Raw genomic sequence first — 56582 nt, 5'->3', positions numbered from 1 at the left:
TCGACCTGCATCACGATATGCAAACGCGGATAGCGTGCCTTGAGCGCGTTGATGACGCCCGACAGAACGGAAGGCACCGGGGCCAGGATCGAGCCGAGCCGCACCTTGCCCACCTCGCCCGCGGCGATGGCGGCAAATTCATCGTGCAGGGCATCCAGGTCGGCCAGCACCACGCGCGCATAGCGGATCAGCGCCTCGCCGAACACCGTCGGCTCGATGCCGCGCGCATGCCGCGTGAACAGCAACGTGCCGACCACGCTCTCGAGCTCGTGCAATGCCTTGGTGACGGCTGGCTGGGACAGCGCCATCTGTGCCGCGGCGCGCCGCAGCGAGCGGTGCTCGGCAAGGGCCAGGGCCAGGCGCAGATGCCGCATATGCAAGCGTTTGCGCAGGGTGGCGGCACTGGAGAGGGTGGCTGGGAGGTCTGGCATGGTGGCCGGGCTGCGGCGAAGATAGGACTTATAGCATGCTTGTGCCTGCCGCTGGTTCTAGGCCAGCTCGGACGGCCTTGGAACATTGATCCGATAGAACCTGGCCGCATTGCCAGCCAGCACGCGCTGCCTGGCGACGGGATCCGGCAGCGCCTCGCACACCGTGCCGAGGATCGTGCCCAAGTCCGCGCTCAGGCCCGACACTGGCAGGTTGCTGCCGAACATCGCCCGCTCATGCCCGAATATCGCCAGCACCTCGCGCACGATGCCGCGGTTGCCCTGCGCATCCCAGCGCCCGCCGGCCAGCCCGAACTCCGACAGCTTGACCGACACATTGGCGCAGGCGGCCAACGCCTCCATGCCGGCGCGCCAACTGGCCAGGCCCTCCTTCGAGCGGTCCAGTGGCAGGCCCGCGTGATTGAGCGCGATCGGCACGCCCGGCAAGGCGGCCGCCACCCGCGCCGCCTCGCGCAAATGCCAGAACGGTACCCGCAGGTCCCACGACAAGCCATGGCGCTCCAGCCGCGCCAGGTCGTCCAGCCAGGCCTGGTCCTGCATCGACCCGGGCCGCCCTGCCACTGACTCGCCCTGCGCCGCGGCTGTCAGCGGTTTGCACCGGATCCCCCTGACCCGCGCGAAACCGGCCTGGCGCGCCAGCAGCTCCGCGCATCCTGGAGTGCCGAACGGCGCGTAGGCCACCACCGCGGCAGCCATGCCGGGGCGCCAGGCCTGGCCGTGCAGCCACGCGGTCTCGTCGACGGCTTCGCGGCGGTCGCGTTCGGCCTCTACGTGCACAGTGGCCAGCACTGTGACGGCGCTAGTGTCATGCGCGTACTGCGCCTCAAGGTAATCGCTGCGCAGGGCCTGGTAATCGCCGAGAAAGAAGCTCTGTGGCCGGTATTCGTCCTGCAGCCAGGGATAGCGGCCGCGCCCGAGTTGCCACAGGTGGTGGTGGGCGTCGACGATGGCCAGGCCTGCGGGCAGCGCGGCAGTTGTTACGCTGCTCATCGGCACCGCCTCGGCAGCGTGGCGGCCAGGGCGCCGGCCATCACCAGCGCGGCGACCAGCAGGTAGACACCGGCGCCCGCGCTGACGCGCTCGATCAGCACGCCCGCGGCATAGGGACCGCAGAATCCGCCCAGGTTGCCCAGCGCATTAATCACGCCGCGCGCCACGCCCGCGTGCTCGGCGGCCAGCAGCCGTGGCGGCAGGGTCCAGAAGACCCCCGCCGCGGACTGCAGGAAGAAGCCGCTGCCGACCAGCAGGCCATAGGACAGCCAGGTATTGTCGTGCCACCAGACCGAACCGGCCAGGCAGGCGGCGAAACCCAGCAGCGGCCAGACCACGAAGTCCTTGCGCCGGCCGGTGCGGTCGGACAGCGAGGAGATCGCGAGGATGCCGGCCATGGTGCCCAGGTACGGCAGCACGGCCAGCATGCCGACCTGCCCCATGCCGCCTCCGGTCAGGCCCCTCAGGATGGTGGGCAGCCACAGCGTGTACCCGTAGATCCCCATCTGGTAGAGAAAATTGACGGCGATCAGGCGCCAGATCACGTCCTGCGACAGGATGTGCGCCAATACCGCCCGCGTGTCGGCCGCGCCCTGCCCCACGCTTGCGCCAGCGGCGGCTGCCTGCTGCTCTTCCTCGCGCAGGCGGGCCAGCAGATAAGCCTTCTCTTCGGCGGAAATCCAGCGCGCCTGCTCCGGCCGGTCACAGGCCAGCTTCCACCACACGCCGAGGCAGGCCAGCGAAATCAGGCCTTCCACGATAAACAGCCAGCGCCAGTCGAGCGCCGCGATTACCAGGCCCGACAGCGGCGCGGTGATGACGCCGGCGATCGGCACGAACAGGATCACCAGGGCGTTGGCGCGTCCGCGTTCGTGGTCGGGAAACCAGTTGCCGACCATGGTCAGCACCACCGGCAGCATGCCGCCCTCGGCCACCCCCAGCGCAAAGCGCAGAATCAGCAGTTCGGTCTCGTTGCGCACCAGGCCGGTCAGCACGGAAATGACGGCCCAGGCCAGCATCGACCAGGCGATGAAATTGCGCCCGCTGCCGCGCACGGCCAGCTTGCCGCCGGGAATCTGCAGGAACAGATAGCCGACAAAGAAGATGCCGCCGGCCAGGCCGGCCATGCTGGCGCCGATACCGAGCGCATCGCCCATCCCCCCCGGCATCGCGAAGGCGATATTGACGCGATCCATGTACGAGACGATGCAGACCATCAGGATCGGCGGGATGATGCGCCACCAGCGCTGGGCTGGAATGCTGGCGGCACCGGTGAGTGGTGTCGCATCGATGGCGACCGACGTGCCGGCGCCGGCTTGGTCCAAGCCTTTCATACTCTGTCTCCGTATGGATTTCCGGGTATGGGCCGCTGGCATCCGCGCTGCCTTCGCGGCCGTGAACGCCGGTTGACTACCGCGTCGGCAAAGCCAGGATGGCAAGACCGTCCGGTTCCTTGCCGGTGGTGAAGGCATGGCGCAGGGCCAGGCCAGGCAGGTCAAGCTGGCCGACGGTGTGGTCGTTGAGCGCGATATAGGCGCGGCTCGGGTCAGCCGGATGGAAGGCGAGCGCAATCGGCCTGGCGCCGGTGTCGACCCGGCCGGTTTCGGCGAGCGTGTCGGGGTCGAAAACGCGGATGCTGCGCTCGCCGTAGTTGAGCACGAACAGGCGGTCGTCCGGCGACCAGTAGATGCGGGTGGGATCCTCGCCGGTCGGCACCGTGCGCACCGCTTCCATCGTGCGCGCGTCCAGCCGGGTCAGACTGTGATCGTCGCGGCTGGCGACGTAGAGCGCCGCTTCGTCGCGGCTCAGGCAGCAGCCCTCGGGGCGCCTGCCGGCGTACGCCGCGCGCGGAGCGCGGGTGGCATCGTAGGGGTGGACCAGTGTCACGGTATGCGACAGCAGGTTGGTCACGTAGGCACGCTCGCCATCGGCCGACAACACGAACAGATGGCTTTTCACCCCGCCCGCGGGCACGGCGCGGTCAGGCACGGGGTGCTCCAGCGGCGCCTCGAACACCACCAGCATATTGTCGCGCTCGCTCAGCGCGTAGACGCGTCCTTGCCGGTCGATCTGCAGGCCATGGATACGGTGATAGGGCGAGCAATCGAGCCGTGCCCGCACTGCGCCGCGCATCAGGTCGACCGCGATCACTGCGGCGCCGCCGTCGCCGGCGTGCGCGAAGGTCTGCACGCCATAGTGGCCGACGTAGCCGCACAGGCGCTCGCGGTCCACCACGAATTCATGCGGATAGTCAGGCAACTGGACACTGAAGCGGCGCTCGCCGCCATCCAGTTCGTAAGCGCTGAAGCTATGGCCGAATTTCTCCACCAGCACGGCCGTCCATTGGCTTTCCATTCTGTCTCCTTGTGATTCGCACGCCTGTAGGCTCCAGGCTGTTCGGAAGGCGGCACAGGTGCTGCCATGGGCGGAAGTCTGGCGCAGCCAACGATAACTATCTATTGAATATTAGGTATCGAGCTATCTCCATTAGTTATCGCCACGCCAGGCGGAGGCGCCACCATCACCTGCACCGGGGAACCGCCGGGCCGTCATGCGCGGATGGTATGCTTGGTGCTTTCAACTCACACGCAAAGAGCGCGTACCCTGATGGAAATTGCCATACTACTGGCGCTCATTCTGCTCAACGGCCTGTTCGCGATGTCCGAGATCGCGCTGGTCACGGCCCGTAAGGCACGTCTGCAGCGCCAGATCGAGAACGGTGACCGCGGCGCGATTGCCGCGGTCCAGCTGGGCGAGGACCCCACGCGCTTCCTGTCCACGGTGCAGATCGGCATCACGTCGATCGGCGTGCTCAACGGCGTGGTCGGCGAATCCACGCTGGCGCAGCCGCTGGGCCTCTGGCTGCAAGGCTTCGGCTTGTCGCCTAACACCTCCGGCTATGTGGCAACCGCCATCGTGGTGGCCGGCCTGACCTACTTTTCCATCGTGCTGGGCGAACTGGTGCCCAAGCGCCTGGGCCAGATGGCCCCCGAAGCCATCGCGCGGCTGGTGGCGCGCCCGATCGGCTGGCTGGCGGTGGCCTCCACCCCGTTCGTCAAGCTGCTGTCCAGCTCAACGCGGCTGGTGCTGCGGGTGCTCGGCACCAAGGTCGACCGCGGCCCGGGCGTGACCGAGGAAGAAATCCACGCGCTGCTGGTCGAGGGTTCCGAAGCCGGCGTGATCGAACAGCACGAGCACACCATGGTGCGCAACGTGTTCCGGCTGGACGACCGCCAGCTGGCATCGCTGATGGTGCCGCGCGGCGATGTCGTGTACTTGGACGTGGAAGAGACGCTCGATGAAAACCTGCACCGCATCGAAGAATCCGACCACTCGCGCTTTCCGGTCGTGCGCGGCGGCATGCACGACATCATCGGCGTGGTCAGCGCGCGCCAGCTGCTGGCGCGCCGGCTGCGCGGCGAGGAAGCCGACCTGAAGGCCGCGGCGCAGCCGGCGGTGTTCGTGCCCGAGAGCGTGACCGGCATGGAGCTGCTGGAGAATTTCCGCGGCTCCGGCGGCCAGATGGCCTTTGTCATCGACGAATACGGCGAAGTGCTGGGTCTGGTCACGCTCCAGGACCTGATCGAGGCCATCACCGGCGAATTCAAGGCCGACGCCGCCGGCGAGGAATGGGCGGTGCAGCGCGACGACGGCTCGTGGCTGCTCGACGGCCTGATCCCGATCCCGGAACTGAAGGACCGCATCGGCCTGCGCCAGGTGCCCGAGGAAGAAAAAGAGCGCTACCACACCCTGTCCGGCATGCTGCTCCTGCTGCTGGGCCGCCTGCCGCAGATCGCCGACAGCGTGCAATGGGGCGACTGGCGCTTCGAGATCGTCGACATGGACGGCAAACGCATTGACAAAGTGCTGGCCGCGCGCCTGCCCCCGCAGGAAGGACCTGAGGAAGAGACCACCGGCTGATCAGGCCAGCCCATCCGCCGCTGCCGGATTCCGGCGGTGGCGTCAATCCACGATCACGGCCAATTCCGGCCATATTGATCCATATCAAGTTGCAGGTTGCGACCAAGTCACCTTGGCGCAATTTGCAATGTTCCGCACCTTCCCCTTCGCTTATGATCGGCCTGTGCGGCCCGCATGCGGCCGTGGCAGGCGTGGATTACCAAGGCCTGACGACAAGCGCCGGCGGCCGTCCCAGCGGCAAGCCGAACGACCAAATCTGATACCGGGGAGACGCGGGCAGCGCACGGCCTTCAACAGGCTGCCCGCAAGACCATCCATGCATCCTGATGCCGATGACAACGCCGCGGGCGCGCCTGGCGCGATGCAGCCGTCCGCCCTGGTGTCCGCGCTAGCGGCACGCCGCTCCGGCACCGGGCAGCCAGCGACGATCCTTTCTATCCGCCTGGACCGGTTTGCCAGCGCCTGCGAAACCCTGGGGCCCCGGCGCGCGGCCAGGCTGCAGGCCATCGTGCAGGCACGCATCGCCTGCCTGCTGCCGCCCGCCGCCATCATGCACTGGATGGCGCCGGCAGACCTGGTGGTCATTACCGCGCTGCCGGACGGTGAGCCCGACCCCGGCCCGGTGGCCAGCCGGCTGGCCGACGACCTGTCCCGGCCGTTCGCGCTGGAGGGCTTCGAGCTGTTTATTTCGTGCAGCATCGGCGTGGCCACCGACCATCCGGATATCCCGGCGGAACGCAGCCTGCAGCAGGCCCTGGACGCCATGCTGCGGGTCGATCGACGGGGAGGCGACGGCCTGGCGCGCGCCGACAAGCCCGCCGCGCCACCGACCGCGCCCCTGCTGGCCGCCCTGCCCGACGCACTGGAGCGCGGCGAACTGAGCCTGCAGCTGCAGCCGCGCGCCGACTTCGCCAGCGCCGTGGTCAGCGGCTACACCGTGCGGCTGCGCTGGCACCATCCGGCGCTCGGGCGGGTGGCGCCGCAGGATTTCCTGCCGGCGGTGGAGTCGCTGGGGCTGGTCGGCCGGATTGGCAGCTGGCTGCTGGAAAGCGTGCTGCCGCTGGTACGCGCCGCCGAAAACGTGGCCCCGCTGCAATTCACCCTGCTGGCCTCCAGCGCCCAGCTGCACCGCCCGCAGATGGTGGAGGCACTGGCCCAGGCCATCGACGCAGGCGGCATCGCACCGGACCGCCTGTGCATCGAAGTGTCGGCCAGCGCGGTGCCGGCCGACGCCGACATCATTGCCCGCTTTGCCGCCCTGCGCCGGCGCGGACTGCAACTGACGCTGGGCGATTTCGACGACAGCCCGGGCTGCCGCCAGTTGCTGGCGGCGCTGCACCCGGACCGCGTCACGCTGGACGCGCGCCGGCTGGGCCATGCCCCCCGGCCCGGTGATTCCGCCAACCGTGCCGACAGCCTGCGGGCCGCCTGCCGGCTGGCCCGGGGCGCCGGCGTGTCGGTCTGCGCCAAGGGGATCGAGACCCGCCAGCAGCTCGAGGCGGTGCGTGCCTGGGGCTGCCACAGCGTGCAGGGCTACCTGCTGGCGCAGCCATTCCCTGCGACCTGGCTGCTCCAGACCCATGCGGCAATCCAGCAGCGCGCCCGGGAACTGCTGGCGTCCCACGCCTGAGAAGCGGCTGGCGTTGCGCCCGATGCACGATTTACAAATTGGCACATACCAGATGTCAAACCCGCTCACAGCAGCGGTAAAATCGGCGCAAATCCCTCAATCCCTGAATCTCTCGATTCTTGAAATCCTCGAAAGGAGCCCGGCGTGAAGAAAGGTTGGATCTGGTGCATTTTGTTTGCCACACTGTTGGCTGGATGCAACACGATGGCGGGGCTCGGCCAGGACATTCAGCGCGGTGGCCAGAAGCTCGAAAGCTCGGCGGACCGTCACAAGTAAGCCGCCAGCCCCCCCAAGTCTGATGCGGCCCGGACCGCGTCGATATGAAAACGGCACGCCGCATGGCGTGCCGTTTCTCTTTGCGCTGCCGCTGCTCAGCGCTTGTTGCGCAATGCCCTGGCCTGCTCGGCCAGCGTGCGGATGCGGCCCCAGTCGCCACTGGCAACCGCGTCCTTGGGCACCACCCACGAACCGCCCACGCACACCACGTTCGGCAGCGCCAGGTAGGTCGGCGCCAGCGCGGCGTCGATGCCGCCGGTCGGGCAGAAGCGCAGCTGCGGCAGCGGGCCGCCCAGCGACTTCAGCATCGGCACGCCGCCCGCTGCCTGCGCCGGGAAGAACTTGAGGAAGGTGAAGCCGGCTTCCAGCGCCGCCATCGCCTCACTGGCGGTGGCCACGCCCGGCAGCAGCGAGATGCCCGCGCCCTGCGCGCCCTCGGCCAGCGCCGGGGTCAGGCCGGGCGAGACGGCAAACTGCGCGCCCGCATCGCGCACGGCGTGCAGCTGCTCGACGTTCAGCACCGTGCCGGCTCCGACGCAGGCCTGCGGCAAGGCTGCCGCCACCGCCTTGATCGCCTCCAGTGCCACCGGCGTACGCAGCGTGATCTCAAGCAGCGGCAAGCCGCCGGTGACCAGTGCCTCGCTGACGTGCAGGGCCTCGTCGACCGAGTGGAATTCCAGCACCGGGATCACCGGCACGTCGGCAAGGCGTTGAAGCAGCGGGGAAGTCTGGTTTTGCATGGCTGTCTCGGAGTAGGGAGTGCAGGAGCAGGGTTTCAGGGAAGCAGGAGTTCAGGCCAACCGGGTCATGCGATCACCGACACCGACTGTGCCAGCCGGCCCAGCACGGTCTGGGCGTCGGGGATCGGCGCCACCGCGCCATAACCGGTGGTCGACAGCGCGGCAGCCACGTTGGCATAACGCGCCGCCTCGAACGGGTCGGCACCCGCGGCCAGGCGCGCAACAAAGCTGCCGCCGAAGCAGTCGCCCGCCCCGGTGGCATCGACCGGCTTGACCGGATAAGGCGGCACCAGCGCGCGCGACTCTGGCGTGGCCACATAGGAGCCCTCTTCGCCCAGCTTCAGCGCGACCAGGCCGATGCCGCAGCCCAGCAGGTAGTCGACGATGGCGTCGCGGTCGTCCAACCCGGTCAGCACGGTGATGTCATCCCAGCTGGGCAGGCACACGTCGGTCAGCATCAGGGCCTCGCGCATGATGCCGCGCGCGCGCGCCAGCGACCACAGCCGCAGCCGCAGGTTGGTGTCCAGCGTGACCTTGGTGCCGGCCTTGCGCGCATGCTCCATCGCGTCCAGCCCGGCATCGCAGGCGCTGGTGCTGATGGCCAGGCTGATGCCCGACAGGTGCAGGTAGCGCGCCGCGGCGATCGCGCCCAGCGGCAGATGCTCGTGCTGGTAGCGGCTGGCAGCAGAGCCTTCGCGCAGGTAATCGAAGCGGTGGCCGTGGTTGTCGTGCGAGACAAAGTAGACCCCGGTAGGCGCGCTCGGGTCGACGCGCACGTGGCGGGTATCGACCCGCTCCTGCGTCCATAGCGCGCGCAGGCGCTCGCCGAAGGTGTCGGCACCGACCGCGCAGATATAGCCGGTGCTGGCGCCCTGGCGCGCAGCGGCAATGCAGAAGTTGGAAGTGTCGCCGCCAAAGCCTTGCAGGTAGCGCGATGGATCGTCGGGCTGTTGGTTGAACTCCACCAGCGGTTCGCCGTAGGCCAGGATATCGATGCTCATGGGGCTGCCTGCCTCAGAAGAAGGTTTGCACGATGTCGATCACGCGCATTTCGCTGTCCAGCACCGGGATATGGCGCCACTTGTCGAAAGTCAGGCACGGGTGCGAGATATCGAAGGCGATCATGTCGCCGACCTGAACGTCGTCGCCAGGCTTGACCTGCAGGTAGGCGTGCTGGTCCATCATGCCGGTGACTTCCCAATGCGCGGGGACGTCCACCGGCGCCTCGGTGCCAGGCCGGTACAGCCGTGCCGGGATCGGCATGCCGGCGTCGAAGGCCGCATCGCGCTTGCCCATGCCGATGATGACGCGGTCCGGCTCGGGGATCGACTGCACATAGGCCCACAGCTGCAGCGCCGGCAGCAGGCCCTCGCGCATCTTCTGCGCGACCGGGTTGCTGGCCAGGATGCGCTGCTGCGCGGCGCGGTAGATGCCCACGTCATGCGTCAGGTAGCAGCCCGGGCGCAGCACGATGTCGATCGGCGCGCCGATCTCGGTGCGCGCGAATTCCTCGGCCACCACGTCGTACCAGGCCGAACCCGCGCCCGACATCACCACCGGGCTGCGGCCGAAGCGGCCTTCCTGTGCCAGCTGCCGCGTTACCGCCACGGTGCGCTGCAGGAACTTGCGGATATCGGCTTCTTCCTTGAGCACGCCTTCATAGATCTCGACGCCGGCCAGCGACAGCGCCTGCGGCCAGCGCGCCAGCGCGTCCAGCACGGCCTGCTGCTGCGCGTCGTCGCGTACGCCGGTGCGCCCGCCTTCCACGCCCAGTTCCAGCAGCACCTGCAGCTTCTGGCCGCGCTCCTGGAAGAACTTGCCGAGCTGGTCGACCAGCGCGGCCGAGTCCACCAGCGCGAAAAATTCGAAATCCGGATCGCGCAGCAGGTCAGCGATGATTTCCATATTGCGCCGGCCCACCAGCTGGTTGGCCATCAGCACGCGCTTGACGCCGTGCGCATGCGCGGCAGCGGTCTGGTGCGCGGTGGCCAGCGTGATGCCCCACGCGCCGGCGCCAAGCTGGCGCGCAAACAGCTTGGGCGCCATGGTGGTCTTGCCATGCGGCGCAAGCTGCACGCCGTATTCGTTCATGAAGCGGCGCATCCATTCCAGGTTATGCGCAAGCCGGTCTTCATAGAGCACCGCGGCCGGCAGGCTCAGCTCTTCCCGCAACAGGTTCCAGCCGGTCTGGCCGGCCGCATCCGGGGCGATCGGGGTCTCCATCCGTCCCAGCGCCTTGTTGAGCGGATCGATCACGCCAGCCTGATACTTTATTTCACGCATGCTTGTCATCACCCTGAAAAAATCTGATTGACGTAATGATAGCCCTGAAAATAAGATATTTCATCCTTGTTATAAAGTAACACGCAGATGCCCGGAAGGGCTAGCCGGGACCACGCGACTGGCATCCGCCACGTGCGCCAATCACTGTTATAGCCCCTGCCTGCAAGCACCGCAGTTTTCGTCACATTTCGATCCGACCCGTCTTCCGACCAGACCTGCCGCCCATGACTGCGCCCTTCGACATCCTGACCCGCATCGCCGAGCGCGGCCCCGCGCTGCGCCTGGCCGAGCAGAAGGTGGCGCAGGTGGTACTGGAAGACCTGGCCGGCGCGGCCGCCGCCAGCATCAATGAGCTGGCGCGCAAGGCCGGCGTCAGCGAGGCCAGCGTGACGCGCTTTGCCAAGGCCATCGGCTGCCGCGACGTGCGCGACCTGAAGCTGCGCCTGGCGCAGGCCACCGCGGTGGGTGCGCGCTTCCTGCAGCCCGGCAGCGTTCCCGCCGGTGAAGCCACCCCGGCCACACTCGCTGACAGCATCCACGCCGACATCCTCACCGCGCTCGAAGTCAACCGCGGCATGATGGATGCGCAGCGCATCGAACAGGCCGCGCGCCTGTTGCTCGGCGCACGCATGGTCTACGCTTTTGGCATGGGCGGCGGCTCGTCGTTCATGGCCGACGAGGCCCGCCATCGCCTGGCGCGCCTGGGCCAGCCGGTGGCGAGCTACCAGGACGCGCTGCTACAGAAGATGGTGGCGGCCACGCTGGGCCGCGACGACGTGGTGCTGGCCTTCTCGGCCAGCGGCCGCGTGCCGGAGATGCTGGCCAGCTGCGATATCGCGCGCGAGTACGGTGCCCGCCTGGTGGCCGTGACCGCGCTGGGCTCGCCACTGGCCGCGCGCGCCGACGTGCTGCTGCCGGTGCGCACGCTGGAGACGGATTTCATTTTCAAACCGTCGGCATCGCGCTACGCCATGCTGATGGTGCTGGACGTGCTCGCCACGCAATGCGCGCTGTTGCAGCCGGACCAGAGCAAAGAGCGCCTGCGCCGGCTCAAGTACGTGCTGGACAGCCACCGCGGCGAAAGCGGCCCCGCCCGGGGCCCTGACAGCCGCCAGCCGCTCGGAGACTGACCATGCCACACCTGTTCGATACCCTGATCCGCTGCGTCACCCTGATCGACGGCTCCGGCGCCGCCGCACGCCTGGCCGACGTGGCCCTGCGCGACGGCCGCATCGCCCGCATCGATGAAGCCGGCGCGATCGATCCCGACGCCGCCTCGCATGTAGTCGAAGGCGACGGCCTGGTCCTTGCACCGGGCTTTGTCGACGTGCATACGCACGACGATACCAACGTGGTGCGCCAGCCCGCGATGACGCCCAAGCTGTCGCAGGGCGTGACCACGGTGGTGGTCGGCAACTGCGGCATCAGCGCCGCACCGGTGACGCTGGCGGGCGAGCCGCCCGACCCGATGAACCTGCTCGGCCATGCCGACGCCTTCCGCTACCCGGATTTCAAGTCCTACGTCGATGCGGTGGAAGCCGCGCAGCCCGCGGTCAACGTTGCCGCGCTGGTCGGCCATACCGCGCTGCGCAGCAACCATATGGACCGCTTCGACCGCGCCGCCACGCCGGAAGAAATCGCGGCAATGCGCGCGCAGCTGGAAGAAGCGCTGCAGCACGGCGCGCTGGGCCTGTCCACGGGCCTGGCCTACGCCAACGCCTTCAGCGCGCCGACCGATGAGGTGCTGGCGCTGGCCGAACCGCTGGCCAAGGCCGGCGCGCTCTACGCCACCCACCTGCGCAGCGAGTTCGCCGAGATCCTCGACGCCATGGATGAGGCCTTCCGCATCGGCCGCCATGCGCGCGTGCCGGTGGTGATCTCGCACCTGAAATGCGCGGGCGTGGCCAACTGGGGCCGCAGCACCGAGGTGCTGGACGCGCTCGACGGTGCGCAGCGCTGGCAGCCGGTGGGCTGCGACTGCTACCCCTACACCGCCAGCTCCTCCACGCTGGACCTGAAGCAGGTCACCAGCGACTTCGACATCATGGTGACCTGGTCCGAAGGCGCGCCCGAGATGGGCGGCCGCCTGCTGGCCGATATCGCCGCCGAATGGCAGGTAAACCTGCACGAAGCCGCGCGCCGGCTGATGCCCGCGGGCGCGGTCTACCACTGCATGGAAGACGCCGACGTCGACCGCATCCTGAGCCATCCGGCCACGGTGGTCGGGTCGGACGGGCTGCCCAACGACCCGCTGCCGCATCCGCGCCTGTGGGGCGCCTTCCCGCGCGTGCTGGGCCACTACGCCCGCGACCGCGAGCTGTTCCCGCTGACGGTGGCCGTCAACAAGATGACCGGCATGTCCGCCGAGCGCTTCGGGCTGCAGGAGCGCGGCTTCGTGCGTGAAGGCTACTGGGCCGACCTGGTGCTGTTCGACGCCACCACCATCCGAGATGCGGCCAGCTTTACCGATCCCATGCAACCGGCCGAGGGCATTGCCGCGGTCTGGGTCAACGGCGAGCTGTCATGGCAGCAGCGCCAGGCCACCGGCGTGCGCGCCGGCCGGTTCCTGCCGCGAGGCTCGCGGCCTGAGTTCGGCGCCGCCTGACCGGCGCGCTGCCCTCCTTCCTTCCCATATCCAACCCATCCCAGGAGTACCCATGGACATCAAACGATTCGGCGTCGAAGGCGGCACCGGTACCGGCGGCCAGCACATGCCCTTTGCCCGCGCGGTCGCGGCCGACGGCTGGCTCTACGTCTCCGGCCAGGTGCCGATGGTCAGCGGCGAGGTCATCGACGGCGGCATCGTGCCCCAGACCCACCAGGCCATCAAGAACGTGCTGGCCATCCTGGCCGAGGCCGGCTACGGCCCGGAGCACGTGGTGCGCTGCGGCGTCTGGCTGGACGACACGCGCGACTTCGCCTCGTTCAACAAGATCTTCAAGGAATACTTCGGCGCCAACCCGCCCGCGCGCGCCTGCGTGCAGTCGAGCATGGTGGTGGACTGCAAGGTCGAAGTGGACTGCATCGCCTACAAGAAGCCGGCGGCCTGAGCCTGCTGCCTGCGGATTGCGTGCCCTCTCCCGCTACCGCGGGAGAGGGGAAAAACTAAAAACTAACCCCTGCCGCCACAAGCGGCATTTTTTCCACACAAGGAGACTATATGGGTGCCGTCACCGGAACCACGCTCTTGGTGTATGCGCTGATCGCAGTGATCGCACTGGTGGTGCTGATCGCGCGCTTCAAGCTCAACCCCTTCATTACCCTGGTGGTCGTATCGGTGCTGCTCGGCTTTGCCGTGGGCATGCCGATGGGCGACATCGTCAAGTCCTTTGAAGCCGGTGTCGGCGGCACGCTGGGCCATATCGCGCTGGTGGTCGGCCTTGGCACCATGCTCGGCAAGATGATGGCCGAATCCGGCGGCGCGGAGCGCATCGCGAACACACTGATCGATTTCTTCGGCGCGAAGAACGTGCATTGGGCGATGGCCACCATCGCCTTTATCGTCGGCCTGCCGGTGTTCTTTGAAGTGGGCTTCGTGCTGCTGGTGCCGATCGCCTTCAACGTGGCCAAGCGCACCGGCACGTCGATGGTGCTGGTCGGCATCCCGATGGTGGCCGGCCTGTCCGTGGTGCACGGCCTGATCCCGCCGCACCCGGCCGCGCTGCTGGCGGTGACCGCCTATGGCGCCGACATCGGCAAGACCATCATGTACGCGCTGATCGTTGGCATTCCCACGGCAGCCCTCGCCGGCCCGCTGTTCGCCAAGCTGATGGACCGCTACGTCAAGCTGCCCGAGGTCAACCCGCTGGCGGACCAGTTCACCGAAGAGGATGAGCGCGTCAAGGCATCGCACGAGTTGCCGGGCTTCGGCATCACGGTGTTCACCATCCTGCTGCCCGTGATCCTGATGCTGATCGGCAGCTGGGCCGACCTGTTCACCACGCCCAAGACCTTTGCCAACGACTTCCTGAAGCTGATCGGCAACTCGGTGATGGCGCTGCTGATCGCCGCGCTGGTGAGCTTCTACACCTTCGGCAAGGCGCGCGGCTTCAACCGCGAGACCATCCTCAAGTTCACCAACGAGTGCGTGGCGCCCACCGCCATCATCACGCTGGTGGTCGGCGCCGGCGGTGGCTTTGGCCGCATCCTGCGCGACTCCGGCATCTCCAACGCCATCGTCGACGTCGCCACCGGCGCCAACGTGTCGGTGCTGGTGCTGGGCTGGCTGGTGGCGGTGATGATCCGCATCGCCACGGGCTCGGCCACGGTGGCCATGACCACCGCCGCGGGCATCGTCGCACCGATCGCCGCCAGCGTGCCGGGCACCCGCCCGGAACTGCTGGTGCTGACCACCGGCGCCGGCTCGCTGATCCTGTCGCACGTGAACGACGGCGGCTTCTGGCTGGTCAAGGAATACTTCAACATGACCGTGACCCAGACCTTCCAGACCTGGTCGGTCTGCGAAACCATCATCTCCGTGGTGGCACTGCTGCTGACGCTGGGCCTGGCCACGCTGATCTGAGCGTTACCTCCCGCGCCCCCGCCCCGGGGGCGCGCCGGGCGGCCCCGGCAGGCCCCGGTATCCACCGGGATTGGCTTGCCTGCGCGGGCCATCCCAGCTTCATGGCCGTGACTGCCTTCGACGGCATGGGCGCGGTTTACGAAAGCCGCACGTGCATTTTCAAGAGTCGGCGATTTCCGGATCCGCTGCATGGATTCAAACTTCGCCCGCCCCTGGAAATGCGACATCTCTCATCGATTCCCCTGCACCGACAGCAAATACTGGTGGCGTCATCGGATCACCGATGATCGGGTGTGGAAAGCCCGGATGCCTGACGAGGACAGGCGTTGCGCTTGCAGCATGCAACGCCTGTGTGCTCGCATGGTTCCATGGCGGGCCAAGCGAGGCAGCCGCAAGGCTGGCCGGTTCCACCTCGTCAGACCGGTCTTTCCACCCTCGTTGACTGGCCCGCCGCCCTCACGTGGAAAGGAGTGGCGCGCACTCACCAGTGAGGAATCAATAACGACGATCGATAAGATGACTAACGAATGCTTGCAGCAGGTCCGCGCTGGTATCGACGGAGTTCTCGTACTTCTGGATCACGAAAGCGAACGCTCGGAGGGCTGCTTCAGCGCGCTTTGCCTGCTTGGCATGGTGAAGGCGCAGCTTGATGGACTGCTAGCCGAACGGGAGCGGATGCTGTAGCGGCGCGTTGGTGTGACGGGGCAGTCACCGTCACACCATCCTGCGGGCAACCTTGCCTAGATGCTTTTTTTGATGCACCATAACATCAAATCTGAGGCAGGGAGCATGCTATGCGCACGACCGTCACTATCGATGACGCCCTTTATGAACAAGCACTAGAGATAGCCGACCCTGGCATGGACAAATCTGATCTTTTTCGTGAGGCAATCAAGACTTTCGTGCGGGTGCAAGCAGCCAAGCGCCTCGCGGCGCTGGGTGGCACCGCGCCCGACATGGAAGATGTGCCACGTAGCCGCATGGAACCCGAATCGAAATGAGCGTGCTCGTCGACACCTCTGTGTGGGTGGATCATTTCAAGAACCGCAATGACGCACTGGTCAGTTTGCTCGTGTCGGATCAAGCATTGACCCACCCCATGGTCCTGGTTGAACTAGCCTGCGGCACGCCCCCGGCACCGCGTGCGCGGACACTCGGTGACATCGGGCTGTTGCAGCCCGCAAGGCAGGCCAGCCTGGCAGAGGTAATGGCGTTCATCGAGCACGAGAAATTGCATGGACTCGGTTGCGGCCTGGTGGATGTCTCATTGCTGGCTTCCACTTTGATCACGCCAGGCGCACGGCTATGGACACTGGATCAGCGTCTAAACGACTTGTCAGTGCGTTTTCGTGTGGCGCATCGACCCAAGCTTCACTAGCAGGCTGCTGAAGTACGCCCCGCTACAACCGGATGCTTTCCAACTGTTGGTGTGCCGATGATTCTGCACTGTCACGCCTCGTCCTGCGGGAATCAATACCGATACACCACCTGCAACCCAGCCGTCACCGCGGCCGTATGGAACGCTGCGGGCTTATAGACCGGCATACCGACGAACACGTCATACGAGACTGAGCCCAGCCGCGAGCCCAGCCCTCCGCGTAGTCCAATCACCGCCCCGGTCAGTTGGGTGCCGGCCAGCGCAGTGGTAATCGGCCCGAAGACCCTTCCATAATCGAGTCCTGCATACAGCGCCTGCCCGGCTGCCGCCCAGAGGCGCATGTAGCTCATTGCGCCAATAGAAGCCGCGCTCGCTGGCCAGCAGGTTCTCTCCATCGAAGCCACGCACCGTGTAGCGGCTGCCGATGGTGAGCGCATCAATGTAGTAGAGCCGGTCGTTGGTGAACTGGCCGTGGAAAGTGGTGACATACCGCAGCGGCAGCTCGCCCAGCTTGAACGGTACCGACAGGTTGGCGTCCGCCACGAGCATCCGATAGCGCCAGGTGGGGCCGCCACTGTCGGCCAACACATCGTCCTGCGCGCCGAATCCGCCGAGGCCCTGGCGATAGGCCAGCGTGCCGTCGAACTGCGCCGCGCCGAAGTAGTGGCGATCCGTGATGCCCGCCTCGAGCACCGTATTGTTGCGGCGCTGCTGCGCGATCTCGGTGTCCTCGATGAAGCTCTTGCCAAAGCGCCGGGTCAGGCGAAACTGCATGCCGAACACATCGTTCTGGCTGCGGTTGAGCACGCGGTGCAGCTTCAGGTCCGCTGTCTCCGACTTGCCGCTGGAGATGAAGGTCTGATTGACACCGGCGATCTGCTGGAAATAGTTGTTCACCGAGTAATAGCCATTCCAGCCACGCGTGCCTGTTCCTTGTTGGCGAAGCCCAGATCCTGGTTGTAGCCGACGTTGAAAAGGTCGTTCAGGCCGAGCGGATTGTCCAGACTCACGCTCAGGTTGCCCTGCCACTTGCCGGTCGAGCGCGTGCCGGAATTGTCCACCGAGGCCACCACCGTCCAGGGCTTGCCGCGTTTGACGGCGATCACCACGTCGCTCACGCCCGGCGCCTTCGTCGGCACGATCTGCATGTCCACATCCTGGGCTCGGCACACGCTTCATTTGCTCCAGGCCTTGCTCAAGGTCGCGCAGGTTCAGCAAGTCGCCTGGGTGCGGGGAAAGCCGATTTCCGGGTGCCCCACAGGTCGGGCTCGGCGAAGCGCAGTTCGCCTATGACGCCGGGGAGCAGTGCCAGCTTCAGCGTGCCGGAACTCAAGTCCTGCTCGGGTACCAGCACGCGGGTGGTGACGTAGCTCTTGTCCGGCAACCTCCAGGTAGCCGCGCAACTGGCTCGGCAGTGTGCCGGTGGCCTGGTTGACGATGATGCGGGCCGAGCCGCCCGGCAGCAGGTTCGGGTTGCCGTTGACGTACCCCGCCTGCTGGGTAGCCACGATCGACGGCGAATTGTTCAGGATGATGCCGGCCTTGGGGACGTCGAACTGGGTGTAGGCGTTGACGGACACGCCGGCGGTGGACGGCCGGGTGATATTGACCTGCTGCAGCCCGTTCGCGGTCTGGACCACGGCGGGCCGGTTGGCGCCCGCGTTCGGGTCCGCCACCACCTGTGCGCTGGCCGCCCATGGCAGCCCCATTGCGCACCAGGCGGCCAGGGTCGTTGCCGGCAGGCCGAAGCGCGCCATGCGGGTGAACGCCGGAGCCTGTGTGCCGCGTGACCCGGCGATGCGCCCCTTGCCCAGGCCGCTCGCCGATTCCTCGACCGCCATCAGCATGGCGCGTGACCGATTGAAGACAAGGCGGTAGCAACGGCGATTCATGATCTGGGTAACGGCACACGGTTTGATACGTGCGCAACTTTACCCAAGCCACTAAGGAATAAATGTTAAAAATCTCAAAATGAGACAAAACATGAAAATCTGAATTGCCTGATTGATTCCACAAGAAATTTAACGTTAGTGGCTCATTTTCGCCTGTGTCCGGAGCCACCGCGCCCCGCCAGGCCGCGCTCACCAGCGCATCCAGCCGCGCCTTGCCATTCCCCGCCCTGAACGGCGAAGTCTGCCGCGCAACCGATCAACGCAACGGTTTACAAGGCTCCGCCCACCGCCTAAGGTCAACCAGTAAGTGACTTGCCGGGAACCATCCCATGTCGATCGACCGCCGCTCCTTCCTCAGCCTTGCAGCAGGCCTGGCCGCTACCGGCCTCGGCCCTGTGCTGCCGGCTCATGCCGCCACCGTCGCCGCCCCCTTGCGCCGCAATATCCCGGGCACCACCGAAGCCCTGCCCGTGATCGGCATGGGCACCGCCGACACCTTCAACGTCGGCACCGGCGCCGCCGAACGCAAGCCGCTGGCGGAGGTAATGGGCCTGCTGCTGCAGAGCGAAGGTTCGGTCGTCGATACCGCGCCCAGCTACGGCAGCGCAGAGGCCGTGACCGGCGACCTGCTGCGCGCGGCCAACGCCCGCAGCCGGGTGTTCCTGGCCACCAAGATCTCGGCCAAGTCCGGCGCGCCCGCGCAGGCGCAATGGGCGCGCTCGCTGGCCGACCTGCATGTAGACAAGGTCGACCTGCTGCAGATACACAACCTGATTGACTGGCAGGCCAACCTGCGCTGGCTGCGCGAGCTGAAGGAACAGGGCCGCATCCGCTACCTGGGCGTCACCCACTACCGCGACGATGCGCACGAGGCACTGGAGAATATCGTGCGCAGCGAGCGCGTGGACTTTGTCCAGATCAACTATTCAGTGGCCGAGCGCAATGCCGAGCGCACGCTGCTGCCGCTGTGCGAAGCACGCGGCGTGGCGGTGCTGATCAACCGGCCATTTCAGGACGGGCGCCTCTTTCGCGCCGTCAAGGACCGACCGCTGCCGCCGTGGGCCGGCGATATCGACTGCGGCTCGTGGGCCCAGCTGTTCCTGAAGTTCATCGTCAGCCATCCCGCCGTGACCGCGGCGATCCCGGCCACCTCCAAGCCGCCCAACATGGCCGACAACCTCGGCGCCGGACTGGGCCGCATGCCTGACCCCGGCCAGCGCGAGCGCATCGCCGCGCTGCTGCGCTGAGCGGCAATCTATCGTGGACGATCCCGCGCGCGAGGCGCCTGCCGGCGGCCTGGCCCGGCTGCGGCGCGGCTTCGGCATCCGCCCCGGCGAGACCGGCGCCGTGGTGGCCGGCTTCCTGTTTTTCTTCTGCCTGTTCGCCAGCTATTTCATGCTGCGCCCGGTGCGCGAGACCATGGGCATTGCCGGCGGCGTGAAGAACCTGCAGTGGCTGTTCACCGCCACCTTTGTCGTGATGCTGGCCGCGATCCCGCTGTACGGCGCGGTCTGCGCGTGGCTGCCGCGGCGCCGCTTCGTGCCCTGGGTGTACGCCTTCTTTATCGCCAACCTGCTTGGCTTTGCGCTGGCCACTCGCGCCCTGCCTGACAACGTCTGGCTGGCGCGCGTGTTCTATGTGTGGCTGTCGGTGTTCAACCTGTTCGTGGTGTCCGTGGCATGGAGCCTGATGGCCGATGTGTTCCGCCCCGAGCAGGCGCGCCGGCTGTTCGCATTGCTGGCCGCCGGCGCCAGCGCGGGCGGGCTGGCCGGCCCCGTGCTGGGCGGCTGGCTGGTGCCGCAGATCGGCCTGACCGGGCTGATGCTGCTGTCGGCAGCGCTGCTGGCCGCAACGCTGCCGGGCGTGGGCTGGCTGTTCGGCTGGCGCCGCCGCGCCGGCGCGGGCGTGGTGCAGCCGGGCGAAGCCCCGGCCGGCGCGGCGCAGGATCCGGCCAACCCCATCGGCGGCGGGCTGCTGGCCGGGCTGTCGCTGCTGCTGCGCTCGCGCTACCTGCTTGGCATCGGCCTGTTCGTGATCCTGCTGGCCACGGCCAGCACCTTCCTGTATTTCGAGCAGGCGCGGCTGGTGGCCGAGGCCTTCCCGGAGCGCACCCGCCAGACCCAGGTCTTCAGCGCGCTGGATGCTACCGTGCAGGCGCTGACCATCCTGGTCCAGCTCTTCTTCACCGGCCGCATCGCGCGCCGCTATGGCGTCACCGTGCTGCTGACCGCGGTGCCGCTGGCGGTGACCTGCGGCTTTCTCGTGCTGGCGATGCTGCCGACCTTCGGCGTGCTGGCCGGCGTGATGATCCTGCGGCGCGTGGGCGAATACGCGCTGCTGCGCCCCGGGCGCGAGATGCTGTTCACCGTGGTCGATCCCGAGACCAAGTACAAGGCCAAGAACGTGATTGACACCGCGGTCTACCGTGCGGGCGATGCGGTCAGTGCGTGGGTCAAGACGGCGATCGATGCGCTGTCGGGCCATCCCGCCACGGTGGCGCTGGCTGGCGCCGTGCTGGCGCTGGTGTGGGCGGGGCTGGGCTGGTGGCTGGGGCGGCGGCATGAGGGGCAGTTGCGACCGCCGGATGCCAGCCTCAGCCGTGCAGTGGGAAATACCGCTGCACGCTAATGCCCGGGACAAGGGTTTTCCCGGTTGACGCTGTGCCTGCGAAGCCATACATTGGTCACGCAGATCTAGATAAGAGACCATCTGTAAGATGGTCTCTTCGCGCCTTGCAGTTGCTGCGGCCTCTTACAGAACAAATAAGAGGAGACCGCCGTGCAACACTCTGCCATCAAGATTCGTGGCATCGATGATGTCATTGCCTACATAGATTCCTGCCCGGGCATTCGCGGCAGGGCCGGTGTCATCTGGTGGCTCGCACTCGGCGGGCTATTCCTTGACGCGTTTTCCAATTCTGCGCTGAGCGCCGGCCTCGGGCCGATGACGCGCAACCTTCAACTCGCGCCTGCAAAGGTCGCCCTGTTGACCTCGTTTGCCTCCTGGGTGGCCATTGCCTTCAACCCTATCGGCGGCTGGATGGCCGACCGCTGGGGCCGCGTCCGCCCGCTGGTTCTCGCCAAGGTCCTGGCCGTGGCCGGCGCATTGCTGGTGGTGTTTGCCCCCGGCTTCGAGGTGATCCTGGCTGGTCGCTTCTTTGTCGGCGCGGCCTACGGCATCGACTTTGCCATCGCCATGGCGGTGCTGGCGGAGTTCACGCCGGTGAAACTCAAGAGTCGGCTGAACACGTGGCAAGGCATGTGGTACACGGCCGTCTGCTCCAACCTGCTGCTGGCACTGCTGTTCTACTCCTGGGACGTTGGCGATACGATCTGGCGCTACTCGGTGGCAGCCACCGCGGTCTTCGGCGTGGTCATCCTGCTGCTGCAGGGCCTGTTCCTGGTGGAAAGCCCGATCTGGCTGGCACGCAAGGAATTGCTCGATGCCGCCGCACACGCCATGACGCGCATCTACGGACGTGAGTTCGTTGCCGCCCCGCCCGCGGAACGCATCCCCGTCCTCAACCAGGCGCGCCGCGGCCTGGCCAACGTTCTGCTGATCTTCCGCGGCGTCTACCTGCCGCGCACCGTGCTGGCGGCCACCGTGCAGATCGGGCAGTCGATCCAGTACTTCGCGATCGGCTGGTACCTGCCGCTGATCAGTGCGGCCCTGTTCGGCAAGGACTTTGTCTACGCGACCATCGGCGCGCTGGTTTTCAACGTCTGCGGCATCTTTGGCGGCTTCCTCTCGCCCTTGATAGGCCGCAAGCTGGGCCTGCGCCGCGCCTCGGCGTTCGGCTTTGCGGCGGTATTCGCCATGCTGCTGATCCTGGGCCTGTTCAACGGCAAGATGCCGATGTGGATGGCAGTGGTGGTTCCGTCGCTGTTCATCCTGTTCCACTCGGGCGGGCCCGGCGCGAATGGCAAAAGCCTGTCGTCACTGTCCTTCCGCAGCGAACTTCGCGCGGGCGCCAACGGCATCATCGGCGCGCTCGGCGCCATCGGCGCTGCACTGGGCCTGCTGGTGTTCCCGCTGTTCCGCGCACAGTATGGGCTGGAAACCACCTTCCTGATTCTCTCTGTGGTCCCGCTGCTGGCCAGCATCATCTGCTTTGCGATCCGCTGGGACCCGACCCGCACCACCATCAACCCCGACAATGAAGCCGATGCCCCGCAGTTCAAGGGCGATGTGCCGGACGCTCCGGGTTTCATGAATCCCGCGATTGAGAAGGCCCGCCCATGACCCAGCGCAGAAATGTCATCCTTGCGATCGATGAGGGCACCTCAGGCACCCGGGCAGCGGTGGTCGCCGCTGACGGTCATGTCATGTGCCTCGAGTACACCACGCTTGAGGTCCGTTCGCCCTGCCCTGGCGTGGTCGAGCAGGACGCCGACGTCCTGCTCGACAAGACCCTGGCAGTTTGCCGCGCCACCCTGGCACAGGCTGCCCGCGAAAACCTGACCGTCACCGCCCTCGCCATCGCGACCCAGCGCGCCACCGCGGTACTGTGGGACACGCAGACCGGACGTGCGCTGGTACCCGCCATGGTGTGGCAGGACACGCGATACGCAGCCGATCTGGATCAGCTTGCGCCGGCATGGGACGCGACTCTGCGCGAAGCAGTCGGCCGCCCCACCGGTGTGCGCTCGCCTTACCTATGGGCGGCGCGGCACCTGCGCGACACGCCGGCTGTGGCTGACGCCTTCCGTGCGCGCCAGCTCGCCTTCGGCACCATCGACAGCTGGCTGCTTTGGCACCTGTCGACGGCACGCACGTGCATCACCACGCCGACCAACGCCACTTCCTGCAACGCCTATGTACTGACCGGGCATCGCTACCAGCTCGACTGGATCGACGCGCTTGGCTTTCCGCGCGAGCTGCTGCCTGAGCTGCGCCAGGATGCGGACAACTTCGGCCGCACGCGGCCGGACGTGCTGGGGATTGACGTGCCGATCCTGGCTTGTGCCGGGGACCAGCTCGCCGGCGCAATCGGCCTGGGATGTCTCGATGCCGGCCAGGCGATGTGCCTGCATGGCACCGGCAGCTTCGTCGACCTGGTAGTCGGTCCGAACCTTCCTGCCCGCAGCGGCAAGTCGGACAGCACCCTGACCATGACCGCGCGCCGGCAACTGGGCGTGTCGCATTTCTCCGTCGAAACCTTTGTCGCCACCACCGGCTCCGCGCTCAACTGGGTCTGCGACAAGCTCGGCTGGTTCGAGAACGCCAGGCAAATCAGTGCGCTGGCCAGCACCGTTGCGTCTTCACGAGGCGTGACCTTTATTCCCGCGCTGACCGGCCTGCGCGTCCCACGCATGCAGCCCGAGGCGCGCGCCGCACTGACCGGCATCTCGATGGCAACGACGCAGGCCGAGATGGCCTTTGCCATCCTTGAAGGCATTGCGCATTCGGTGACTTCCTGCATCGAGGCCAACCGGGAGATCGCGGGCGTGCCGGTGTCGGAGCTCGTGGTTGGCGGCGGCTTGTCCGGCAGCGATGCGCTGCTGCAGATGCAGGCGGATCTCAGCGGAATTTCCATCCACCGCATGAAGGAGACCGACCGCGCCAGCCTGCGCGGCATCGCTTACCTTGCCGGCTCGTCCGGCCTGCTTTGGGATTCCATGCAGCAGGCCCGGACCACCACCACCCCGGACGCAGTATTCGAACCGGCGATCAGCGCCGATGAGCGCGCCCAGCGGCGCGCGCTCTGGCATGCGCGGGTGGCATCCGAGCTCAACCATGCGGACGCGCTTGCGGTCCATTAATCAGGAGCAATAACAGACATGGTGATTTTTCCATCCCGCAGCGCTAACCGCGAGCGCGCCGCCATGACCAGCACCGAGCCGTTGCGGCTGGTGCGCCGGGACCTGCTCGACCGCCTGGAGGCGGATGCGTTCGACATCCTGGTGGTCGGCGGCGGCGTGACGGGCGCCTACGCCGCGCTGGATGCCAGCTTGCGCGGCTATCGCGTGGCGCTGGTTGAAAAGTGCGACTTCGCCGCGGGGACCTCTTCCAAGTCATCCAAGATGGTGCACGGCGGCCTGCGCTATATCGAGCAGGGCAATCTCGGCCTGGTACGCCATTCACTGCTGGAGCGCCAGCGCCTGCGCCGCAACGCGCGCCACCTGGTGCAGCGGCTGCCGTTCCTGTTCCCGGTGATGGAGCGCAACGGCGTGTTCGACAAGCGCCTCGCCAAGGCCTTCGAGAGCCTGCTCTGGACCTACGACCTCGCTGGTGGCTGGCGCGAGGGAATCCTGCACCAGAAGCTGACCAAGGCCGAGGTGCTGTCCCACTGCCCGACCTTCAATGAGGAACATCTGACCGGCGGCTACCTGTACTTCGATGCGCGCGTCGATGATGCCCGCCTGACACTGAACATCGCGCGCACGGCAGCGTTCCACGGAGCGGCCGTGGTCAATCACGCGACCGTCGCCGAGATCACCCGCGACGGCCACGGCAAGGTGGATGGCGCCATTGTCCACGCCGGCGAGCGCGAGATCCGCGTGCGCGCAGGCGTGGTCATCATGGCAACCGGCGTCTGGCTGCGCGACTGGACCGGCCGCAGGAAGGGCGAGGCCAGGACCCTGCACATTCGCCCTGCCAAGGGCGTCCACGTTGCCATCCCGTGGCTGAAGATCCGCAATGACTGCACGGTGACGATCCCGGTGCCCGGGCGCAGCCGCCGGGCAACGATCACGCGGTGGGGCAATGTGTCCTACCTCGGCACCACCGACGAAGACTATGAGGGCGACCTCGACAATGTCATGTGCACCCGGCAGGAGCTCGACTTCCTGCTGGAGGGCGCGCGCTCGGCACTAAAGACCGACCTGACGGCGGATGACGTGGTCGGCAGCATCGCGGGGTGCCGCCCGCTGGTGGCGCCGCCCGGCGGCAAGACCCTGGAAATCAAGCGCAATCACGAGATTCATACCGCGGACGACGGCCTGGTGACCATCGTCGGCGGCAAGCTCACGACCTCGCGGCACATGGCCGAGCAAACCATCGATGCGGCGCAGAAGGTCATCGGCAAGCGCAGCAAGTGCCTGACCAGATCGGCCTATCTGCTCGGGGCGGCTGGCTATGACGCGCAGGCCATCGTCGCATCCGGCGGCATGTCCGCGCACCTGGGCGAGCGCTATGGCACGGAGGCGCGCTTTGTCAGTGACATCCTGCAGGCGGACGCCACCCTTGCCAGGCCGATCGTCGAAGGCCTGCCGTATACGGAAGCCGAAATCGTCTACGCCGTGCGCCATGAACTGGCCGGCACGGTTGACGACGTCTTGTCACGACGCATCCGCGCCCGCCTGATGGCGCGCGATGCCTCCGCCCGCGCCGCAGCGCGGGTGGGCCAGATCCTCCAGGCCGAACTCGGATTGTCCGAAGCGGCCGTGGCGCGGCAGGTCAGCGAATACCTGGCCGCCGTCGCCCTCGAAAAATCCGTCCTCATGGGAGACTCAGCATGATCAGCAAGGAAGCCATCAAGCGCGGCTACAACCGCGGCAACTACGTCGTCGGCGCCCACACGCCGCCGGGCTATGCGGCGAACATCCAGGGCACCCCGGATGCGCCGGGCCTGCAACGCGACACCATTGCCGTCTGCGCGGCCGATATTGCGGCCTTGCGCAAGGTGGCCGACGAGGTCCTGACCGATACCGCCGACGTCGTGGCGTGGACGCGCGACTGGTGGGCAGGATCGATGATCACGGAGACCGCCGGCAGGCCCGCCACGCCGCGCGGGGTCATCGTGCGCGCTTCCACCGTGGAACAGGTGCAGGCAGTCATGCGCATTGCCAGCGCCAGTGCCATTCCGGTCACCGTATCGGCCGGCCGCAGCAACGTGACGGGCGCCGCCCTGCCCGTGCGCGGCGGCATCGTGCTGGACGTGTGCGGCCTGAACCAGTTGGTCGGATTCGACAAGGACAGCCAGATCGTCGACGTGGAAGCCGGCATGTTCGGCGACATTTTCGAACAGACCGTGCAGAAGGAATTCGGCATGACGATGGGCCACTGGCCATCGTCGTACGCGATCAGCACGGTCGGCGGATGGGTAGCCTGCCGCGGCGCCGGTCAGTTGTCCACGCGCTACGGCAAGATCGAGGACATGGTGTTCGGCATGGATGTGGTGCTGGCCGACGGCAGCCTCGTCACCGTGGGCGGCTACTCGCGCGCGGCATTGGGCCCGGATCTGCAGCAACTGTTCATCGGGTCCGAGGGCATGCTGGGCGTGATCGTGCGCGTGCGCCTCAAGCTGCACCGCCTGCCCGACTACGGGCGCGCCATCGCCTATGGCTTCAAGACCTTTGCCATCGGCCTGGAGGCCTGCCGCGAAATCATGCAGCGCGGGGCCAATCCCGCGGCGCTGCGGCTCTATGACGAACTGGAGAGTGGCGTGCAGTTCGGGCTGCCGGACACCAACGTCCTGCTGGTTGCCGACGAGGGGGCGCGCGAGATGGTCGATGCGGTGATGACGATCAGCGAGCGCGTGTGCCAGGAACTTGGTGACAAGCTGGACAGCGAGTCCATTTTCGAGCGCTGGCTCGACACGCGCTACCTGACCGGCAAGAGCGCCGAGGGCTTCAAGCGCAGCCCCGGCTTTGTCGCCGACACGCTCGAAATGTCGGGACCGTGGCGCGACCTGGCTGCCATCTACGCGGACGTGGTCAAGGCCATCAATGCCGTGCCGGGCACCCTCGCCGGCTCCGCGCACCAGTCGCACGCCTATGTGGACGGCGCCTGCCTGTACTTCTCGCTGCGCGGTGAGGTCGCGGTGGAAGACCGCCAGAAGTGGTATCGCCAGGCATGGGATGCTGCCAATGCGGTGCTGATCCAATACAATGCGGCACTGAGCCACCACCACGGAATCGGACTGTTGCGCGCGCCATACATGGCCCCGTCGCTGGACACGGCGTTCCCGCTGCTGGCGGCGGTCAAGCAGGCACTCGACCCGCAGAATATCCTGAACCCAGGCAAGCTGGGTCTCAGTGACGTGCTCACCAACGAACCGAAGTAACCAGCATGGACAGGTCCCTCGGTGCGCGCCTGACGCGACACCCCGTCATCGGCACACTCTACGGTGTTGACCAGATCGACGCCATTTTTGAAAGCGTGGCCGAAGTCTGCATTGTCGCCAACGTGGAACTGCGCAAGCTGCAGCCCGTCATCGCCACGCTGGCCAGCGCCGGCAAGTACGTCATCGTCAATATCGACAGCTGCGAAGGCTTGTCGCAGGACAAGGGCGGGGTGGAGTACCTGGCCGACATCGGGGTGACCAGTCTGGTCTCCACGCGCGTGGCAACGATCCAGCGCGCCAACCGCGCCGGCATGGTGACGATGCAGAAGGTCTTTGTGACCGACCGCTCCACCTGGCCGCGCAGCGTCAAGGCGCTCGAACAGAGCGACCCGAACCTGGTGCAGCTGATGCCGGCACCGATGCTGTCGCACCTGCCAGAAGCGGACCGCAAGGCGCTGCCGCCGATCGTGACATCAGGCTTTGTCTGCAATCGGGATGATATCCGCAGCGCGCTCGCACAAGGCGCTGTGGCCGTCTCCACCAGCGACCGCAAGCTCTGGAACCTGGAAGCGAGAGCGCTGAAGGCGTAAGAGTCCCGCCTGGGCAGTTTCGCTGACCGCTGATCGGCCAAAACTGGCCTGCAGCCGCAGGAAGATCGTATAGTCATGTCCTCGGACCTGGCTTGCCCCGCGCCGCGCCGGCCTGCGCCGCGCAGCCTGCAAGCCACCCCCCACATTCCTGATCCCGGAGGACTCCCCCATGAAAACCAAAGCCGCCATCGCCTGGAAAGCCGGCGCCCCGCTGACCATTGAAGACGTGGACCTGGACGGCCCGCGCGCCGGGGAAGTGCTGGTGGAAGTCAAGGCCACCGGCATCTGCCATACCGATTACTACACCCTGTCCGGCGCCGACCCGGAAGGCATCTTCCCGGCAATCCTGGGCCATGAGGGCGCCGGCATCGTCACCGACGTTGGCCCCGGCGTGACCTCGCTCAAGCCCGGCGACCACGTGATCCCGCTGTACACGCCGGAATGCCGCCAGTGCAAGTTCTGCCTGTCGCGCAAGACCAACCTGTGCCAGGCGATCCGCGCCACGCAGGGCAAGGGCCTGATGCCGGACGGCACCTCGCGCTTTTCCATCGACGGCAAGCCGATCTTCCACTACATGGGCACCTCGACCTTCGCCAACCACATCGTGGTGCCGGAGATCGCGCTGGCCAAGATCCGCCCGGATGCGCCGTTCGACAAGGTCTGCTACATCGGCTGCGGCGTCACCACCGGCGTGGGCGCGGTGCTGTTCACCGCCAAGGTGGAAGCCGGCGCCAACGTGGTGGTGTTTGGCCTGGGCGGCATCGGCCTGAACGTGATCCAGGCGGCCAAGATGGTGGGCGCCGACAAGATCATCGGCGTGGACCTGAACCCGGGCCGCGAAGCCATGGCGCGCAAGTTCGGCATGACCCACTTCATCAACCCGAAGGACGTGGAGAACGTGGTCGACCACATCATCCAGCTGACCGACGGCGGTGCAGACTATTCGTTCGAATGCATCGGCAACACGCAGGTCATGCGCCAGGCGCTGGAGTGCTGCCACAAGGGCTGGGGCAAGTCGATCATCATCGGCGTGGCCGAGGCCGGCGCGGAGATCTCGACGCGCCCGTTCCAGCTGGTGACCGGGCGCGAGTGGAAGGGCTCGGCCTTTGGCGGCGCGCGCGGGCGCACCGATGTGCCCAGGATCGTCGACTGGTACATGGAAGGCAAGCTCAATATCGACGACCTGATCACGCACACGCTGCCGCTGGAGCGCATCAACGAGGGCTTCGACCTGATGAAGCGCGGCGAGTCGATCCGCTCCGTGGTGCTCTACTGAGGACGGCGCCGACATGGAACTGATCTCGCAACACGGCTGCCACGGCGGCGTGCAGCGCTTCTATCGCCATGATTCGACGGCGATCGGGCTGCCGATGCGTTTCTCGGTCTACCTGCCGCCGCAGGCGCAGGCAGGCGGCAAGGTGCCGGTGCTGTTCTACCTGGCCGGCCTGACCTGCACCGAGGAAACCTTCATGATCAAGGCCGGTGCGCAGCGCTTTGCCGCCGAGCACGGCCTGATGCTGGTGGCGCCCGATACCAGCCCGCGCGGAGCGGGCCTGCCGGGCGAGGCCGATGCCTGGGACTTCGGCGTGGGTGCCGGGTTCTATGTCGATGCCACCGAGGCGCCGTGGCAGGAGTACTGGCGCATGGAAAGCTATGTGGCCGACGAACTGTTCGGGCTGGTCACCACCGCCTTGCCGGGCGATGCCGGCCGCGTCGGCATCTTCGGGCATTCCATGGGCGGGCACGGCGCGCTGGTGCTGGCGCAGCGCCATCCGCAGCGCTTCCGCTCGGTGTCGGCGTTTGCGCCGATCGCCGCGCCGTCACGCTGCCCGTGGGGTGAGAAGGCGTTCACTGGCTACCTCGGCACGGACCGCGCCGCGTGGGCTGAGTACGACGCCAGTGAACTGATGGCACGCCAGAATGGGGCGCCCTTCCCGGCCGGCATCCTGGTCGACCAGGGACTGGACGACCAGTTCCTGCAAAGCCAGCTGCATCCGGAAGCCTTCGCGGCAGCCTGCCAGGCCGTCGGCCAGCCGCTGACGCTGCGCCGGCACAGCGGCTACGACCACGGCTACTACTTCATCACCAGCTTTATCGCCGATCACATCCGCCACCACGCGGCACAGCTGTAGACGCGCCGCATCAACCTTCCGCCACGCGGCGGTATGCCCCCGGGCGCGATCCGGTCCAGCGCCGGAACGCCCGGTGGAACGCGCCCGGCTCGGCAAAGCCGAGCTCGGCCGCGATATCCGCGACCGGGCGGCCCGAATGGCTGAGCGCCTCGATGGCAAGATCGCGCCGCAGCGCGTCCTTCAGGTCCTGGTAGCTGACGCCCTCCTCCATCAGCCGGCGCCGCAGCGATGATGCCGACAGGTTCAGGCTGATCGCCAGATCTTCAAAGGTGGGCCATTGATCCGGGCGTTGGTTACGCAGCAGCCTGCGCACGCGCGCGCCCACGCTGGCGCGGTCGGAGTACTTCACCACCACGTTGTGCGGCGCATCGCGCAGGAAGGCCTTCAGGCTGCGCTCGTCCTGGCGCACCGGCTGCTCCAGCAGTGCCGCGTCGAAGACCAGCGCCGTGGCCGGCTGCCCGAACGCCAGCTGGCGCGAATACATGACGCGGTATTCCGCGCTGTACTGCGGCTCGTCGTAGTCGAAGGCCGCCAGCCGCACCGGCACGCGCCGCCGCAGCAGCCAGCTCATCAGGCCATGCAGCATGATCAGCATGGTTTCCTTGGCAAACACGCCGGGCTGCCGCCCCAGGTGTGCGCAGGGCGCGGTCAGCACCAGCGCGGCCTCGTCGCCGTGGCGCTCCAGCCGCACGCCGATATCGTCCAGCAGCAGCCGGAAGTACCGCGTGATGCGCTCCAGCCCCTGCCCCAGGGTGCGGCTGCCCGCCACCGCGTGGCACAGCATGGCAAAACTGCCGCACTTCATGCTGCGCGAATCCTGCCCGAAGAATTCATCGTCCAGCGCCGCCGCCACGGCCATCCACAGCTCGCTGTAGCTGGCGGCCGATACGCGTGACTGCGGCACCGCCAGCAGCGCCGGCGCAATGCCAGAGCCGCGCAGCACCGGATCCGGGTCGATGCCGCGCGCGCGCAGCCCCGCGATGGCGTGGTGGACGAAACAGATGGCGACACTGCCTTTTTCCATGGCGCTGGAGGGTGGCAAACGAGTTCACGAAGATTGGCGGATTTTGGCATAGGAGCCCGCCTCCGGCGTTCCTACACTGCCCGCAGGTCAAACGCCAAGCGCGCATTCTGCCTGACTTGCCGCGCGGCTCCAAACCCCCACCCTCATCTGCCATGCACAGCGACTACACCGAAGAGCAAACCATGATCCGCGACAGCGCGCGCGCCTTTGCCAGCGAACGGCTGGCAGTGGGCGCCGCGCAATGGGACCGCGACGGCCGCCTGCCCGATGAAGTCGTCGCCGAGATGGGCGCGCTGGGGCTACTGGGCATGATCGTTCCCGAGGAATGGGGCGGCACCTATACCGACTACGTCGCCTATGCGCTCGCCATCGAAGAAATTGCCGCCGGCTGCGCCGCCTGCGCCACGATGATGAGCGTGCACAACTCGGTCGGCTGCGGGCCGGTCCTGCACTATGGCACCGATGCGCAGAAAGAACGCTACCTGGCGCGGCTGGCCAGCGGCGAGCTGATCGGCGCGTTCTGCCTGACCGAGCCGCAGGCCGGCTCCGAGGCGCACAACCTGCGCACGCGCGCGCGCTTCACCGACAACGGCTGGGTGCTCAACGGCAGCAAGCAGTTCGTCACCAACGGCCAGCGCGCCGGTGTGGCGGTGGTGTTCGCCTCGACCGAGCCCGAGCGCGGCAAGAAGGGCATCTCGGCCTTCCTTGTCCCCACAAACACCCCCGGCTTTATCGTCCACGCCCCGGAGAAAAAGCTCGGCATCCGCGCCTCGGACACCTGCGCGATCACGCTGGAAGACTGCACCGTGCCGCATGACGCACTGCTGGGCGAGCCCGGCGAGGGCCTGCGCATTGCGCTGTCCAACCTGGAAGGCGGACGCATCGGCATCGCCGCGCAGGCAATCGGCATTGCACGCTCAGCCTTCGAGGCCGCATGTCGCTATGCATCTGAACGCATCCAGTTCGGCCGCGCACTGCGTGAACACCCGCCCATTGCCAACATGCTGGCCGACATGGCCACCGAGCTGAACGCCGCGCGCCTGCTGGTGCACCGCGCCGCGCGCATGCGCAGCGAAGGCGTGCCGTGCCTGTCCGAAGCCTCGCAGGCCAAGCTGTATGCGTCCGAGCTGGCCGAGCGCGTGTGCTCCAAGGCGTTGCAGATCCACGGCGGCTACGGCTACCTCGAAGACTACCCGGTCGAGCGCCACTACCGCGACGCCCGCATCACCCAGATCTACGAAGGCACCAGCGAGATCCAGCGCATGCTGATCGCGCGCAGCCTGTAGTCCCCCATCCCTTGCCAACAGAACCAGACCTTCCGGAGACAACCATGAGTGCCGTGCCCAAGACCGACAATGCCGTGCCGACCGTGCCGCTGCTGATCAACGGCGAATGGGTGGATTCATCCGCCACCGAATTCCGCAACGTGGTCAATCCCGCCACGCAGGAAGTGCTGGCACGCGTGCCGCTGGCCACTGCAAGCGAGGTCGCCGCTGCCGTGGGCGCCGCACACCGCGCCTTTGCCACGTGGCGCCACACGCCCATCGGCGCACGGCTGCGCGTCATGCTGCGCTTCCAGGCCCTGATCCGCGAGCACAGCAAGCGTATCGCCGCCATCCTGACCGCCGAGCAGGGCAAGACCCTGGCCGATGCCGAGGGCGACATCTTCCGCGGGCTGGAGGTGGTCGAACACGCCTGTTCGATCGGCACCCTGCAGCAAGGGGGCTTTGCCGAGAACGTGGCCGCCACCGTCGACACCTACACGCTGCAGCAGCCGATTGGCGTGTGCGCGGGTATCACCCCGTTCAACTTCCCGGCGATGATCCCGCTGTGGATGTTCCCGATGGCGATCGTGTGCGGCAATACCTTTGTGCTCAAGCCGTCGGAGCAGGACCCGCTGTCCACCGTGGAGCTGGTCAAGCTGGCGCTGGAAGCCGGCGTGCCGCCGGGCGTGCTGAACGTGGTGCACGGCGCCAAGGACGTGGTCGATGCGCTGTGCACGCACCCGGACATCAAGGCGGTGTCGTTCGTGGGCTCGACCGCCGTTGGCACCCATGTCTATAACCTGGCCAGCGCGCACGGCAAGCGCGTGCAGTCGATGATGGGCGCGAAGAATCATGCCGTGGTACTGCCCGATGCGCACAAGGAGCAGACGCTGAACGCGCTGGCCGGTGCAGGCTTCGGCGCGGCCGGCCAGCGTTGCATGGCCACCTCGGTGGTGGTGCTGGTGGGGGCGGCACGCGACTGGGTGCCCGACCTGGTCGAACGCGCCAAGACCCTGAAAGTCGGCGCCGGCGCTGAAGCAGGCACCGATGTCGGCCCCGTGGTATCGGTGGCGGCAAAGGAACGGATCCTCGGCCTCATCGCCGCCGGCGAGCGCGAAGGCGCGACGCTGGTGCTGGATGGCCGCGGCGTGGAGGTGCCGGGCTTTCCGCAGGGCAACTTCATCGGCCCGACCATCTTTACCGATGTCCGGACCGACATGTCGATCTACACCGAGGAGATCTTCGGGCCGGTGCTGGTGGTGATCGGCGTCGATACGCTGGACGAGGCCATCGCCCTGGTCAACCGCAACCCGTTCGGCAACGGCACCGGCGTGTTCACGCAGAGCGGCGCCGCGGCGCGCAAGTTCCAGAGCGAGATCGACGTGGGCCAGGTCGGCATCAACATCCCCATCCCGGTGCCGGTGCCCTACTTCAGCTTCACCGGATCGCGTGGCTCCAAGCTGGGCGACCTGGGTCCGTACGGCAAGCAGGTGGTGCAGTTCTATACGCAGACCAAGACGGTGACGGCGCGGTGGTTTGATGACGCGACGGTCAACGATGGGGTGAACACCACCATCAGCCTGAAGTAATCGGGCGGCATTCAAGAACGACACGGAAGGAGACCCCATGCATATCGCCTTCATCGGCCTCGGCAACATGGGCGCGCCCATGGCGCGCAACCTGCTCAAGGCCGGCCATACGCTGACCGTATTCGACCTGAACGCCGCGGCGGTGGCGTCGCTGTGCGCCGAGGGCGCCGCCACCGCGGATTCCGCCCGAAAGGCCGTGGCCGAAGCAGACTTTGTCATCACCATGCTGCCCGCCGCTGCCCATGTGCGCAGCGCCTACCTGGGCCCGGAAGGCGTGCTGGCCGGCGTGCGCCCGGGCGTGCCGCTGGTGGATTCCAGCACCATCGACCCCGCCACCGTGCGCGAACTGGCCGCTGCCGCCGAGGCGCACGGCAATGCGCTGGCCGATGCACCGGTCTCCGGCGGCACCGTTGGCGCCCAGGCCGGCACGCTGACCTTCATGGTCGGCGCCACCGAAGCACTGTTCGCCCAGGTGCGCCCGGTGCTGGCCGGCATGGGGCGCAACCTGGTCCACTGCGGCGGCACCGGCACCGGCCAGGTCGCCAAGATCTGCAACAACCTGATCCTCGGCATCTCCATGATCGGCGTATCCGAGGCGATGGCGCTGGGCGTCAAGCTGGGCATCGACGCCAATGTGCTGGCCGGCATCGTCAATACCTCCACCGGCCGCTGCTGGGCCTCGGATACCTGCAACCCCTGGCCCGGCGTGATCGAGGCCGCACCGGCCGGGCGCGGCTACACCGGCGGCTTTGGCGCCGACCTGATGCTCAAGGACCTGGGCCTGGCCAACGACGCCGCGCGCAGCGTGAAGCAGCCGCTGTTCCTGGGCGCGCTGGCGCAGCAGGTCTACCAGGCCGTGAGCCATGCCGGCGACGGCCAGCTCGACTTCTCCGGCGTGATCCGCCAGTACCTGTCCGCCGCCGACAAGGAGGGCAAGCAATGATCGAGTTCGCCCTGCACGGCCACGTCGCCACGCTGACGCTGAGCCGCCCGCCCGCCAACGCCTTCACTGCGGAAGGCCTGCAGCAGTTGCGCGAGCTGGTGGCAAAGATCGACGCCAACCCCGAAGTGCGCGCCGTGGTGGTCACCGGTGCCGGCGAGAAGTTCTTCAGCGCCGGCGCCGACCTGAACGGCTTCGCCGAGGGCGACCGCGCCCATGCCCGCGTGATGGCGCAGCAGTTCGGCAGCGCCTTCGAGGCCCTGCAGAACGCGCGGCCCGTGGTGATCGCCGCGATCAACGGCTATGCCATGGGCGGCGGGCTGGAATGCGCACTGGCCTGCGATATCCGCATCGTCGAGGAACACGCGCAGATGGCCCTGCCTGAAGCCGCGGTCGGCCTGCTGCCGTGCGGCTGCGGCACGCAGACGCTGCCGTGGCTGGTCGGCGAAGGCTGGGCCAAGCGCATGATCCTGACCAACGAGCGCGTGGATGCCGCCACCGCGTTGCGCATCGGGCTGGTGGAAGAAGTCGTGCCGCGCGGCCAGGCCATCGCCACCGCGCTGGCGATGGCTGAGCGCGCCTGCAACGTGAGTCCCCGGGCCGCCGCGCACAGCAAGCGGCTGGTGCACCTTGCGCGCCAGGGCGTGCCACGCCAGGCCGCGCTGGCGCTGGAGCGCGAGCGCTTTGTCGACCTGTTCGACGATGCCGACCAGCGCGAGGGGGTCAACGCTTTCCTCGAGAAACGAACGCCGCAATGGCGCAACGCCTAGGAGCCCGCCATGCGCCTGACTGAAGAGACCAAGGCCGCCAACCTGGATGCCGCCGAGCCGGAGGTGCTGTTCCAGGTCGTCAACGGTGTCGGCATTGCCACGCTGAACCGGCCGCGCCAGCTCAATGCCCTGTCGTACCCGATGATCGTCGCGCTCGGTGCGCAGATGGAAGCCTGGGCGCGGGATGACGCCGTCCGCGCAGTGGTGCTGCGCGGCGCCGGCCCCAAGGCCTTCTGCGCCGGCGGCGACATCCGCGCGCTGACCGACAGCTACCGCGACGGCACCCCGCTGCACCGGCGCTTCTTCATCGACGAATACACGCTGGATTACCGCCTGCACCGCTATCCCAAGCCGCTGGTGGCGCTGATGGACGGCATCGTCATGGGCGGCGGCATGGGCCTGGCGCAGGCCGCGCACCTGCGCATCGTCACCGAACGCTCGCGCGTGGCCATGCCCGAAACCGGTATCGGCCTGGTGCCGGACGTGGGCGCCAGCCATTTCCTGTCGAAGCTGCCGGTGCAGCTGGCGCTGTACCTGGGACTGACCGGAGTCACCATCGGCGCGGCCGACGCGCTGCTGTGCGGGCTGGCCGATGCCGCGGTGGACAGCGCCACGCTGGCCGGGCTGGAGCAGACCCTCGCCGGCATCGCCTGGGGCCATGACGCGCTCGCTGACCTGCGCCATGCGCTGGTGCGCGAGCCGGTGGCCAGCGCCGCCGACGCGCCGCTGCTGCAGGTGCTGCCGGCGCTGCTGCAGCACTTCCCGGCGCATGCCACGCTGCCCGAGATCCTGGCCGGACTGGCCTGCCAGGACGACCCGGCCTACACCGCCTGGGCCACGCGCACCATCGACGTGCTGCGCACCCGCTCGCCGCTGTCCGCCTACGCCACGCGCGAACTGCTGCTGCGCGGTCGCCGCATGGACCTGGCCGACTGCTTCCGCATGGAACTGGCGGTGGTGGTCAACACGTTCTCGCAGGGGGACTTCATCGAAGGCGTGCGCGCGCTGATCGTCGACAAGGACAACACGCCGCACTGGCGCATCGCCAGCTATGAAGCCGTCGATGACGTCGCCGTGCAGGCGCTGTTCCGGCCGTGGTGGGCACCGGGCGAACAGCCGCTGCCCCTGCCCGCCTGAGCGGATGCACCACCGTGAGCCTCGACGCGCTGCTGGCGCGCAGCCCCTGGGCGGCGGCACTGACCCCGGAGCAACGCCAGCGCGTGCGCGCCGAACTGCGTGAGCGCGCGGTGCCGCAAGGCGCCTATGTCATCCGCAAGGGCGACCTGGCCGACTGCTGGCTTGGCATCGCACAAGGCCTGGTCAAGGTGCATTGCGCATCGCCCTCGGGCAAGCGCGCGACGCTGACCGGCGTGCCGGCCGGTGGCTGGCTCGGTGAAGGCTCCCTGCTCAAGCGCGAGGCGCTGCGCTATGACGTAGTGGCCCTGCGCGATTCACGCATCGCCTGCATGCCGGGGGCGACGTTCCGCTGGCTGCAGGAGACCAGCCTTCCCTTCAACCGCTATCTGCTCGACCAGCTCAATGAAAGGCTGGGCCTGTTTATCGCCACCGTAGAGCATGAGCGGCTGCACGGCATCGAAGGACGCGTGGCGCGGGCGCTGGCTACGCTATTCCATCCCGTGCTATGCCCTTCCGGACCGGGCCCGGCGTTGCATCTGACGCAGGAAGAAGTCGGCCTGCTGGCGGGCATCTCGCGCCAGCGGGCTAATGCGGCGCTCAAGGTGCTGGAGGATGAAGGCTTGCTGGCGGTCAAGCACAGCGTGGTGCATGTGCTTGACCTGGAGGCGCTGCGCCGCTACTGAGCGCAGCGCTGGTTCATGCCTGCGCGGTTGATGCCGGCTTGACCAGCCCGTCGGCCCGGAACATCGCCTTGATGCCCCGCACCGCCTGCCGGATGCGCGATTCGTTCTCGATCAGGGCAAAGCGCACATACTCGTCGCCATAGTCGCCAAAGCCGATGCCCGGCGAGACCGATACCTTGGCCTTGGCCAGCAGCTGCTTGGAGAATTCCAGCGAGCCCAGCGCGCGGTACGGCTCGGGAATCCGCGCCCAGATATACATCGACGCCTTCGGGATCTCCACCGGCCAGCCTGCTTCGATCAGCCCGCGCGCCAGCACGTCACGGCGCGACTGGTACTGCGCGGCGATCTCGCTGACGCATTGCTGGTCGCCCTCCAGCGCGGCAATGGCCGCGATCTGCAGCGGCGTGAAGGTGCCGTAGTCGTGATAGCTCTTGATGCGCGTCAGCGCCGCCACCAGGTCCGGGTTGCCCACCATGAAGCCCACGCGCCAGCCCGCCATGTTGTAGCTCTTGGACAGCGTGAAGAACTCCACCGCGATGTCCTTGGCGCCCGGCACCTGCATGATCGACGGCGCCTTCCAGCCATCGAACACGATGTCGGCATAGGCCAGGTCGTGCACCACGAAGATGTCGTGCTTGCGTGCCAGCGCAATCACGCGCTCGAAGAAGTCCAGCTCCACGCATTGCGCGGTGGGGTTGGACGGAAAGCCCAGCACGATCATCTTCGGCTTGGGATAGCTGCCGCGGATGGCGCGCTCCAGCTCGGCAAAGAAATCGATGCCCGGCACCAGCGGCACCGAGCGGATATCCGCGCCGGCAATGACCGCGCCGTAGATATGGATGGGGTAGCTGGGATCGGGCACCAGCACCGTGTCGCCGCGGTCCAGCGTGGCCAGCATCAAGTGCGCCAGGCCTTCCTTGGACCCGATGGTGACGATGGCCTCGGTATCCGGGTCAATCTCCACGTCATAGCGTTCGCGGTACCAGTGCGCGATCGCGCGGCGCAGCCGCGGGATGCCCTTGGAGGCCGAATAGCCGTGCGTATCGGGCCGTTGCGCCGCTTCCGTGAGCTTGGCCACGATATGCGCCGGCGTGGCGCCATCGGGGTTGCCCATGCTCATGTCGATGATGTCCTCGCCACGGCGGCGGGCGGCCATCTTCAGCTCGGCGGTGATATTGAAAACGTACGGGGGAAGGCGATCGATGCGCGCAAAGCGGCGCTTGCCAGAAGCGGCAGTCATGGAGGAAGTCCTTTACGTAAGCGCCCGGAACCGTCCGAGCGACGTCGGCAGCCGTTGTCTCGGCTGCCGGAGACTCATGTTAGCGGGGATGCGGCGAATGCACAACGGTCACGTGAGGCCGCGCGAAAGATCAAAGCAGCTTGCCGCCCGGCGGACGCGTCGGCCGGTCCGGCGGCAGGTTGCGCACGATGCAGTCCAGCGCGCGCGAATCTGACTTGCCGCCAAGCGCCGCGCTGACCGAATCCCGATACTGCGTTGGCGAGATGCGCTGGTAGTAGAGCCGCGAGGTCTGGTCCAGCCAGTAGACGTAGTTGTCGTCGCCCCTGCTGCCACTGGTGCGCAGCCAGTCGCTGATATTGCTGGAGCCAACCACCATGTTGGGGCAAGCGGTCTGCAGCGAATCGAGATAGGCATTGAAGCCCTTGGCCTGGATATTGCGCACGGAGTCCGGCGCACAGGCCGCCAGCAACGCTGCGCAGGCGCAGGCCAGCGCGAAGCGCCGGCTGATCGTGAAGCGGCGAAAGGTGGGCGAAGGCTGCACGGCAGGGTCTCCCTGGCGGATGGCGGTCGCACTATCTTACCGGCACCCCGCCCGCTTCAGTCGTCCAGCGTCTCATGCACCGCCGAAGCGCCACGCTTCCAGTACGCCGACGCGCGGATACGGCGCTTGTCGACACCGCGTTCGCTGACCAGGTACTGGCGCACCGCTTTCATCGCCGCGGCTTCACCAGCGGCCCACACATAACCCTCGCCGCGCGGCAGCGTGAGCTTGCGTAGCACCCCTTCCAGCAGGCTGCCTTCCAGCGCATCGTCACGATGCAGCCAGTGCACATCGCATTGCGCCTGCGTCGGCAGAGGAATCTGCGACGCGGCATTGCCCACTTCCACCACCACGATGGCGCGCGTATCGGCCCCGAGCTCTTCCAGGCGCCGGGCGATCGCCGGCAGCGCGGTATCGTCGCCGATCAGCAGGTGCCAGTCGAACGCCGTGGGCACCACGAACGAGCCGCGCGGCCCGCCCACGCCCAGGTACTGGCCCGGCTGCGCCTGCGCGGCCCAGGTCGACGCGGGGCCATCGCCATGCAGCACGAACTCGATATCCAGCTCCTGCTTCGCCCCATCGTAGCGGCGCGGCGTGTAGTCGCGCGCGGGCGGCCGCGGCTGGCCTTCGGGGAAGGTGATGCCGTCCGGGGTGACCTGCGGCAGCACCGGCTTGTCAGCGCCGTCCACCGGGAAGAAGACCTTGACGTGGTCGTCGAACGACGCCGAGACAAAGTCCTGCAGATCAGCGCCGCCAAGCGTGACACGCAGCAACTGCGGTGACACTTGCGTGGTGCGCACCACTTGCAGCAGGCGCATCTTGAGCGGATGGCGCACGCGCTGCACAGTCAGGTCGCGTGCGGAGGCTTGATTGTTCTCACTCATATTGGAATTCCTTGGGATAGAACCCGGCACCTGCCGGGTCAGGTTGCCGATGGCCGCAGCCAGCGTCAGTGCCACATGTCAGGCCTTGCGCACCGCTTCGATCTCGGCCGCCGCGCGCAGCAGGATCTCCGCGATGCGGCGCTGCTCGTCGGCGCCCGCATCGCTGCGCAGCGCAATGGCACGCTTGATCGCGGCGCGGGCTTGCATCAGCTCGGGCAGCCAGCCGCCCTGCTCCGGCTCGGGCTGCGGCTCACCGCTCATGGCGCGCCGCATCCACTCAACCTTGCGCGCCACGTGGCGCAGCTTGGCAATCATCACCTCGACCCGCTCGCGGTTGGCCGCCAGGTGGGCCTTGCCGGTCTCGGACAGCTGGTAGCGCTTCTTGTTGCCTTCCGTATCGACGGTGGCGTAGCCGACTTCTTCCAGGTAAGTCAGGGCCGGATAGACCACGCCGGGACTCGGCTTGTAGAAGCCGTTGGTACGGGTCTCGATCGCCTTGATCAGTTCGTAGCCGTGGCTCGGCTTCTCTTCGAGCATCGCCAGCAGCAGCAACTGCAGGTCATCGGCGCTGAACTTGCGGCCCCGGCGCCAGCCTTCGCCGTCGAAGCTGCCGGGACCATCGGCGCCGGCAGGGCCGAAGCCGTCGTCATGCCCGCCGCCCCAGAAGCCGCCGCCGTGGCGGCCCATGGCGTGGTGGGCGAAGTGGCGCTCAAAGTGAGGCAAAAGGCGCATCAGCAGGTGACGGCCGTGGCCTGAGGAGCCAAAAGGGTGGGAATGATGGCGCATGACTGCCTCCGATATGTCGTAAAACATATCTTACGATATATATCGTACGAGTGGAAGTCAAGGCGACGCGGCAGTCCCCGCCGCCTGGGGATTACCTCATGCGGTACCAGTGGCAGCCATCGGGACCGGTCTCACGCACCGCCTCGCCCCGCTCCAGCAGGTAGTTCAGGTGCGCAATGCTCTCGCCGGTAGCCATCCCCAACAGCCCGCCGCTTCCGGTGATGGGGCGCGAGAACAACTCACCAAACACATCCACCGCCCGCTTCGGCGTCCCCAACGCGCCACGCAAGCGGTCCAGCGCCTGCATCTGGCTCGCCCGCAGATAGTCAATCCGCGCATGCAGCCCACGGAACGGTTCGTTATGCGCCGGCAGCACCATCACATCGTCCGGCACGGCAGCGCGCACCTTGTCCAGCGAGGCCAGCCAGTCCTGCATCGGATCGGCATCGGGCTCGGTCGGGAACACCGATACGTTGGAGGAAATGCGCGGCAGCACCTGGTCGCCTGACACCAGCAGCTTCAGCGCCGGGCAGTACAGGCAGGCATGTTCGGGCGAATGGCCGGTGCCGACGATGACCTGCCAGTCGTGCGCGCCGATGCGCACGGTGTCGGCATCGGACAGGCGGTGGAAGCTCTCGGGCAAGGCGTGGACATATTTGCCGAAGCCGCCGAAGCGGGTGCGGTACACCTCGATCGCTTCGTCGTCCCAGCCGGCCTTGCGATAGAACTCGATCGCGTCATCGGGCGCCGCTCGCCCCGTATCCGCCGCCAGCACGCGGCACATCAGGTATTCCAGCCGCGTCATCCACAGCTGGCAGTCGAACTTGCCGGTCAGCCACCCGGCCATGCCGATGTGGTCGGGGTGCATATGGGTCACGAACAGGCGCGTCAGGCCGCCCGCGAGCGGGCCGCTTGCGGCGAACAGCGCGCGCCAGGCCTGGGCGGTTTCCGGGGTCTGCAACCCGGCGTCGACGGCGGCCCAGCCGCTGCCGTCGCGGATGGCCCACAGGTTGATGTGGTTCAGGCCCAGTGGCATCGGCATGCGCAGCCACAGCACACCGGGCGCTACCTCGCGGGCACGGCCGGGTTCGGGCGCGTCGCCACAGGGGTAGTCGAGCTCGGGCTTTTCGAGGGAGATGGGGGCGGCTGCGAGGGCGATGTCGGGGGATTGGGCGCTCATCGGTATCTGGGCCGGTGGGCCGGCCGTGCTGTGCGCGTTGGCCGGTGCGGCAATGCCCCGGCTCCGCGCGTTCTGGATAGCTGACACCTTAGCCCAGATGGGCGATTCCTGCTACGCGCGCCCTGCCCGCGTTCCGTGGTGTGGAATAGCGGTGAGCTATCGGGCCGGCGTCGGCAGCACCTTGCCCGGATTCAGCAGGTTCAACGGATCAAGCGCCTGCTTCACCTGCCACATCAGCTCCAGTTCCACCTGGGACTTGTAGCGCGTCAGGTCGTCGCGCTTGGCCACGCCGATGCCGTGCTCGGCCGAGATCGAGCCGTTTTCCGCATGGGCCATGCCGTCGACCAGTGCCGAGACCCGCTCATACCACTGCGCCAGGAACTCTTTTCCTGGCTGATCCCTGGGTCGCAGCGGGTTGAAGTGCACATTGCCGTCGCCCATATGGCCGTAGATCACCATGCGCGCGTCCGGCACCAGCTCCAGCACCCTGGCCGAGGCTTCCTCCACAAACGTAGCGATGCGCGACAGCGGCACCGAGACATCGCACTTGATGCTGCCGCCGGTGCGGGTCTGGGCGTCGGAGATCTCTTCGCGGATGCGCCAGAAAGTCTGGGCGTCGGACAGGCTGGCGGCCACTGCGGCGTCCTGCACCAGGCCCTGGCTGAAGCCGGATTCGAGGATTTCCATCAGCGTGGCGTTGAGGCTTTCCGCATCGGTCCCGGAGGTGAGTTCGATCAGCACCATCCACTCGTGCTTGTCCTGCAGCGGCGAAGCCACGTTGCCAAGATATTCAAGCACCAGTTCCAGCGCGGGCCGCGAGATCAGCTCGAACGCGGTCACGGCCTGGCCGGACAGGCGCTTGGCTTCACCCAGCAAGGCCACGGCCGCGGCGGGGTCCTGTACGGCGACAAAGGCCACGGCGCTGCTGCGCGGCTGCGGCATCAGCTTGAGCACGGCGCCGGTGATGATGCCGAGCGTACCTTCCGCGCCGACGAACAGCTGCTTGAGGTCGTAGCCGGTGTTGTCCTTGCGCAGGCCGCGCAGCGATGAGTAGATGCGGCCATCGGGCAGCACCACCTCGATGCCGAGCACGAGGTCGCGCATATTGCCGTAGCGCAGCACCGCGGTGCCGCCGGCATTGGTCGACAGGTTGCCGCCGATCTGGCATGAGCCTTCGGAGCCGATGCGCAGCGGGAACAGGCGTTGCCAGGCCTCGGCGGCGCTGCGCGCCGCGCTCAGCGTGACGCCGGACTGCACGGTCATGGTGTCGTTGATGGTGTCGAGGTCCAGCACGCGGTTCATGCGGCTGAGGTTGACGACCACGGCGGTGCCGCTGTCGTCCGGCACGGCGCCGCCCATCAGCGAGGTATTGCCGCCCTGCGGCACCACCGGCACACGCCGGGCATGGCACCACTGCAGCACCTGGCTGACCTCTTCCGTCGATGACGGCAGCACCACTACCTGGGCCTGGCCGCGGTAGATGCCGCGGTAGTCGGTGACGTAGGCCTGCGTGTCGGCGTCGCCGCTGCGGCAGGCGCTTGCACCAACGATGGCCTGCATCGCGCGCAAGGTGGTGTCTGGGGTCGGGGTTTCGGCTGGCATGGGTGTAAGGCGAAGGAGATACGGGTCAGTACGCGGCGGAAGGCTTGTCTGCGGCGGGAGCGTCAGAGGGCTGCTCGCGGAACGATGCGGCAAGCTTGCGCGCGGCGTTGGCATACAGCATCACGTCCACGCCCGTGGCCACGAAGGTGCAGCCCAGGTCCAGGTAGCGGCGTGCCAGTGCCGGGTCCGACGTCAGCGTGCCGGCGGCCTTGCCGCTGGCAATGATGGTGCGCATCGCGCCTTCGATGGCGGCCTGCACCTCCGGGTGACCGGGGCGGCCGCGGTGGCCCATCGACGCAGCCAGGTCGGCCGGGCCGATAAAGACGCCGTCGATACCATCCACCGCGCAGATTGCTTCCAGGTTCTGCAATGCGGTGACGGTTTCGGCCTGCACCAGCAGGCAGACTTCATCGTCGGCCACATCGAGGTAGTCGGTGCGGGCGCTCCACTGCGAGGCGCGCGCAATCGCGCTGCCCACGCCGCGGATGCCTTGCGGGGGGTAGCGCGTAGCGCTGACCACCATGCGCGCCTGTTCCGCGGTATCCACCATCGGCACGAGCAGGCTGCGCACGCCGATGTCGAGCAACTGCTTGATCAGCGGCACTTCACCGGCGACGGCACGCACCACGGGCTGGACCGGGTATGGCGCCACCGCCTGCAGCGCGTGCAGCGTCGAGCGCAGGTCGTTGGGGGCGTGTTCGCCGTCGATCAGCAGCCAGTCAAAGCCTGCGGTGGCGGACACTTCGGCCAGGTATGGCGTTGCCATCGACAGCCACAGGCCGATCTGCGCCTGGCGGGCGGCCAGCGCAGTCTTGAAGGGATTGTTTGCGGGCATGGTGTGTTCCGGTTCGATGATCGATGGGCCCGGCGCTTCAGCCGAGCTGACCCTGGCAAAGGTACTTGGTATGCATGTAGTCGTCCAGCCCGTGGCGCGAGCCTTCGCGCCCGTAGCCGGATTCCTTGACGCCGCCGAACGGCGCCGCCTCGGCCGCGATCGCGCCCTCGTTGATGCCGACCATGCCGGTCTCCAGCGCCTGCGCCACGCGCCAGATGCGGCGGATGTCGCTGGAGTAGAAGTAAGCAGCGAGGCCGAACGGGGTGTCGTTGGCGTCGCGGATCACCTCGGCTTCATCGCGGAAACGAAAGATCGGCGCGACCGGGCCGAAGGTCTCTTCGCACGACAGCTCCATCGCGGGGGCCGCATCGGCCAGCACCGTCGGTGCGTAGTAGTGCGGGCCGTCGGCGGTGCGCACGCGCTTGCCGCCGGTGACCACGCGCGCGCCCCGGGCGACGGCGTCTTCCACATGGCGTGCGATCTTGAGGACGGCGCGGGCATTGATCATGGGACCGATCTGCGCGGCCTCTTCCGTGGCGGGGCCGACGTGGAGCGCGCCAACGCGCTGTGCCAGGCACTCGACAAAGGCGTCGTGCACGGTGTCGTGCACATAGACCCGGTTCGGGCACACGCAGGTCTGGCCGCCGTTGCGGAACTTGAACGCCATCAGGCCATCGACGGCGGCATCGAGATCGGCGTCCTCGAAGACGATGAAGGGCGCGTTGCCGCCCAGCTCCAGCGACAGCTTCTTCAGCGTGGCCGCCGATTCGCGCGCGAGGTGCTTGCCCACGGGCGTGGAACCGGTAAAGGTGATCTTGCGCACGCGGCTGTCGGCCAGCCAGGCATCGACCATGCCCGGCGTGTGCTCGCGCGATGCGGTGACGATGTTGAGCACGCCCGCGGGCATGCCGGCCTGCTGCGCCAGCCATACCAGCGCCAGCGCGGTCAGCGGGGTGTCCTCGGCGGGCTTGGCCACCACCGTGCAACCGGCGGCCAGCGCGGGGGCGATCTTGCGGGCAATCATCGCCAGCGGGAAGTTCCACGGCGTGATTGCCGCGACCACGCCCACCGGCTCCTTCAGCACCAGCAGTTTGCGGCCAGGCTCGGCTTCGGCGACGATATCGCCGCAGATGCGGGTGGCCTCTTCGGCAAACCACTCGACATAGGACGCGCCGTACTGTACCTCGCCGCGTGCCTCTTTGAGGGGCTTGCTCGTCCTACCTGGCGCAGGCCACCTTCGTCGGCCAGCGCGGCGCGGCCGGTTTCATGGCTGAGTCGGTGGCGCTGTCGTTGCAGGAGGAAGGCCGGTTGCACGTGCTGAAGATGGCCGTGCCGGTCGACCTGCCCCCGGTCGGCATCATCACGCTGCGCGAACGGGCGCCGTCGCTCGGCACCGACCAGCTGGTGGAATGCCTGCGCGAGGCTGCGGCGCAGGTCAGGGCCGTCTAGCCCGCACGCGCCATCAACACCGGCGCCGACGTGGCCAGCAGCGCCACGCCGGATACGGTCAGCAACGTCAGCACGACCTTGCGGAAGGTGGCCTCGCTGATCCCCAGATAGAGCCGCGTGCCCAGCAGCGTTGGCACCAGCATCGCGGGCGCCACCACCAGGAACATCGGCAGCATCTCGCGCGTGACGATGCCCTTGCCCACATACGCGGCCATGGTCATGGCCAGCGTGGCGAGGTTGAAGTTCTGGATCACCGCGCGCTGTTCGTCCTTGTCGAAGCCGCGCAGCGTGCACCACAGCGTGGGGACCACGCCGGTAAAACCACCGATGCCGCCCATCACGCCGCCGGCCGCACCGGCAACGCCATCGGCCACGCGCCCGCCCACGCCGATATGGGGCAACTTGCGCACCATCAGCATCACCGGGCACCACAGGGTCAGAAAGCCGCCGAGCACGACCTTGAACCACTGTGCGTCGAGCATCGGCAGGATCGCCACGCCCAGGGGGATGCCGGCCACGCCGCCGGCCACGAACGGCCACAGCCTCCGCCACGACAGCCCGCGCCGCACCGACACCGCCGCCAGCAGCTGGCCGGTAAGCGCGCCGAACACGGTCATGGCCGACGCCAGCTGCGGCTCGATCGCCCAGGCCCAGAACGACATCGCCACCATGCCGAAGGCAAAGCCCGACAGCCCCTGGACAAAGCCGGCCACGGCGGCGCCGGCGATCACGATCAGCAAGGTGGAATCCATGGCAAGCGGGGCCGCGTCAGGCAGTGGCGGACGCGATGTTCAAAGGCTTCTGGGAAGCGCATGACTATGCACTTCTTTGCCTTGCTTGTCAGCCGCTGCCTCTGCTGCGCCGCGCAAAACTGATACGGTATTTTTTCAATGAGGTGATGCTGTTCGGTTCATTTCGGCTCCGTTAGCATGGTCGCCATCGACAAGGGCAACGGGCCGCGTGAAGCGGCGCCGGCGGCACGGGGTGCGGCGATATGTCACCCGTACGCCACCGGCAGCAACGGTGCCCTTTGCTGCGCGCGCGGCGTACACTACTCTTACCGCACGCGCCTACGGCCCGCGCCCCGGCGCTCCCTGCCGACCAGCCCCGGCCTGCCAGACGGCAGCGCCGCGCCCGTCCCAGGCGTGCGCCAGGCCAGCGCCACGGAGAACAACAATGTTTGGTTTGACCGCGCTAGACCTCGCCCGCACGCAGTTTGCGTTCACGATTTCCTTCCACATCATTTTTCCGGCGATCACCATTGGCCTGGCCGCCTACCTGGCGGTGCTGGAAGGCTGCTGGCTGCGCACGCAGCGCCCGCATTACCGAGACCTCTACCACTTCTGGTCCAAGATCTTTGCCGTCAATTTCGGCATGGGGGTGGTGTCCGGGCTGGTGATGGCCTATCAGTTCGGCACCAACTGGAGCTTCTTCTCGGAGTTCGCGGGCAGCATCACCGGGCCGCTGCTGACCTATGAGGTGCTGACCGCCTTCTTCCTGGAAGCGGGCTTCCTGGGCGTGATGCTGTTCGGCTGGAACCGCGTCGGGCCGGGGCTGCATTTCTTTGCCACGGTGATGGTGGCGCTCGGCACGCTGATCTCCGCCACCTGGATCCTGGCCTCCAACAGCTGGATGCAGACGCCGGCGGGCTTCGAGATCATCAACGGCCGCGTAGTGCCGACCAACTGGTTCGAAGTCATCTTCAACCCGTCGTTTCCCTACCGCCTGGTGCATATGAGCGTGGCGGCATTCCTGGCCACCGCGCTGTTCGTCGGCGCGTCCGCCGCCTGGCACCTGCTGCGCGGGCGCGACAACCCCGCCATCCGCAAGATGCTGTCGATGGCGATGTGGATGCTGCTGATCGTCGCGCCGATCCAGGCCGTGATCGGCGACATGCACGGCCTGAACACGCTCAAGCACCAGCCCGCCAAGATCGCCGCGCTGGAAGGCCACTGGGAGAACAAAGGCAATGAAGGCCTGCCGCTGCTGCTGTTCGGCTGGCCCGACATGGCGCGCGAAGAGACGCGCTTCGCGGTCGAGGTGCCGCGCCTGGGCAGCCTGATCCTGACCCATTCCTGGGACGGACAGATCAAGGGCCTGAAGGAGTTCGCGCCGCAGGACCGGCCCAATTCCACCATTCTGTTCTGGTCGTTCCGCGTGATGGTGGGGCTGGGGCTGCTGATGATCCTGTTGGGCGTGTGGAGCCTGCTGCTGCGCCGGGGCGAGCGCATGTACCGCTCGCGCGGCTTCCTGCATATGGCGTTGTGGATGGGGCCCACCGGCCTGATCGCCATCCTGGCCGGCTGGTTCACCACCGAGGTCGGACGCCAGCCGTGGGTAGTCTACGGGCTGCAGCGCACCGCCGACGCGGTGTCGCCGCACGGCGTGCCCGAACTGGCAACGACGCTGGCGATCTTCGTGGTGGCCTACCTCTTCGTGTTCGGCGTCGGCATCGCCTACATGATGCGGCTGGTGCGCAAGGGTCCGGCGCTGGAAGAAGCCAAACCGGAAGGCGGCCCCGGACGCGGGCATACGCCGGCACGGCCATTGTCGGCCGTGGATGACGACGAAGCGCTCGCCCCCGCCACCACTGCACGCACCCGGAGCTGACACCATGGGCATCGACCTCTCGCTTCTCTGGATCTTCATCATCTTCTTCGGCGTGATGATGTACGTGGTGATGGACGGCTTCGACCTGGGCATCGGCATGCTCTATCCGTTCGTGCCGGACCGGCATGACCGCGACGTGATGATGAACACGGTGGCACCGGTCTGGGACGGCAACGAGACCTGGCTGGTGCTGGGCGGCGCCGGACTGCTGGCGGCGTTCCCGCTGGCGTATTCAGTGGTGCTGAGCGCGCTCTACCTGCCGCTGATGCTGATGCTGCTGGGCCTGATCTTCCGCGGCGTGGCGTTCGAGTTCCGCTTCAAGGCCAACGACCGCGAGCGCCCGGTGTGGGACGCCGCCTTCATCCTGGGCTCGGGCACGGCCAGTTTCTTCCAGGGCGTGGCGCTGGGCGCCTATATCGACGGCATCAAGCTGGAGGGCCACCGCTTTGCCGGCGGGCCGCTGGACTGGCTCACGCCCTTCCCGCTGTTCTGCGGCGTGGGGCTGATGGTGGCCTACACGGTGCTGGGCAGCACCTGGCTGATCATGAAGACCGAGGGCGCCTTGCAACAGCGCATGATCAGGCTGACCGGCTCGCTGGCGTGGCTGCTGCTGGCGGTGATCGCGGTGATCAGCCTGTGGACGCCGCTGACGCATCCCGAGATTGCCGAGCGCTGGTTCAGCCTGCCCAACCTGTTCTGGTTCTCGCCGGTGCCGATCCTGGTGGCGCTGTGCATGTTCATGCTGATGCGCGTGCTGCGGCATGAGCCGGATATCTCGCCGTTCATGTACGCGCTGGGGCTGGTGTTCCTGGGCTACAGCGGGCTGGCCATCAGCGTCTGGCCCAATATCATCCCGCCGGGAATCTCGATCTGGGACGCCGCCGCGCCGCCGCAAAGCCAGGGCTTTGCGCTGGTTGGGGCGCTGTTCATCATCCCCTTCATCCTGATGTACACGGTGTGGGCGTACTACGTGTTCCGCGGCAAGGTGCGCCACGGCGAGGGCTATCACTGATGGATATGGATACACAGCGCCCGGGGACCGGCACCTGGCTGCGCCGCATCGGCTGGCTGGTGCTGATCTGGGCCGCCAGCGTGGCGGCACTGGGCATGGCCGCGTGGGTGCTGCGGATCATCATGCAGGGCGTCGGCTTGCGCAGCTGACGCCCCGTCAAGGGCAACGCCGTCCTCAGAGCTGGACCGAGGCCTCGCCGATGCCATCGAACTCCGCGGTCACCAGGTCGCCTGCCGATGCGTCCAGGATGCCGACCCAGGTGCCGGTGGTGACGACCGTGCCGGCCTCTACGCGTCGCCCGTCGCGCGTGGCGTGGCGCAGCCAGGCGGCCAGCCCAAAGGCCGGATCGCCCAGCGCGTGGGTGCCGCGGCGCTCGATGGTTTGCGTGCCGATCCGCACCCGGCAATGCTGTGCCGCCCAGTCCCGCGCCGCATAGTCACGCCACTGGCCAAGCACCAGTGCGCCGTGGGACTGCAGGTCGGCCAGCTTCAGCAGCGCGGGCGCGGCGAGGTACTGCCGCCAGCGCGAATCGACGACTTCAATCGACACCGCCATCACATCGATCAGCCCGGCCGCGCCGGCGTAGTCGAGGGCGGCAGCCTGCGCGGCGTCAACGCCCTGCCCCAGCCGCAACGCAATCTCTGCCTCGATGCCGCGCCATGTGAAAGGCCAGTCGCCGGCATGCGCGGGGCTGGTCCAGACCCCGGCCGGCGGCAGTTGGGCATGCGTCAGCACCGCCTCGCGCGAGGCGCCGCCGGATTTCCAGTAGCCGGCGCCTGTCGCTTGCCAGCCAAGCGCGTGGGCCACGGCCGACTGAACGGCGTAGGCCTGTTCCGCATTCTCAAGCACGGTGGCGAATTGCTCTGCATCGGCGCAGCCCTGTTCGCTACGCGCGCTGAGCAGGGCCTGCGCGACCCGATCGATATTGGAAGATGTCATGCCTTGGGTATTTCCTTGAATGAGGGATGAATATCGCCCGGTATCCCGCTCCCCGCAAGCGCGCGCAGCACGCTGCCGGGAGCGGGCCGGTCTCAGGAACCGCTGGCGCTGGCCGCGGTGCCACTGACGGCAGGCACGGCTTCGTCGTCGGCGGCGGTCTCGCCCATGGCGCGGCCGAAGGTTTCCGGCGCGAACTGCACGGCCAGCGCAAACACTGCGTACATCGCCGCGAGCATGCTGAACATGCCGCCGACGCCGTAGGTTTCGAACACCCGCCCGCTGATCAGCGGCGTCAGCGCGCCGGCCAGGGTGCCCAGCGCCAGGATCAGCGAGGTGCCGAACGCGCGCACGTGAGTGGGATACTGCTCCGGCGCGAAGATCCAGATCGACGTGTTCAGCAACACCACGCAGAACGTGAAGCACGCGCCAAACAGCAGCACCAGGCCCACGTTATACGTCAGGAAGCCGAAGCACAACCCGGCCGCGCAGGCCAGCCCCGCGCCTGTCGTCAGCACCCGCTTGCGCGGAAAGTGATAGCCGCAGTATGAGGCCGCGAGCGCCCCGAACAGGCTGCCGCTCTGCATCACCATGGTGAAGAGAAAGCTCTTGGAGATGGTGTAGCCCTGCGACATCAGGATGGTCGGCATCAGCGTCAGCACCGAGATCTGCGCGCCGTACGTCATGGACACCGCAATCCCCAGCGCGATCGTGCGCCGTCCCAGGCGGCCCTTGAAGATATCGCTCAGGCGCACCCTGGTGCGCGGCGCGTCGTCCTGGATCGCGGCCTTGATATAGGGCGTCGGCTCGCCGTCGAGCTTGCCCAGGCGGCCGGATGCCAGCACCGACAGCACCCGGTTGGCCTCGTCCACGCGCCCCTTGGACAGCAGGAAGCGCGGCGTCTCCGGAATAAAGCGCCGGTAGAACACGACGAAGAATGCCGGCAGCACCAGGCAGGCAAAGAGCCAGCGCCAGCTGTCCGGACCCGGGAACATGGCGAAGACCGCCAGGCCGAAGGCCGGCGCCAGCATATTGCCCAGGCCACCGCTACCTACGCTGACCAGGCCTACCGCGGTACCGCGGAAGCGCGTCGAGCACAGCTCGGCCAGCATGGTCACGGCGATCGAGATCTCCCCGCCCAGGCCGATACCGACGATAAAGCGGCCCGCCGCCAGCACGCCATAGTTCGGTGCCAGCGCGCAGATGATGGCGCCCAGCGTGAACAGCAGCAGGTTGGCGCTCAGCATCGTGCGCCTGCCGTAGCGGTCCGCGATATAGCCGGAGCCGATGCGTCCCAGCGCGGCGGCACTGAAGGTCAGCGTATTGAGAAAGCCGATCTCCGCCACCGAGATGCCCCACTGCTCGCGCAGCATGGGGCCGATCAGGCCGACGGCGTTCTGTTCGAAGACATCGAACATCACCCCGAGCATGATCATGAGGATGATCTTCTTGTGCGATGCCGTCACCCCGATGCCATCCATGGCCCGGTCGAGCTCATGCTGCTGTGGGGAATTCGGCGATTGAACTACTGTTTCTGCGCCCATCTTTGTCTCCTCCTCGTTTCGAGGTTGTCGCGCTATGTCCGCGACCTTGTCGCCGCCGTGTCCGGCGGGCGTTTGTAGAGCAGCGATAAAACGTCGTTCCGGCGCGCGCCTATTCCAGCGCCGGCGTCGAATGCGGCGGCCGGCGCGCGCGCAAGGCCTGCTCGGCCGCATAGGCCAGCCGTATCAGCACGGGTTCGGTGAAAGGCAGGCCAAAGAACTCCAGGCCGACCGGTACGCCTTGGGGGGCATTGCCGTCCGGCGCCGAGAATCCGGCCGGAATCACGATGGCCGGAAAGCCGGTGGCCGACGCGAGCACGCCATTGCGCTCCGCCTGGGTCTCGCCGACCGGCGCCACCAGGCGCCGCTGGTGCGGAAATGCCAGCGCGTCAAGCCGATGCCGCGCCATCAGGTCCTGCAGCCGCTGGCGCAATGCCTGCTGGCGCTGCAGGCGTTCGCGGTACTCCCCCTCCCGCTCGCTCAGCGCTGCCGCGGTGGTAAGGGTGCCCGCCACGCTTGGATGGACAGAACCGGCAGCGATGATGTCCTGCATCGATCGCACCGGGACGCCGGGGGGCAGCCCCGCCAGGTAGGCATCGAGATCGCGCTCCATCTCGTAGTGGTGCACAAGCGTGGACGCGAGCAGCTCGTCCGGGCTGATGGCGTCTTCAATCGCGATCAGCTCGGCGCCTTGTGCAGCGATGGTGGCCAGCGCTGCCTGCATCACGGCGTTGACGGGACGATGCACATCCTGGTCGCCGAAGAAATGGCGCAACACGCCGATGCGCGCCCCCCTGAGTCCGTCGCGGTCGAGGCTGGCGGCATAGCTCGCCGGGATGTGGGGCGCGCCCTGGCTGGTGACCGGGTCGGCCGGGTCATGGCCGGCGATGACATCGAGCAGCAGCGCCGTATCGGCGACGGTACGGGTGATCGGGCCGATGGTGTCCTGCGTCAGCCCGCAAGGGACCAGCCCGGCCCGGCTGACCAGGCCCATGGTCGGACGCAGGCCGACCAGGTTGTTGGCCGAGGCCGGCGAGCGGATGGAATTGACCCCGTCGGTGCCGATGCCGAGCAGGCCGAAGCTGGCTGCGATGCCGGCGCCGGTGCCGCCGCTGGAACCGCCGGGCGTGCGGGTCAGGTCATAGGGATTGAGGGTCTGGCCGGACAAGGTGCTGACCGTCTCGCCGCCGGAGGCAAGCTCGTGCAGGTTGGTCTTGGCCAGGACGATGGCACCCGCCTCGCGCAGCCGGCGGATGACGAAGGCATCGTCGGCGGACAGGTTGCCGCGCAGGCAGGCGGCGCCGGCGGTGGTTTCCATGCCGCCGCATTCGATGTTGTCCTTGACCAGCACCGGGATGCCATGCAGCGGCGCCAGCGGCCGTGTGGGGTTGCGGCCCGCCACGGCGTCGATGCGGCCGGCCTCTTCCAGCGCCTGCGGGTTGCGCTGCAGGATGCTGCGCAGGGCGGGACCGTCCTGATCATAGGCCGAGATGCGCGCGAGGCAGGCGCTGGCCAGTTGGCGCGCCGTCAGCCTGCCGTCGCGCATCGCGGCATGCGCGCTGGCAACGGTGGCTTCCACCACGCTGAACGGCGCGTGATGGCCGGGGCCGTCTGGCACCGGTTGGTACGAGTTTGTCATGAGAGCCTTCCATGCGCCGGCAAGGGCGCGAAGTGTTTGCGAGATGATGGGCAGGCGGGGCAGCGGCACGGTGCCGCACCCCGCCTTGTCTCGCTATCGGTTGACCAGGCGGGCAGGTATTGTCCAGATGCAGAACGCACCCAGCATCAGCATCCCGGCAATCATGTAGTAAGCACTGTTGCCGCTCTGGGTCACGTCGCGCAGGTAGCCGATCATGTAGCCGCTGGTAAAGCCGGCAAGGTTGCCGATCGAGTTGCTCATGGCGATGGCCGTGGCCAACGCCGCGCCGCTGAGGAAAGCCGTCGGCAGGGACCAGAACAGCGGCGTGCAGGTCAGGATGCCGGCTGCGGCGATCGACAGGAACACCAGGGACAGCGCGGTGTTGTGCATGACCCAGGGCAACGCCAGGAAACCGATCGCGCCCATCATGCACGGGATGATCAAATGCCAGCGCCGCTCGCGGTGCTTGTCGGCGCTGCGGCCGAAGAAGTACATCGAGACAATGGCCGCCATATACGGTATCGCGCTCAGCATGCCGATATGGAGCGGGTCGCTGACACCGGTCGACCTGATGAACGTGGGCAGCCAGAGCGTGATGCCGTACTGGCCAGTGACATAGCAGAAGCAGATCAGGCTGATCAGCCAGACGCGCGGATCGGTAAACACCTTGCCGACGCGTGCCTGCGGGTCCACCGCCTTGACGTCTTCCGACTTGGCCAGTTCAAGGACCTGCTTCTCCGCGCTGGTCAGCCAATTGGCCTTGGCAATGGAGTTGTCCAGGTAGTAGAAGCAGAAGCACCCCAGCAGCACCGCCGGCACCGCCTCGATGACGAACATCCATTGCCAGCCGCCCAGGCCAGACACGCCGGCCATGCTGCCCATCAGGAAGCCGGACAGCGGGTTGCCGATGATGCCGGACAGCGGCGAGCCCATGCAGTAGATGGCCATGATCTTGGCACGCCGGTGCGACGGGTACCAGCACGACAGGTAGTACACGATGCCTGGCGTGAAGCCGGCTTCGGCCAGGCCCAGCAGGAAGCGCAGCGTGTAGAACTGGGTTGGCGTCTGCACGAACGCAAAGCACGCAGAGAGTATCCCCCACGTGATCATGATCCGGCCGATCCACACCTTGGCGCCGAACTTGTGCAATGCCAGGTTGCTAGGCACCTCGAACAGGAAGTAGCCGATAAAGAAAATCCCGGCGCCCAGCCCGTAGACGGTTTCGCTGAAGCCCAGTTGCTGCGACATCTGGAGCTTGGCAAAACCTACGTTGACGCGATCGAGATAAGCGATCAGGAAGCAGACCATCAGGAATGGCACCAGCCTCCAGCTCACCTTGCGATAGGTCGCATCCTCGAACGTCCTGATCTTTGTTCCCGCCTGCAGGGTTGTATCCACAGCGTCTCCTCTGTTTTTTGTCAGGTACGGCAGTGCTGCGCTGATCCGTTGCGACCAGTCCGGCGGGGGCGTTGCGCACGCGCGGCGCCCGCCCCCGTCTCGGAAGGCAGTGACTGCGTCAGGCGGCAGCCTTGAGCGGCAGCGGCGTCGCGTGCGTGGCGAGATAGTCCATGGCGGCAACGGTGCCGCTGCCCGCGAGCGAAACGCCCGAGATCTTCAGGCCCATCTCGCAGCCGGCCAGCGTGGCCATCAGCGTGAGGTCGTTGCAGTCGCCCAGATGGCCGATACGGAACATGCGGCCCTTGACCTTGCCCAGGCCGGCGCCGAGCGACATGTTGAAGCGGTCATAGATGTTCCTGCGCACCACGTCCGCGTCGATCCCCTCGGGCATCATCACGCCGGTCAGCACCGGGCTGTAGACGGCCGGGTCCGCGCACTGGATCTCCAGGCCCCAGGCCTTGACCGCGCGGCGGCAGGCTTCGGCCAGGCGCTGGTGGCGGGTGAAGACGTTGTCCAGCCCTTCCTCAAGGATCATGTCGAGGGCTTCGGACAGGCCATAAAGCAGGTTCGTGCTGGGGGTATAGGGCCAGTAGCCGGTCCGGTTCATCTCGATGATTTCATCCCAGCCCCAGAAGCTGCGCGGCAGCCGGGCCGTGCGGGAAGCTGCGATGGCCTTGGGCGAGACCGCATTGAAGCTGATGCCAGGCGGCAGCATCAGGCCCTTCTGCGAGCCGGACACGGTCACATCCACGCCCCACTCGTCATGCCGGTAATCGGCGGACGCCAGCCCCGAGATGGTGTCGACCAGCAGCAGCGCCGGGTGTCCGGCCGCATCGATGGCGCGGCGCACGGCGGCGATATCCGAGGTCACGCCAGTCGAGGTCTCGTTGTGCACCACGCACACCGCCTTGATCACATGCGCGCTGTCGGCACGCAGGCGGGCCTCGATCATGTCGGCCTGCACCCCGTGGCGCCAGCCCTCCACGCCCGGCAGGCCGAGGAATTCGGGCTTGATACCCAGGTTCTCGGCCATCTTCTTCCACAGCGTGGCGAAGTGGCCGGTCTCGAACATCAGCACCGTGTCACCAGGGCTCAGCGTGTTCGACAGCGCCGCTTCCCAGGCCCCCGTGCCCGAAGCCGGATAGATCACCACCGGCTGCTCGGTCTTGAAGATCTTCTTGATGCCGTCCAGCACCTTGAGGCCCAGCGCGCCGAATTCCGGGCCGCGATGATCGATGGTCGGATAGCTGATGGCGCGCAGGATGCGATCGGGAACCGGGCTCGGCCCGGGGATCTGCAGGAAGTGGCGGCCGGCGGGATGGAAGTTGAGATTAAGCATTTGACTCCTCCTGTTGAGTTTTGAATGCAAAATACTTTATCAGAGGAGTGACGGGAAAACAGCCGGGATTGCGCCGAAATTCTCTAGCGTTTACCCCACAATACAAGGGTTTACTTGCGTTTTTGAGTTCCAGTTAAGGGTCTGCTAAAATTGAACGCAATCACGCGATAGGAATTTTGAATGCAAATTGTCGCAACTTCTGGCACGGATTCGCCGGCCCCCGTACTGCCCAGGCTCGAACGGCAACGCTTGCACGACACCGTGGTGGCCCACCTGCGCACGTTCATCGTCGAGGGCACCCTGGAACCGGGCAGGAAGCTCAATGAGCGCGAACTGTGCGAGACCCTGGGCATCTCCCGCACGCCGCTGCGC

The 56582-nt window shown here is 67.2% G+C and carries 51 protein-coding genes and 3 pseudogenes (2 of these 54 only partly in view); 30 read left to right on the top strand and 24 right to left on the bottom strand.

Annotated elements, in window-relative coordinates; all coding sequences use genetic code 11:
• The 4 genes from I6H87_RS24945 to I6H87_RS24930 all read right to left on the bottom strand — a co-directional run.
• Nucleotides 1–431: the start of a LysR family transcriptional regulator gene (locus tag I6H87_RS24945; protein WP_011617085.1), read on the bottom strand. Its footprint begins 559 nt before the window's first position; the window shows 431 of its 990 coding nt (coding positions 1–431); the start codon lies at nt 429–431; its stop codon lies off the left edge, out of view.
• A gap of 57 nt (nt 432–488) precedes the next feature.
• Nucleotides 489–1439: an amidohydrolase family protein gene (locus I6H87_RS24940; RefSeq protein WP_011617084.1), complete on the bottom strand. Its 951-nt coding sequence runs from the start codon at nt 1437–1439 to the stop codon at nt 489–491.
• Nucleotides 1436–2773 carry an MFS transporter gene (locus I6H87_RS24935; protein WP_011617083.1) on the bottom strand — a complete coding sequence of 446 codons (1338 nt, stop codon included), beginning with the start codon at nt 2771–2773 and terminating at the stop codon, nt 1436–1438. Before I6H87_RS24935 ends, I6H87_RS24940 begins: the two co-directional genes overlap by 4 nt.
• A gap of 76 nt (nt 2774–2849) precedes the next feature.
• On the bottom strand, nt 2850–3794 hold the full coding sequence (locus I6H87_RS24930; protein WP_011617082.1) for a YncE family protein: 945 nt from the start codon (nt 3792–3794) through the stop codon (nt 2850–2852).
• A 252-nt stretch (nt 3795–4046) separates the two neighbouring features.
• On the opposite strand from I6H87_RS24930, the gene I6H87_RS24925 reads away from it, so the two are divergent.
• From I6H87_RS24925 to I6H87_RS24915, 3 genes are all read left to right on the top strand, one after another.
• The gene (locus I6H87_RS24925; protein WP_011617081.1) at nt 4047–5360 is read left to right on the top strand and encodes a hemolysin family protein; all 1314 of its coding nucleotides are present in this window, start codon (nt 4047–4049) and stop codon (nt 5358–5360) included.
• A 316-nt stretch (nt 5361–5676) separates the two neighbouring features.
• Nucleotides 5677–6990, top strand: coding sequence for a GGDEF domain-containing protein (locus I6H87_RS24920; RefSeq protein ID WP_011617080.1), 1314 nt, complete (start codon nt 5677–5679; stop codon nt 6988–6990).
• Nucleotides 6991–7134: 144 nt separating this feature from the next.
• A complete protein-coding gene (locus I6H87_RS24915; protein WP_011617079.1) occupies nt 7135–7266 on the top strand; it encodes an entericidin A/B family lipoprotein in 132 nt (43 codons plus the stop codon).
• Nucleotides 7267–7361: 95 nt separating this feature from the next.
• Here the strand turns inward: I6H87_RS24915 and I6H87_RS24910 are convergent, their stop codons facing one another.
• The 3 genes from I6H87_RS24910 to I6H87_RS24900 all read right to left on the bottom strand — a co-directional run bounded on the left by I6H87_RS24910 (nt 7362) and on the right by I6H87_RS24900 (nt 10289).
• Nucleotides 7362–8006: a bifunctional 4-hydroxy-2-oxoglutarate aldolase/2-dehydro-3-deoxy-phosphogluconate aldolase gene (locus I6H87_RS24910; RefSeq protein WP_010814144.1), complete on the bottom strand. Its 645-nt coding sequence runs from the start codon at nt 8004–8006 to the stop codon at nt 7362–7364.
• A gap of 65 nt (nt 8007–8071) precedes the next feature.
• Nucleotides 8072–9007, bottom strand: coding sequence for a sugar kinase (locus tag I6H87_RS24905; protein ID WP_010814143.1), 936 nt, complete (start codon nt 9005–9007; stop codon nt 8072–8074).
• 13 nt (nt 9008–9020) lie between these two features.
• A complete protein-coding gene (locus I6H87_RS24900) occupies nt 9021–10289 on the bottom strand; it encodes an amino acid deaminase (protein WP_011617078.1) in 1269 nt (422 codons plus the stop codon).
• Nucleotides 10290–10513: 224 nt separating this feature from the next.
• On the opposite strand from I6H87_RS24900, the gene I6H87_RS24895 reads away from it, so the two are divergent.
• The 7 genes from I6H87_RS24895 to I6H87_RS24865 all read left to right on the top strand — a co-directional run bounded on the left by I6H87_RS24895 (nt 10514) and on the right by I6H87_RS24865 (nt 16189).
• Nucleotides 10514–11419: a MurR/RpiR family transcriptional regulator gene (locus I6H87_RS24895; RefSeq protein WP_010814141.1), complete on the top strand. Its 906-nt coding sequence runs from the start codon at nt 10514–10516 to the stop codon at nt 11417–11419.
• Between the two features lie 2 nt (nt 11420–11421).
• Complete coding sequence (locus I6H87_RS24890; RefSeq protein ID WP_011617077.1) at nt 11422–12894, top strand: N-acyl-D-amino-acid deacylase family protein; 1473 nt, start codon at nt 11422–11424, stop codon at nt 12892–12894.
• A 52-nt stretch (nt 12895–12946) separates the two neighbouring features.
• Nucleotides 12947–13339: a RidA family protein gene (locus tag I6H87_RS24885; protein ID WP_010814139.1), complete on the top strand. Its 393-nt coding sequence runs from the start codon at nt 12947–12949 to the stop codon at nt 13337–13339.
• A 110-nt stretch (nt 13340–13449) separates the two neighbouring features.
• Nucleotides 13450–14811, top strand: coding sequence for a GntP family permease (locus I6H87_RS24880; protein WP_010814138.1), 1362 nt, complete (start codon nt 13450–13452; stop codon nt 14809–14811).
• Nucleotides 14812–15327: 516 nt separating this feature from the next.
• On the top strand, nt 15328–15495 hold the full coding sequence (locus tag I6H87_RS24875; RefSeq protein WP_232626219.1) for a DUF1484 family protein: 168 nt from the start codon (nt 15328–15330) through the stop codon (nt 15493–15495).
• Between the two features lie 110 nt (nt 15496–15605).
• Nucleotides 15606–15812, top strand: coding sequence for a type II toxin-antitoxin system VapB family antitoxin (locus I6H87_RS24870; RefSeq protein ID WP_010814136.1), 207 nt, complete (start codon nt 15606–15608; stop codon nt 15810–15812).
• On the top strand, nt 15809–16189 hold the full coding sequence (locus I6H87_RS24865) for a type II toxin-antitoxin system VapC family toxin (RefSeq protein ID WP_011617075.1): 381 nt from the start codon (nt 15809–15811) through the stop codon (nt 16187–16189). Before I6H87_RS24870 ends, I6H87_RS24865 begins: the two co-directional genes overlap by 4 nt.
• 92 nt (nt 16190–16281) lie before the next feature.
• Here I6H87_RS24865 and I6H87_RS24860 read toward each other — a convergent pair.
• Nucleotides 16282–17564, bottom strand: a pseudogene (locus I6H87_RS24860) (ShlB/FhaC/HecB family hemolysin secretion/activation protein); the annotation flags it as partial.
• Between the two features lies 1 nt (nt 17565).
• A pseudogene (locus tag I6H87_RS34505) lies at nt 17566–18081 on the bottom strand (two-partner secretion domain-containing protein); the annotation flags it as partial.
• 329 nt (nt 18082–18410) lie between these two features.
• Between I6H87_RS34505 and I6H87_RS24850 the strand changes: the two are divergent.
• From I6H87_RS24850 to fghA, 9 genes are all read left to right on the top strand, one after another.
• On the top strand, nt 18411–19328 hold the full coding sequence (locus tag I6H87_RS24850; RefSeq protein ID WP_011617074.1) for an aldo/keto reductase: 918 nt from the start codon (nt 18411–18413) through the stop codon (nt 19326–19328).
• 13 nt (nt 19329–19341) lie between these two features.
• Entirely contained in the window at nt 19342–20709 is a 1368-nt protein-coding gene (locus tag I6H87_RS24845; RefSeq protein ID WP_011617073.1) for an NTP/NDP exchange transporter, read from the top strand.
• Nucleotides 20710–20859: 150 nt separating this feature from the next.
• A complete protein-coding gene (locus I6H87_RS24840; protein WP_011617072.1) occupies nt 20860–22323 on the top strand; it encodes an MFS transporter in 1464 nt (487 codons plus the stop codon).
• On the top strand, nt 22320–23843 hold the full coding sequence (locus I6H87_RS24835) for an FGGY family carbohydrate kinase (RefSeq protein ID WP_011617071.1): 1524 nt from the start codon (nt 22320–22322) through the stop codon (nt 23841–23843). The genes I6H87_RS24840 and I6H87_RS24835 overlap by 4 nt, the downstream gene beginning before the upstream one ends.
• Nucleotides 23844–23861: 18 nt before the next feature.
• Nucleotides 23862–25541, top strand: a complete 1680-nt coding sequence (locus tag I6H87_RS24830; RefSeq protein WP_010814127.1) for a glycerol-3-phosphate dehydrogenase/oxidase — start codon at nt 23862–23864, stop codon at nt 25539–25541.
• The gene (locus tag I6H87_RS24825) at nt 25538–27088 is read left to right on the top strand and encodes an FAD-binding oxidoreductase (RefSeq protein WP_010814126.1); all 1551 of its coding nucleotides are present in this window, start codon (nt 25538–25540) and stop codon (nt 27086–27088) included. Before I6H87_RS24830 ends, I6H87_RS24825 begins: the two co-directional genes overlap by 4 nt.
• Nucleotides 27089–27093: 5 nt before the next feature.
• The gene (locus I6H87_RS24820; protein WP_010814125.1) at nt 27094–27678 is read left to right on the top strand and encodes a glycerol-3-phosphate responsive antiterminator; all 585 of its coding nucleotides are present in this window, start codon (nt 27094–27096) and stop codon (nt 27676–27678) included.
• A 169-nt stretch (nt 27679–27847) separates the two neighbouring features.
• On the top strand, nt 27848–28954 hold the full coding sequence (locus I6H87_RS24815; RefSeq protein ID WP_010814124.1) for an S-(hydroxymethyl)glutathione dehydrogenase/class III alcohol dehydrogenase: 1107 nt from the start codon (nt 27848–27850) through the stop codon (nt 28952–28954).
• Nucleotides 28955–28967: 13 nt separating this feature from the next.
• Nucleotides 28968–29810 carry an S-formylglutathione hydrolase gene (fghA, locus tag I6H87_RS24810; protein WP_010814123.1) on the top strand — a complete coding sequence of 281 codons (843 nt, stop codon included), beginning with the start codon at nt 28968–28970 and terminating at the stop codon, nt 29808–29810.
• A gap of 10 nt (nt 29811–29820) precedes the next feature.
• Here the strand turns inward: fghA and I6H87_RS24805 are convergent, their stop codons facing one another.
• On the bottom strand, nt 29821–30834 hold the full coding sequence (locus I6H87_RS24805; RefSeq protein WP_010814122.1) for an AraC family transcriptional regulator: 1014 nt from the start codon (nt 30832–30834) through the stop codon (nt 29821–29823).
• A gap of 152 nt (nt 30835–30986) precedes the next feature.
• Here I6H87_RS24805 and I6H87_RS24800 point away from each other — a divergent pair, with 152 nt between their 5' ends.
• Genes I6H87_RS24800 through I6H87_RS24775 form a run of 6 tightly spaced genes read left to right on the top strand, consistent with a single transcriptional unit; the run spans nt 30987 to nt 37218 of the window.
• Nucleotides 30987–32120: an acyl-CoA dehydrogenase family protein gene (locus I6H87_RS24800; RefSeq protein ID WP_010814121.1), complete on the top strand. Its 1134-nt coding sequence runs from the start codon at nt 30987–30989 to the stop codon at nt 32118–32120.
• A gap of 44 nt (nt 32121–32164) precedes the next feature.
• Nucleotides 32165–33688: a CoA-acylating methylmalonate-semialdehyde dehydrogenase gene (locus I6H87_RS24795; RefSeq protein WP_010814120.1), complete on the top strand. Its 1524-nt coding sequence runs from the start codon at nt 32165–32167 to the stop codon at nt 33686–33688.
• A gap of 37 nt (nt 33689–33725) precedes the next feature.
• Nucleotides 33726–34631 (top strand): 3-hydroxyisobutyrate dehydrogenase, encoded by a 906-nt coding sequence (gene mmsB, locus I6H87_RS24790; RefSeq protein WP_011617070.1) that lies wholly within the window; start codon nt 33726–33728, stop codon nt 34629–34631.
• Nucleotides 34628–35398 carry an enoyl-CoA hydratase gene (locus I6H87_RS24785; protein ID WP_010814118.1) on the top strand — a complete coding sequence of 257 codons (771 nt, stop codon included), beginning with the start codon at nt 34628–34630 and terminating at the stop codon, nt 35396–35398. The genes mmsB and I6H87_RS24785 overlap by 4 nt, the downstream gene beginning before the upstream one ends.
• A 9-nt stretch (nt 35399–35407) precedes the next feature.
• Entirely contained in the window at nt 35408–36535 is a 1128-nt protein-coding gene (locus I6H87_RS24780) for an enoyl-CoA hydratase/isomerase family protein (RefSeq protein ID WP_011617069.1), read from the top strand.
• A 14-nt stretch (nt 36536–36549) separates the two neighbouring features.
• Nucleotides 36550–37218, top strand: coding sequence for a Crp/Fnr family transcriptional regulator (locus I6H87_RS24775; protein ID WP_011617068.1), 669 nt, complete (start codon nt 36550–36552; stop codon nt 37216–37218).
• Nucleotides 37219–37231: 13 nt separating this feature from the next.
• Here the strand turns inward: I6H87_RS24775 and alaC are convergent, their stop codons facing one another.
• The 8 genes and pseudogenes from alaC to I6H87_RS24735 form a co-directional block, all read right to left on the bottom strand.
• The gene (alaC, locus tag I6H87_RS24770) at nt 37232–38458 is read right to left on the bottom strand and encodes an alanine transaminase (protein WP_011617067.1); all 1227 of its coding nucleotides are present in this window, start codon (nt 38456–38458) and stop codon (nt 37232–37234) included.
• 130 nt (nt 38459–38588) lie between these two features.
• Entirely contained in the window at nt 38589–38999 is a 411-nt protein-coding gene (locus I6H87_RS24765; RefSeq protein WP_010814114.1) for a hypothetical protein, read from the bottom strand.
• A 56-nt stretch (nt 39000–39055) separates the two neighbouring features.
• The gene (locus I6H87_RS24760; protein WP_011617066.1) at nt 39056–39883 is read right to left on the bottom strand and encodes a siderophore-interacting protein; all 828 of its coding nucleotides are present in this window, start codon (nt 39881–39883) and stop codon (nt 39056–39058) included.
• Nucleotides 39884–39961: 78 nt separating this feature from the next.
• On the bottom strand, nt 39962–40669 hold the full coding sequence (locus tag I6H87_RS24755) for a PadR family transcriptional regulator (RefSeq protein WP_041688074.1): 708 nt from the start codon (nt 40667–40669) through the stop codon (nt 39962–39964).
• 91 nt (nt 40670–40760) lie between these two features.
• The gene (locus I6H87_RS24750; protein WP_011617064.1) at nt 40761–41849 is read right to left on the bottom strand and encodes an MBL fold metallo-hydrolase; all 1089 of its coding nucleotides are present in this window, start codon (nt 41847–41849) and stop codon (nt 40761–40763) included.
• Between the two features lie 156 nt (nt 41850–42005).
• Nucleotides 42006–43451 carry an FAD-binding oxidoreductase gene (locus I6H87_RS24745; RefSeq protein ID WP_011617063.1) on the bottom strand — a complete coding sequence of 482 codons (1446 nt, stop codon included), beginning with the start codon at nt 43449–43451 and terminating at the stop codon, nt 42006–42008.
• Nucleotides 43452–43476: 25 nt separating this feature from the next.
• The gene (gene hpaI, locus I6H87_RS24740) at nt 43477–44286 is read right to left on the bottom strand and encodes a 4-hydroxy-2-oxoheptanedioate aldolase (protein WP_011617062.1); all 810 of its coding nucleotides are present in this window, start codon (nt 44284–44286) and stop codon (nt 43477–43479) included.
• Between the two features lie 37 nt (nt 44287–44323).
• Nucleotides 44324–45496, bottom strand: a pseudogene (locus I6H87_RS24735) (NAD-dependent succinate-semialdehyde dehydrogenase); the annotation flags it as partial.
• Between the two features lie 56 nt (nt 45497–45552).
• Here I6H87_RS24735 and I6H87_RS24730 point away from each other — a divergent pair.
• The gene (locus I6H87_RS24730; RefSeq protein WP_041688072.1) at nt 45553–45735 is read left to right on the top strand and encodes a hypothetical protein; all 183 of its coding nucleotides are present in this window, start codon (nt 45553–45555) and stop codon (nt 45733–45735) included.
• Here the strand turns inward: I6H87_RS24730 and I6H87_RS24725 are convergent.
• Entirely contained in the window at nt 45732–46487 is a 756-nt protein-coding gene (locus I6H87_RS24725) for a sulfite exporter TauE/SafE family protein (RefSeq protein ID WP_011617060.1), read from the bottom strand. The two genes, I6H87_RS24730 and I6H87_RS24725, sit on opposite strands and share 4 nt — an antisense overlap.
• A 424-nt stretch (nt 46488–46911) precedes the next feature.
• Here I6H87_RS24725 and I6H87_RS24720 point away from each other — a divergent pair, with 424 nt between their 5' ends.
• From I6H87_RS24720 to I6H87_RS24710, 3 genes are read left to right on the top strand one after another with little or no spacing between them, the layout of a single operon-like run.
• A complete protein-coding gene (locus I6H87_RS24720) occupies nt 46912–48345 on the top strand; it encodes a cytochrome ubiquinol oxidase subunit I (RefSeq protein WP_011617059.1) in 1434 nt (477 codons plus the stop codon).
• Nucleotides 48346–48349: 4 nt separating this feature from the next.
• Entirely contained in the window at nt 48350–49357 is a 1008-nt protein-coding gene (cydB, locus tag I6H87_RS24715; protein WP_011617058.1) for a cytochrome d ubiquinol oxidase subunit II, read from the top strand.
• On the top strand, nt 49357–49506 hold the full coding sequence (locus I6H87_RS24710) for a DUF2474 domain-containing protein (RefSeq protein ID WP_011617057.1): 150 nt from the start codon (nt 49357–49359) through the stop codon (nt 49504–49506). Before cydB ends, I6H87_RS24710 begins: the two co-directional genes overlap by 1 nt.
• A 25-nt stretch (nt 49507–49531) precedes the next feature.
• Here the strand turns inward: I6H87_RS24710 and I6H87_RS24705 are convergent, their stop codons facing one another.
• From I6H87_RS24705 to I6H87_RS24685, 5 genes are all read right to left on the bottom strand, one after another.
• The gene (locus tag I6H87_RS24705; RefSeq protein ID WP_011617056.1) at nt 49532–50296 is read right to left on the bottom strand and encodes a fumarylacetoacetate hydrolase family protein; all 765 of its coding nucleotides are present in this window, start codon (nt 50294–50296) and stop codon (nt 49532–49534) included.
• Nucleotides 50297–50388: 92 nt separating this feature from the next.
• Nucleotides 50389–51837: an MFS transporter gene (locus I6H87_RS24700; RefSeq protein ID WP_037025473.1), complete on the bottom strand. Its 1449-nt coding sequence runs from the start codon at nt 51835–51837 to the stop codon at nt 50389–50391.
• A 109-nt stretch (nt 51838–51946) separates the two neighbouring features.
• Nucleotides 51947–53473 carry an amidase family protein gene (locus I6H87_RS24695; RefSeq protein WP_010814098.1) on the bottom strand — a complete coding sequence of 509 codons (1527 nt, stop codon included), beginning with the start codon at nt 53471–53473 and terminating at the stop codon, nt 51947–51949.
• Between the two features lie 93 nt (nt 53474–53566).
• A complete protein-coding gene (locus I6H87_RS24690; protein WP_011617055.1) occupies nt 53567–54871 on the bottom strand; it encodes an MFS transporter in 1305 nt (434 codons plus the stop codon).
• A gap of 118 nt (nt 54872–54989) precedes the next feature.
• Complete coding sequence (locus I6H87_RS24685; RefSeq protein WP_010814096.1) at nt 54990–56210, bottom strand: pyridoxal-phosphate-dependent aminotransferase family protein; 1221 nt, start codon at nt 56208–56210, stop codon at nt 54990–54992.
• Nucleotides 56211–56390: 180 nt separating this feature from the next.
• On the opposite strand from I6H87_RS24685, the gene I6H87_RS24680 reads away from it, so the two are divergent.
• Nucleotides 56391–56582, top strand: partial view of a GntR family transcriptional regulator gene (locus I6H87_RS24680; RefSeq protein ID WP_011617054.1) — the 5' end (the start) only. 528 nt of this gene lie beyond the right edge of the window; the window shows 192 of its 720 coding nt (coding positions 1–192); its start codon is at nt 56391–56393; its stop codon lies off the right edge, out of view.

The sequence above is a fragment of the Cupriavidus necator genome, assembly GCF_016127575.1.
Lineage (GTDB): Bacteria > Pseudomonadota > Gammaproteobacteria > Burkholderiales > Burkholderiaceae > Cupriavidus > Cupriavidus necator_D.
The sequence above is the reverse complement of the archived record's forward strand: the minus strand, read 5'-3'. Positions and strand labels throughout refer to the sequence as shown.

Bases quoted from the DNA above. Each gene is read 5' to 3' on its own strand.
- I6H87_RS24940 (WP_011617084.1), bottom strand. From the start codon at position 1,439: ATGAGCAGCGTAACAACTGCCGCGCTGCCCGCAGGCCTGGCCATCGTC.
- I6H87_RS24935 (WP_011617083.1), bottom strand. From the start codon at position 2,773: ATGAAAGGCTTGGACCAAGCCGGCGCCGGCACGTCGGTCGCCATCGAT.
- I6H87_RS24930 (WP_011617082.1), bottom strand. From the start codon at position 3,794: ATGGAAAGCCAATGGACGGCCGTGCTGGTGGAGAAATTCGGCCATAGC.
- I6H87_RS24925 (WP_011617081.1), top strand. From the start codon at position 4,047: ATGGAAATTGCCATACTACTGGCGCTCATTCTGCTCAACGGCCTGTTC.
- I6H87_RS24920 (WP_011617080.1), top strand. From the start codon at position 5,677: ATGCATCCTGATGCCGATGACAACGCCGCGGGCGCGCCTGGCGCGATG.
- I6H87_RS24910 (WP_010814144.1), bottom strand. From the start codon at position 8,006: ATGCAAAACCAGACTTCCCCGCTGCTTCAACGCCTTGCCGACGTGCCG.
- I6H87_RS24905 (WP_010814143.1), bottom strand. From the start codon at position 9,007: ATGAGCATCGATATCCTGGCCTACGGCGAACCGCTGGTGGAGTTCAAC.
- I6H87_RS24900 (WP_011617078.1), bottom strand. From the start codon at position 10,289: ATGCGTGAAATAAAGTATCAGGCTGGCGTGATCGATCCGCTCAACAAG.
- I6H87_RS24895 (WP_010814141.1), top strand. From the start codon at position 10,514: ATGACTGCGCCCTTCGACATCCTGACCCGCATCGCCGAGCGCGGCCCC.
- I6H87_RS24890 (WP_011617077.1), top strand. From the start codon at position 11,422: ATGCCACACCTGTTCGATACCCTGATCCGCTGCGTCACCCTGATCGAC.
- I6H87_RS24885 (WP_010814139.1), top strand. From the start codon at position 12,947: ATGGACATCAAACGATTCGGCGTCGAAGGCGGCACCGGTACCGGCGGC.
- I6H87_RS24880 (WP_010814138.1), top strand. From the start codon at position 13,450: ATGGGTGCCGTCACCGGAACCACGCTCTTGGTGTATGCGCTGATCGCA.
- I6H87_RS24875 (WP_232626219.1), top strand. From the start codon at position 15,328: ATGACTAACGAATGCTTGCAGCAGGTCCGCGCTGGTATCGACGGAGTT.
- I6H87_RS24870 (WP_010814136.1), top strand. From the start codon at position 15,606: ATGCGCACGACCGTCACTATCGATGACGCCCTTTATGAACAAGCACTA.
- I6H87_RS24865 (WP_011617075.1), top strand. From the start codon at position 15,809: ATGAGCGTGCTCGTCGACACCTCTGTGTGGGTGGATCATTTCAAGAAC.
- I6H87_RS24850 (WP_011617074.1), top strand. From the start codon at position 18,411: ATGTCGATCGACCGCCGCTCCTTCCTCAGCCTTGCAGCAGGCCTGGCC.
- I6H87_RS24835 (WP_011617071.1), top strand. From the start codon at position 22,320: ATGACCCAGCGCAGAAATGTCATCCTTGCGATCGATGAGGGCACCTCA.
- I6H87_RS24830 (WP_010814127.1), top strand. From the start codon at position 23,862: ATGGTGATTTTTCCATCCCGCAGCGCTAACCGCGAGCGCGCCGCCATG.
- I6H87_RS24825 (WP_010814126.1), top strand. From the start codon at position 25,538: ATGATCAGCAAGGAAGCCATCAAGCGCGGCTACAACCGCGGCAACTAC.
- I6H87_RS24820 (WP_010814125.1), top strand. From the start codon at position 27,094: ATGGACAGGTCCCTCGGTGCGCGCCTGACGCGACACCCCGTCATCGGC.
- I6H87_RS24815 (WP_010814124.1), top strand. From the start codon at position 27,848: ATGAAAACCAAAGCCGCCATCGCCTGGAAAGCCGGCGCCCCGCTGACC.
- fghA (WP_010814123.1), top strand. From the start codon at position 28,968: ATGGAACTGATCTCGCAACACGGCTGCCACGGCGGCGTGCAGCGCTTC.
- I6H87_RS24805 (WP_010814122.1), bottom strand. From the start codon at position 30,834: ATGGAAAAAGGCAGTGTCGCCATCTGTTTCGTCCACCACGCCATCGCG.
- I6H87_RS24800 (WP_010814121.1), top strand. From the start codon at position 30,987: ATGCACAGCGACTACACCGAAGAGCAAACCATGATCCGCGACAGCGCG.
- I6H87_RS24795 (WP_010814120.1), top strand. From the start codon at position 32,165: ATGAGTGCCGTGCCCAAGACCGACAATGCCGTGCCGACCGTGCCGCTG.
- mmsB (WP_011617070.1), top strand. From the start codon at position 33,726: ATGCATATCGCCTTCATCGGCCTCGGCAACATGGGCGCGCCCATGGCG.
- I6H87_RS24785 (WP_010814118.1), top strand. From the start codon at position 34,628: ATGATCGAGTTCGCCCTGCACGGCCACGTCGCCACGCTGACGCTGAGC.
- I6H87_RS24780 (WP_011617069.1), top strand. From the start codon at position 35,408: ATGCGCCTGACTGAAGAGACCAAGGCCGCCAACCTGGATGCCGCCGAG.
- alaC (WP_011617067.1), bottom strand. From the start codon at position 38,458: ATGACTGCCGCTTCTGGCAAGCGCCGCTTTGCGCGCATCGATCGCCTT.
- I6H87_RS24760 (WP_011617066.1), bottom strand. From the start codon at position 39,883: ATGAGTGAGAACAATCAAGCCTCCGCACGCGACCTGACTGTGCAGCGC.
- I6H87_RS24755 (WP_041688074.1), bottom strand. From the start codon at position 40,669: ATGCGCCATCATTCCCACCCTTTTGGCTCCTCAGGCCACGGCCGTCAC.
- I6H87_RS24750 (WP_011617064.1), bottom strand. From the start codon at position 41,849: ATGAGCGCCCAATCCCCCGACATCGCCCTCGCAGCCGCCCCCATCTCC.
- I6H87_RS24745 (WP_011617063.1), bottom strand. From the start codon at position 43,451: ATGCCAGCCGAAACCCCGACCCCAGACACCACCTTGCGCGCGATGCAG.
- hpaI (WP_011617062.1), bottom strand. From the start codon at position 44,286: ATGCCCGCAAACAATCCCTTCAAGACTGCGCTGGCCGCCCGCCAGGCG.
- I6H87_RS24730 (WP_041688072.1), top strand. From the start codon at position 45,553: ATGGCTGAGTCGGTGGCGCTGTCGTTGCAGGAGGAAGGCCGGTTGCAC.
- I6H87_RS24725 (WP_011617060.1), bottom strand. From the start codon at position 46,487: ATGGATTCCACCTTGCTGATCGTGATCGCCGGCGCCGCCGTGGCCGGC.
- I6H87_RS24720 (WP_011617059.1), top strand. From the start codon at position 46,912: ATGTTTGGTTTGACCGCGCTAGACCTCGCCCGCACGCAGTTTGCGTTC.
- cydB (WP_011617058.1), top strand. From the start codon at position 48,350: ATGGGCATCGACCTCTCGCTTCTCTGGATCTTCATCATCTTCTTCGGC.
- I6H87_RS24710 (WP_011617057.1), top strand. From the start codon at position 49,357: ATGGATATGGATACACAGCGCCCGGGGACCGGCACCTGGCTGCGCCGC.
- I6H87_RS24705 (WP_011617056.1), bottom strand. From the start codon at position 50,296: ATGACATCTTCCAATATCGATCGGGTCGCGCAGGCCCTGCTCAGCGCG.
- I6H87_RS24700 (WP_037025473.1), bottom strand. From the start codon at position 51,837: ATGGGCGCAGAAACAGTAGTTCAATCGCCGAATTCCCCACAGCAGCAT.
- I6H87_RS24695 (WP_010814098.1), bottom strand. From the start codon at position 53,473: ATGACAAACTCGTACCAACCGGTGCCAGACGGCCCCGGCCATCACGCG.
- I6H87_RS24685 (WP_010814096.1), bottom strand. From the start codon at position 56,210: ATGCTTAATCTCAACTTCCATCCCGCCGGCCGCCACTTCCTGCAGATC.